This window comes from Collinsella sp. AM29-10AC (assembly GCF_003469085.1).
Classification (GTDB): domain Bacteria; phylum Actinomycetota; class Coriobacteriia; order Coriobacteriales; family Coriobacteriaceae; genus Collinsella.
In genome coordinates this window covers 1-57,671 of record NZ_QSKB01000006.1, presented here as the reverse complement: position 1 = coordinate 57,671, position 57,671 = coordinate 1, and the positions used below count along the sequence as shown (strand labels likewise).

Annotated in this window: 43 protein-coding genes (1 of these 43 running past the window's edge); 14 read left to right on the top strand and 29 right to left on the bottom strand. The window is 59.8% G+C overall.

Going from position 1 to position 57,671, the window contains the following annotated elements:
- The 3 genes from DW754_RS03170 to DW754_RS03160 form a co-directional block, all read right to left on the bottom strand.
- Positions 1–1,301 carry the 5' portion of a UbiD family decarboxylase gene (locus DW754_RS03170; RefSeq protein WP_117758449.1) on the bottom strand. It extends 187 nt beyond the left edge of the window, so 1,301 of the gene's 1,488 nt are visible here — the first part of the coding sequence; it begins with the start codon at positions 1,299–1,301; the stop codon falls past the left edge of the window.
- A gap of 142 nt (positions 1,302–1,443) precedes the next feature.
- Positions 1,444–2,901: an SLC13 family permease gene (locus tag DW754_RS03165; RefSeq protein ID WP_199411436.1), complete on the bottom strand. Its 1,458-nt coding sequence runs from the start codon at positions 2,899–2,901 to the stop codon at positions 1,444–1,446.
- 268 nt (positions 2,902–3,169) lie between these two features.
- On the bottom strand, positions 3,170–4,111 hold the full coding sequence (locus DW754_RS03160) for an isopentenyl-diphosphate delta-isomerase (RefSeq protein WP_147336369.1): 942 nt from the start codon (positions 4,109–4,111) through the stop codon (positions 3,170–3,172).
- A gap of 158 nt (positions 4,112–4,269) precedes the next feature.
- Here DW754_RS03160 and DW754_RS03155 point away from each other — a divergent pair, with 158 nt between their 5' ends.
- Complete coding sequence (locus DW754_RS03155; RefSeq protein WP_233508899.1) at positions 4,270–5,514, top strand: MFS transporter; 1,245 nt, start codon at positions 4,270–4,272, stop codon at positions 5,512–5,514.
- Positions 5,515–5,742: 228 nt separating this feature from the next.
- Here the strand turns inward: DW754_RS03155 and DW754_RS03150 are convergent, their stop codons facing one another.
- Both DW754_RS03150 and DW754_RS03145 read right to left on the bottom strand, forming a co-directional pair.
- Positions 5,743–7,305, bottom strand: a complete 1,563-nt coding sequence (locus DW754_RS03150; protein WP_117758447.1) for a PTS transporter subunit EIIC — start codon at positions 7,303–7,305, stop codon at positions 5,743–5,745.
- An 82-nt stretch (positions 7,306–7,387) separates the two neighbouring features.
- Positions 7,388–8,713 carry a 6-phospho-alpha-glucosidase gene (locus tag DW754_RS03145; RefSeq protein WP_089573127.1) on the bottom strand — a complete coding sequence of 442 codons (1,326 nt, stop codon included), beginning with the start codon at positions 8,711–8,713 and terminating at the stop codon, positions 7,388–7,390.
- Positions 8,714–9,011: 298 nt separating this feature from the next.
- Between DW754_RS03145 and DW754_RS03140 the strand changes: the two genes are divergently transcribed.
- A complete protein-coding gene (locus DW754_RS03140; protein WP_117757480.1) occupies positions 9,012–9,761 on the top strand; it encodes a MurR/RpiR family transcriptional regulator in 750 nt (249 codons plus the stop codon).
- 59 nt (positions 9,762–9,820) lie between these two features.
- Positions 9,821–10,267: a low molecular weight protein-tyrosine-phosphatase gene (locus DW754_RS03135; protein WP_117758445.1), complete on the top strand. Its 447-nt coding sequence runs from the start codon at positions 9,821–9,823 to the stop codon at positions 10,265–10,267.
- Positions 10,268–10,439: 172 nt separating this feature from the next.
- On the opposite strand, the gene DW754_RS03130 is transcribed toward DW754_RS03135, so the two are convergent.
- From DW754_RS03130 to DW754_RS03120, 3 genes are all read right to left on the bottom strand, one after another.
- Positions 10,440–11,822: an ATP-binding protein gene (locus tag DW754_RS03130; protein WP_233508900.1), complete on the bottom strand. Its 1,383-nt coding sequence runs from the start codon at positions 11,820–11,822 to the stop codon at positions 10,440–10,442.
- Between the two features lie 156 nt (positions 11,823–11,978).
- On the bottom strand, positions 11,979–12,308 hold the full coding sequence (locus tag DW754_RS03125) for a TIGR04076 family protein (RefSeq protein WP_199411435.1): 330 nt from the start codon (positions 12,306–12,308) through the stop codon (positions 11,979–11,981).
- Positions 12,301–13,125 carry a PfkB family carbohydrate kinase gene (locus DW754_RS03120; RefSeq protein WP_117758443.1) on the bottom strand — a complete coding sequence of 275 codons (825 nt, stop codon included), beginning with the start codon at positions 13,123–13,125 and terminating at the stop codon, positions 12,301–12,303. Before DW754_RS03120 ends, DW754_RS03125 begins: the two co-directional genes overlap by 8 nt.
- Before the next feature lie 560 nt (positions 13,126–13,685).
- On the opposite strand from DW754_RS03120, the gene DW754_RS03115 reads away from it, so the two are divergent.
- The 3 genes from DW754_RS03115 to DW754_RS03105 are packed head-to-tail and all read left to right on the top strand — an operon-like array spanning position 13,686 to position 17,911.
- A complete protein-coding gene (locus DW754_RS03115) occupies positions 13,686–14,192 on the top strand; it encodes a MarR family winged helix-turn-helix transcriptional regulator (protein ID WP_117655367.1) in 507 nt (168 codons plus the stop codon).
- Positions 14,185–15,999, top strand: a complete 1,815-nt coding sequence (locus DW754_RS03110; RefSeq protein ID WP_117758442.1) for an ABC transporter ATP-binding protein — start codon at positions 14,185–14,187, stop codon at positions 15,997–15,999. The genes DW754_RS03115 and DW754_RS03110 overlap by 8 nt, the downstream gene beginning before the upstream one ends.
- Positions 15,992–17,911: an ABC transporter ATP-binding protein gene (locus tag DW754_RS03105; protein ID WP_117758441.1), complete on the top strand. Its 1,920-nt coding sequence runs from the start codon at positions 15,992–15,994 to the stop codon at positions 17,909–17,911. The genes DW754_RS03110 and DW754_RS03105 overlap by 8 nt, the downstream gene beginning before the upstream one ends.
- A gap of 204 nt (positions 17,912–18,115) precedes the next feature.
- On the opposite strand, the gene DW754_RS03100 is transcribed toward DW754_RS03105, so the two are convergent.
- Complete coding sequence (locus DW754_RS03100) at positions 18,116–18,994, bottom strand: LysR family transcriptional regulator (protein ID WP_117758440.1); 879 nt, start codon at positions 18,992–18,994, stop codon at positions 18,116–18,118.
- A gap of 233 nt (positions 18,995–19,227) precedes the next feature.
- On the opposite strand from DW754_RS03100, the gene DW754_RS03095 reads away from it, so the two are divergent.
- The 4 genes from DW754_RS03095 (at position 19,228) to DW754_RS03080 (ending at position 25,108) form a co-directional block, all read left to right on the top strand.
- On the top strand, positions 19,228–20,109 hold the full coding sequence (locus tag DW754_RS03095) for an SDR family NAD(P)-dependent oxidoreductase (protein WP_118071990.1): 882 nt from the start codon (positions 19,228–19,230) through the stop codon (positions 20,107–20,109).
- A 65-nt stretch (positions 20,110–20,174) separates the two neighbouring features.
- Positions 20,175–21,431 (top strand): MFS transporter, encoded by a 1,257-nt coding sequence (locus DW754_RS03090; protein WP_117758439.1) that lies wholly within the window; start codon positions 20,175–20,177, stop codon positions 21,429–21,431.
- A 68-nt stretch (positions 21,432–21,499) separates the two neighbouring features.
- Positions 21,500–22,540: a Gfo/Idh/MocA family protein gene (locus DW754_RS03085; protein WP_117564354.1), complete on the top strand. Its 1,041-nt coding sequence runs from the start codon at positions 21,500–21,502 to the stop codon at positions 22,538–22,540.
- Positions 22,541–22,960: 420 nt separating this feature from the next.
- Positions 22,961–25,108, top strand: a complete 2,148-nt coding sequence (locus DW754_RS03080) for a Tex family protein (RefSeq protein ID WP_117758438.1) — start codon at positions 22,961–22,963, stop codon at positions 25,106–25,108.
- A 381-nt stretch (positions 25,109–25,489) separates the two neighbouring features.
- Here the strand turns inward: DW754_RS03080 and DW754_RS03075 are convergent, their stop codons facing one another.
- The 5 genes from DW754_RS03075 to DW754_RS03055 all read right to left on the bottom strand — a co-directional run bounded on the left by DW754_RS03075 (position 25,490) and on the right by DW754_RS03055 (position 29,498).
- Entirely contained in the window at positions 25,490–26,194 is a 705-nt protein-coding gene (locus tag DW754_RS03075) for a transaldolase (RefSeq protein ID WP_233508926.1), read from the bottom strand.
- A gap of 323 nt (positions 26,195–26,517) precedes the next feature.
- Positions 26,518–27,909: a PTS ascorbate transporter subunit IIC gene (locus tag DW754_RS03070; RefSeq protein WP_117758436.1), complete on the bottom strand. Its 1,392-nt coding sequence runs from the start codon at positions 27,907–27,909 to the stop codon at positions 26,518–26,520.
- A 71-nt stretch (positions 27,910–27,980) separates the two neighbouring features.
- Positions 27,981–28,256 (bottom strand): PTS sugar transporter subunit IIB, encoded by a 276-nt coding sequence (locus tag DW754_RS03065; protein WP_022094539.1) that lies wholly within the window; start codon positions 28,254–28,256, stop codon positions 27,981–27,983.
- Positions 28,257–28,331: 75 nt separating this feature from the next.
- Positions 28,332–28,778, bottom strand: a complete 447-nt coding sequence (locus tag DW754_RS03060) for a PTS sugar transporter subunit IIA (RefSeq protein WP_117564351.1) — start codon at positions 28,776–28,778, stop codon at positions 28,332–28,334.
- Positions 28,779–28,787: 9 nt separating this feature from the next.
- A complete protein-coding gene (locus DW754_RS03055; RefSeq protein WP_117564350.1) occupies positions 28,788–29,498 on the bottom strand; it encodes a transaldolase in 711 nt (236 codons plus the stop codon).
- Positions 29,499–29,846: 348 nt separating this feature from the next.
- Between DW754_RS03055 and DW754_RS03050 the strand changes: the two genes are divergently transcribed.
- Complete coding sequence (locus DW754_RS03050; protein WP_158548938.1) at positions 29,847–30,638, top strand: DeoR/GlpR family DNA-binding transcription regulator; 792 nt, start codon at positions 29,847–29,849, stop codon at positions 30,636–30,638.
- 45 nt (positions 30,639–30,683) lie between these two features.
- Here DW754_RS03050 and DW754_RS03045 read toward each other — a convergent pair whose 3' ends face one another.
- Positions 30,684–31,511 carry an HAD hydrolase family protein gene (locus DW754_RS03045; RefSeq protein WP_158561604.1) on the bottom strand — a complete coding sequence of 276 codons (828 nt, stop codon included), beginning with the start codon at positions 31,509–31,511 and terminating at the stop codon, positions 30,684–30,686.
- Positions 31,512–31,586: 75 nt separating this feature from the next.
- Here DW754_RS03045 and rlmKL point away from each other — a divergent pair, with 75 nt between their 5' ends.
- Positions 31,587–34,145 carry a bifunctional 23S rRNA (guanine(2069)-N(7))-methyltransferase RlmK/23S rRNA (guanine(2445)-N(2))-methyltransferase RlmL gene (rlmKL, locus tag DW754_RS03040; RefSeq protein ID WP_117758434.1) on the top strand — a complete coding sequence of 853 codons (2,559 nt, stop codon included), beginning with the start codon at positions 31,587–31,589 and terminating at the stop codon, positions 34,143–34,145.
- A gap of 94 nt (positions 34,146–34,239) precedes the next feature.
- On the opposite strand, the gene DW754_RS03035 is transcribed toward rlmKL, so the two are convergent.
- From DW754_RS03035 to DW754_RS03015, 5 genes are all read right to left on the bottom strand, one after another.
- The gene (locus DW754_RS03035; protein WP_195919844.1) at positions 34,240–34,953 is read right to left on the bottom strand and encodes a response regulator; all 714 of its coding nucleotides are present in this window, start codon (positions 34,951–34,953) and stop codon (positions 34,240–34,242) included.
- A 4-nt stretch (positions 34,954–34,957) separates the two neighbouring features.
- On the bottom strand, positions 34,958–36,583 hold the full coding sequence (locus DW754_RS03030; RefSeq protein ID WP_117758432.1) for an ATP-binding protein: 1,626 nt from the start codon (positions 36,581–36,583) through the stop codon (positions 34,958–34,960).
- 113 nt (positions 36,584–36,696) lie between these two features.
- Positions 36,697–36,867 (bottom strand): hypothetical protein, encoded by a 171-nt coding sequence (locus DW754_RS10930; RefSeq protein WP_158561603.1) that lies wholly within the window; start codon positions 36,865–36,867, stop codon positions 36,697–36,699.
- Positions 36,868–36,928: 61 nt separating this feature from the next.
- Positions 36,929–38,956, bottom strand: coding sequence for a KUP/HAK/KT family potassium transporter (locus tag DW754_RS03020; protein ID WP_117758430.1), 2,028 nt, complete (start codon positions 38,954–38,956; stop codon positions 36,929–36,931).
- A 158-nt stretch (positions 38,957–39,114) separates the two neighbouring features.
- Positions 39,115–39,963 (bottom strand): nitroreductase family protein, encoded by an 849-nt coding sequence (locus DW754_RS03015; protein ID WP_117758429.1) that lies wholly within the window; start codon positions 39,961–39,963, stop codon positions 39,115–39,117.
- 213 nt (positions 39,964–40,176) lie between these two features.
- Here DW754_RS03015 and DW754_RS03010 point away from each other — a divergent pair, with 213 nt between their 5' ends.
- Positions 40,177–42,477 carry an LTA synthase family protein gene (locus tag DW754_RS03010; protein WP_117758428.1) on the top strand — a complete coding sequence of 767 codons (2,301 nt, stop codon included), beginning with the start codon at positions 40,177–40,179 and terminating at the stop codon, positions 42,475–42,477.
- Between the two features lie 711 nt (positions 42,478–43,188).
- Here the strand turns inward: DW754_RS03010 and DW754_RS03005 are convergent.
- The 9 genes from DW754_RS03005 to DW754_RS02965 all read right to left on the bottom strand — a co-directional run bounded on the left by DW754_RS03005 (position 43,189) and on the right by DW754_RS02965 (position 57,239).
- Positions 43,189–43,887: a hypothetical protein gene (locus DW754_RS03005; RefSeq protein ID WP_117758427.1), complete on the bottom strand. Its 699-nt coding sequence runs from the start codon at positions 43,885–43,887 to the stop codon at positions 43,189–43,191.
- Between the two features lie 2 nt (positions 43,888–43,889).
- Positions 43,890–44,459 carry a hypothetical protein gene (locus DW754_RS03000; RefSeq protein ID WP_117758426.1) on the bottom strand — a complete coding sequence of 190 codons (570 nt, stop codon included), beginning with the start codon at positions 44,457–44,459 and terminating at the stop codon, positions 43,890–43,892.
- On the bottom strand, positions 44,452–49,929 hold the full coding sequence (locus DW754_RS02995; protein WP_117758425.1) for a hypothetical protein: 5,478 nt from the start codon (positions 49,927–49,929) through the stop codon (positions 44,452–44,454). Before DW754_RS02995 ends, DW754_RS03000 begins: the two co-directional genes overlap by 8 nt.
- Before the next feature lie 3 nt (positions 49,930–49,932).
- The gene (locus DW754_RS02990) at positions 49,933–50,580 is read right to left on the bottom strand and encodes a hypothetical protein (protein WP_117758424.1); all 648 of its coding nucleotides are present in this window, start codon (positions 50,578–50,580) and stop codon (positions 49,933–49,935) included.
- A gap of 94 nt (positions 50,581–50,674) precedes the next feature.
- A complete protein-coding gene (locus DW754_RS02985) occupies positions 50,675–51,400 on the bottom strand; it encodes a SipW-dependent-type signal peptide-containing protein (RefSeq protein ID WP_117758423.1) in 726 nt (241 codons plus the stop codon).
- 70 nt (positions 51,401–51,470) lie between these two features.
- Complete coding sequence (locus DW754_RS02980; RefSeq protein ID WP_255413518.1) at positions 51,471–51,992, bottom strand: signal peptidase I; 522 nt, start codon at positions 51,990–51,992, stop codon at positions 51,471–51,473.
- An 845-nt stretch (positions 51,993–52,837) separates the two neighbouring features.
- On the bottom strand, positions 52,838–53,389 hold the full coding sequence (gene bilS, locus DW754_RS02975) for a flavodoxin family protein BilS (RefSeq protein ID WP_117758421.1): 552 nt from the start codon (positions 53,387–53,389) through the stop codon (positions 52,838–52,840).
- 127 nt (positions 53,390–53,516) lie between these two features.
- On the bottom strand, positions 53,517–55,376 hold the full coding sequence (locus tag DW754_RS02970) for an ABC transporter ATP-binding protein (RefSeq protein WP_117758420.1): 1,860 nt from the start codon (positions 55,374–55,376) through the stop codon (positions 53,517–53,519).
- A complete protein-coding gene (locus DW754_RS02965; protein WP_117758419.1) occupies positions 55,377–57,239 on the bottom strand; it encodes an ABC transporter ATP-binding protein in 1,863 nt (620 codons plus the stop codon).
- Between the two features lie 215 nt (positions 57,240–57,454).
- On the opposite strand from DW754_RS02965, the gene DW754_RS02960 reads away from it, so the two are divergent.
- On the top strand, positions 57,455–57,643 hold the full coding sequence (locus tag DW754_RS02960) for a hypothetical protein (protein ID WP_117758418.1): 189 nt from the start codon (positions 57,455–57,457) through the stop codon (positions 57,641–57,643).
- The last annotated feature ends 28 nt before the right edge of the window (positions 57,644–57,671 follow it).

Here is a 57,671-nt window from a genome sequence, read left to right as displayed (position 1 = left end):
GGGATGGTGATGAGGTCCACGTCGGCCTGGAAGCGCGTGGTCATGGCCCACATCACGTCGCTCATGTCGAAGATGTCGACATCCTCGTCGACCAGAATCACATGCTTGAGCTCGGAGAATGCCGAGAAGGCGAGCATGGCGGCGTTGCGCTGACGACCCTCGTCATTTTTGCTCGACTTCTTGAACTGCATAATGGCAACGAACTTGCCGCCGCCGCAGGGGGCAGCGTGGACGTTGAGCAGGCGGCCCGGGATAGCGGTCTCGACCATCTTGTAGATGGAAGCCTCGGTGGGGATGCCGGCCATGGACACGTGCTCGCGCGAAGGGCCGATGCAGCTCTCCATGATGGGGTTGGTGCGTGTGGTGACGGCGGTGATCTTGATCACCGGGCAGACCTTAGCGCCACCGGTATAGCCGGGGAACTCGGGCATGGCGTAGCCGTGGCCGTTGACGTCCTCGTTGATGGTCTCGTCGTGCATGAGGTAGCCCTCGAGCACGTACTCGGCATTGGCGATGCACTTCTGCGGAACGGTGACGCAGTCGGCAAGCTCGACGGCGTGGCCGCGCAGGGCGCCGGCGATCTGCAGCTCGTTGAAGCCGAGCGGCGTGGTGGGAGCCTCGAAGCCGCAGCACATGTACACAGCGGGGTCCAGGCCGATGGAGATGGAAATGGGCATGTCCTCGCCGCGCTGGCAGTACTCGTCAAAGAAGGCGCCAAGGTGACGGCTACCCGGGGTGATCCACATGGCGAGCTTGTCCTTGTCGACGCAGGAGAAGCGGTGGATGGTCACGTCGGACTGGGAGCCGTCGGGGCTCGTGCCGTAGGCAAGGCCCATGGTGATGTAGGGGCCGCCGTCGACAGGCGTGTTGGTGGGAGCGGGGACGATCTTGCGCAGGTCAAAGCCCTCGTCGGTCGCCTTGTACACGACCTCCTGGCAGTCGACGTGCGCACCCTCGGCGATCTGCTCGGGCGCGATCAGGTTCTCGAAGCGCTTGCCGATCTCGAGGCCCAGGTGCTCCTCGTCCAAGTCGAGCAGGGCGGCAACGCGCTTGCGGCTGGCAAGCATGCCAATGCAGACCTTAGCATCGTCAAAACCCTTGACGTTGTTGAAGACCATCGCCGGACCCTCTTTGGTCGGACGCATAACGGTGCCGCCGGCGCCGACGTGGCGATAGACACCCGAGACCTCGGCGTCCGGATCGACCTGGGTGTCGGTCTCGAGCAGCTGGCCCGGCATCTCGCGCAAAAAGTCGAGTGCGGAGCGCAGATCGTGGATCTGGGAAGCATCGGTAGTGGACATGGCGTGCTCCTTTCGGGAGAGTACCCGGCGGCGGGAGTGCCGCCGGGCTGGGGAACGTAGTGGGGCCACGGCGCCCATGGATGGGGCACTCGGGCACTCGCAGTTCAAGCACTCGGCTAATTACAGCCAAGCGCTCGACCGTTTACATCAGGCCAAAGAGGTGGAACCAGGCGGCCTCGACCAGCACGACGATAAAGACGACCGCAGTGAGGGGAATGCCCATGCGCATGGCCTCTTTGGAGGTGTAGCCGCCGGCGTCCTTGCCCTCGCCGATAAGGATCGGCAGGTTATGGAACGGCAGGATGTAGTGGATGTTGATGGACGTGAAGACGATGAGTGCCACGGCGAGCGGGCTCACGCTGGAGCCAGCCGCAAAGCTGATGAACGCCGGCACGCACACGCCGAGCACGGCCATGACCGAGCCCATGAACATGTGAATGATCATGGAGAGCGCGGCGACAAGCAGGGCGAACAGGAAGATGTTCTCGGGCACGGAGCTGGGGAGCACGACATCGGCGATCCAGGCGTTCATACCGGTGGCACCGCCCACGGAACCCACGGCCATGGCGGCCGTCAGGAACATGAGGGACTTGATGTCGACGGCGTTCCAGCTGGCGGGAGTGAGGACCTCGCCGATGATGGGCATGGCGAGAGAGACGCCGATGGCCAGGGTGACCCAGCCGATGTAATCGCCCGAGACAGTGAGCCACAGCGCGATGGCGATGACAAGCCACACGATGGTGCGGATCTCCTTGACAGAGAGCTTGCCGAGCGCAGCCTGCTTGGCCACGATCTGCTCGCGATCGTAGACGAGTTCCTTGCTGGGCTTAAAGAGGAAGAGGCCCAGGAACAGGGTGCACAGCAGCGCGACCAGCATGGGCACGCTCATGTACAGGAACCAGTCGATAAACGACGGGCTCATGCCGCCGGCCTCGGCGCTGTACTGCGCAACGAGCGGGTTGAGTGTGGAGTCGCCCGTCAGGAAGAACATGGAGCCCGGAGCGGCAGCGGCAAACACGAGGAAGCCGAGCTTGCCGCGGTCGTCGTCACCGTAGCCGGCGGACTCGGCGATGACCGAGACGACGGCGAGGATGAGGAAGGCGCGGGGGAACGGATGCGGGATCAGCAGCGACAGCACAAAGGTGAGCGCGAAGATCGAGATGATGAGCGACTTGGCGTCGCGCACGAACTTGAGCATGAACGCGTAGGCGATGCGCTCGCCCAGGCCCGACTCCTTGACTGCACTGGCGATGAGGTAGGCGCCGATGACGAGCCACATGGTGGCTTTGGTCCACGAGCTAAACGTGGAGGCGACCGTCGCCGAGATGCTCGCGGCGCCCGTGTCGTCCACGCACACCTTAAACAGAACGAGCAGCGCGCAGTAGAGCAGGCCCACAAAGCCCGGCTGTGCCACGCCACATGCCCAGAACACCACCGTGGCGAGCGTCAGTGCCAGACAGGTCTGACCGCCGACCGTAAGCTCGACCGTCGAGCTCAGCTCCGCCAAAGGAAGAAACTTCACCAGCAAAAAGACAATGATACCCAGCACAAAGCCAATTTCGCGCTTGGTGATCTTAAACGCCTTCTTTTCCGCTTCCATCTCCCCACCTTTCTTGTTGGGGGCGCTCCGGATTCGCAGCCACGTTGCCACTTAAAAAGGGGCGCCCGTTATCGGACACCCCTTACGTTGCGCTGTGTTGCAGCAATACAGTCAAGCGAGATTTTTTGGATAGGTAGCGACCTTTCCTCTTGGACAGAAAACCGTCCCAACAATCGACGGTTTTCCTCGTTTTCGAGTTTTTCGCCGAATGTTGGGACGGTTTGGGGAACCAGTCGATCCCAGATGTGACAAAGGGACTGTCCCTTTGTCACATTGCGAGGGTCGTGCGGATGGATGGGGTCTCTAGAGCCTCGCGGAGCCAGGGGGCAAGGGGCTCGGGGCGACCCTGCAGGTAGCCGTCGAGCTCGGGCGGGGCCACACGACGCACCTCCGAGATTTCCTCTAGGTTGATGTGCAGCTCGCCCGGCTCAACATGGGCAAGATAGACCTCGCACCATTCGCACTCGCAGTGACCGTCGCCGTGGTCCTCGCGGTAGACGATATGTCCCAGATGCTCAAGATCGCTCAGCTCGCGCGCAACGCCGAGCTCCTCGCCCATACGACGAGCGGTGGCCGCGGCAACGTCCTCGCCCGGCAGCGGGTGGCCGGCGCAACCGTCGGCAAGTACCCCGCCCCACAGGCGCTTGAGCGGACTGCGACGACAGAGCAGCAGGTGTACATCTTCGCCCCGACCCTCAACTAGAAGCGTCAGGAAAGCCTGATGCAGGATGCCCTCCCCCGCATGCGCCTCGATGCGATCGACGGGGCCAAGCGCCTCGCCGGTCGCGGCATCGACAGCCACGACCTCGGCGCCCGCGCCGCCCTCGTCCCAGCCGGCGCGCAAGATGCGGGCTGCGGCGGCCTCGAGCGCGGCGATGAGTTCCTTGGTGGTATCGAGGACGCGCCGCAGATCGTCCGCGCTCGCGTGCTCAACATGAAAGCCCGTGCTTGCAACCACCGGCACGCCAAAACGCGTGGCCAGAGCCGCGGCGATATCGTGTGCCGGGATCTCGTCGCGATGGCACGGAACAGCCAGGATGCTCACCGTTGCCGTGCGGCCGGGCTCGGGGCGCGGAATGGCCTGCGCCGTGGCGCCCAGGTGAGCGAACTGGGGCGAGCAGGCATACACCGCCATGCCCCGCGGTGTCACCGTCAACTGGGCCTCGAGCGCAAACTTGCCCTCGCCCACTGCAACCTTTGTCGTGTGCATACCCATGGAATCTCCTGTCGCCCGCGATGTACCTGAGACCATCTTCACCTGTATTGCGACTATACAGACAAGCTCACCATGTGACAAAGGGACTGTCCCTTTGTCACATTCTGTTAGAGTTGCAGGGATTGAATCCCGCTTATTCATGCGACATTGGAGTGACAACCTTGACCGCCGCAACCACGCCTAAAAGTAAGTCAACCGCCGCCGCGCTCTCCCCCGCACGCACCAAGCTCTGCCTGGCGCTGCTCGTGCTGTTGGGATTCTCGCTCGGCTGCTCCGAGTTCGTGGTCATCGGCATCGAAAGCGACTTGGCGACGGAACTCGGCGTATCGCTTGCCACAGCGGGCCAGCTCATCAGCGTGTTTGCGCTTGTCTATGCCATCGCAACGCCGGTGCTTGCGCTCAGCACGGGACGTTTTCGCCGCTACCAGCTGCTCGTGTGCTATAGCATCGTCTTTGTGCTCGGCAACTTGGTCATGGCGTTGGCGCCCAACTTCCAGGTGCTGTTTATCTCGCGCATTGTCCTGGGCTCTGTCTCGGGTGCGCTGCTCGCCGTGGGCGTAACGTACATCCCTGAGCTTCTGTCCCCGCAGCAAACTTCGCTTGCCATCTCGGTGGTATATGGTGCGTTTTCCGTGGCGATGGTCTTTGTGACCTCGATTGGCAAGTTTGTGGCCGACACGCTCGATTGGCACGTGGCCATGTACGGCACGCTGACCTTTGCCGTTATAATCTGCGGAGCGCTCGTGGCGTTTATGCCACGAGCCGGGCAGACCGACGAACCCGCTACCTTCCGCGAGCAGGCGGGGCTTCTGCGCGAACCGAGCATCATCACCGGCATGCTCATCTTTTTGTTTGGCGTGGGCTCGGTCTACGTATTCTACGGCTACGTGACGCCTTATCTTGAGCAGGTGCTGGGCATGGGCACGGTCGAAGCCAGTACCACGCTTATGGCCTACGGCGTGTTCTGCCTGATCTCGAACATCCTGGGCGGATGGATCGACGCGCGTTTTGGCATGAAGGCGCTGCTTGTGACGTTTGTGCTGCAGGCTGTGGCGTTACTCGGGCTGTTTGCCGTGGGCGGCACCATGCCGCTCGCGCTGGTCTTTGTCTTTAGCTTGGCGTTGCTCATGTACCTGTTCTCGGTGTCGTGCATCACGCACTTTATGGACGTGGCACGCAGCCGCCATCCCAAGTCGATGGTACTCGCAAGTTCGGTTGAGCCCATGGCGTTTAACGTCGGCATCTCGTTTGGCACTGCAGTGGGCGGCGCCGTGGTAAGCAGCATTGGCATTGCGTACGTGGGCGCCGTGGGCGCCGCGTTCTCGCTTGTGGCCTGGGCGCTTACGCTGGTAACGATTAAGTTGGCTCGCTGGGAGCGCAGGCGAGCAAGGGCGTAGAGCGAGGTTCCCTCTAAAACGTCTATCGTTCCAGTCGCGACGCTTACCTGACGACAGGCTAAGCCAGCTCCTTTAGCTGTGGTTCGATCTCATGTACTTCGAATGCACGATTTTCCAGTTTTCGTGTATCCGAAGTACACGAAATGTGCGCGGGGCACCTCAAAGGCGGCGGCAGACGCATTGTCTGCCGCCGCCTTTTATACTGGATTTTATAGATACGCGAGTCGTTTACTCCATACCCAGTAGCTCGCGCATCTGAGTTGCGTAGTTAGATGCCATGTTGCCGTAGACAATCTGCACGCCGCCGTTAACATGCACGATGCCACGCGCTTCGAGCTTTTCGGTAAACTCGGCGTCATCAACTACCTTGTCACAGTCATTAAGCTGGATGCGCAGACGGGTGAAGCAGGCCTCGACAGACTTAATATTGTTATCGCCGCCCACTGCCTCAACGATGGCGGGAATGAGGTCGCTGATCACAGTCTTGGGAGCCTTTGCGGCCTCATCGTCGGACTCTTCCTCGCGGCCGGGAGTCTTAAGGTCCTTCTTAAGAATGATGAACTTGAAGACGAAGTAGTACACCACGAAGTAGATGGGGCCGAGGAACAGGATAACCTGCCAGTTGGAGCCCTTGGCTGCACCCATAATGCCGTTAAAGATCAACGACAAGAGCGGGCCGCCGAAGGACGCGGAGCCAGCCACGTTGAACTGCAGGATATAGGTCAGCGCATAGGCAAGACCAGCCATGAGAGCGTGGAACACGTAGAGGATGGGCGCAATAAACAGGAAGGAGTACTCGAGCGGCTCGGTAATGCCGGAGAGGATGCAAGGCACCACGATGGCAATCATGAGCGCTGCGGTCTTCTTCTTGTTCTTGGGAAGCGCCGTCTTGTAGAAGGCGAGTGCAGCGCCAGGCAGGCCGAACATGGCGAAGATAACCTTGCCGTTCATGACAAAACGGCTGACCTCGATGTTAAACGGCGTGCTGGGAGAGCCCAGGATCGCGTTGTAGATATTGATAGCGCCCTGAACAGTCTGGCCGTCGATGGTCTCGACGCCACCGAGCGACGTGAAGAAGAACGGCAAATAGACAAAGTGATGCAGGCCAAAAGGCAGGAGCATGCGCTCGCCGGCGCCGTAGACAAATGCACCAAAGGCACCCGTAGTCTTGATGAACTCGGACAGCGCACCGAGAGCGTTCTGAATAAACGGGAAAACAAAGGACATGACCAATGCGAGGATGCTGCATGAGAGCAGCGTCACCGCCGGGATAAAGCGCGTACCGTTGAAGATGGAGAACACGGCAGGCAGCTCAATCTTGTAGTAACGGTTATGCAACCATGCGACGATTGCGCCCACCAGAAGACCGCCGATAACGCCAGTGTCGAGCGTGGTGATGCCGAGGATCGTGCTCTGGCCCGTCGTAAGATTCGCGGGATCGATAACGCCAGTCGCCGTAAGGAACGTGCCCATCACGGAATTCATGCACATGTAGCCCAAAAAGCCACAAAGCGCCGCGGTAGCCTTCTCGGACTTGGCGAAGCCATAGGCGAGACAAATCGAGAAGATAACCGGGATGTTGTTCATAACGATGCCGGCAGCGGCCTTGAGAATCGAAAAGAAGATCGCAAAGCCCGGAGCAGCAAGCCAGGGAACAGCTGCCGTAAGGGTGGGGCTGGTAAAGGCATTGCCAAAGCCCTGAAGGATGCCGGCGATTGGCAGGATCAAGACAGGCGTCATGAGGACTTTGCCCAGACGCTGGAACTTTGCCAGCAGCTCATCTTTGTTCATGGGATACCCCTCTTAAAGAAACGGGGCGTGCAGCTCCACAGCCCACACGCCCCATAACAGTTATCAAGCGCTATGGAACTAGCTACTTAAGCTCCGGCCAGTAATCCTTATTGGCCTCGATGAGCTTGTCGAGCACTTTGCGAGCCTTCTTTGCGTCACCGACCAGACGATTAAGCGTGAGTGCCTGCAGAGCCTTCTCGTAGGAACCCTCCATCCAAGCCTCAACGGTCAGGCGCTCATAGGCGTACTGGTTCTCCATAAGGCCGCGATAGAAGGTACCGATCTTGCCAACAGCATAGGGCTGCGGGCCATTGGCGCCCACGCTTGCCGCGACCTCTACCATGGCGTCATCGGGCATGCCCTCGATAATGCCGTTGTTGGGCACGATGACAATGAAGGTCTTGTTGGTGTTGCGGTAAATGGCCGAGGTGATTTCCACGATCATATCGCCATGAGCGTCGTTCTGCACAACCGAGGAGTTCTTTGCGGTGCCGACTTTGGCAACACGCTCGCACTCGGCGAACACGCGCTTCTCACGACCGTTGATAACCTCGTCGGAGCGAGTGTAGTCGGGGTCGAGGTGAGCGACCTTGTACTCGGGATACAGATAGTACTGCAGATAAGTGTTGGGCAGATAGTCGGGGAAGTCCTCGAGCATGTCCTTGACCATGGCGTAGGTATCAAGCCAGGACTGGTCACGCTGCTCGGCATCGGCAGGAAGGAAGCCGTTCTTCTCCGTGTATTCCTTAATCTGCGGGACGAGGTCATGGCCCTCTTCATCGTAGATGTGCTTGAACCAACCGAAGTGATTGAGGCCAAAGTACACGGGCTCCGTCTTGCTCATATCGCGACCGAGCAGGCGACCGTAAGAGCGCATGAGGTTGACGGGCTGGTCGCAGATGTTGAGGACGCGATGCTCATCGGGCAGGACGCGCTCGAGACCATATGCCACAATAGCAGCCGGGTTGGTGTAGTTGATAATCCACGCCTCCGGGCTATGAGCGCGAACGTCGTTGACGATCTCAACCATGTCATGCATGGAGCGCATACCGTAAGCCATGCCGCCAGGGCCCACCGTTTCCTGGCCGATGATTCCCATATGCAGCGGAATCTTCTCGTCCTTGCTACGCATCTCGTAGCCGCCGGTACGAATCTGGCAGAGCACAAAGTCGACGTCGGTGTAAGCCTCGTCCTTATCGGTGGTGTAACCAAACTCCACACCGGGCTCCTCCTCGGCGAAGAGGATCTTGCCAAACTCGCCGATCGGACGCTGGCGCTCGGCATCGATGTCATAGAGCATCACGCGGTTCAGCGGCAGAATGTCCATGTGCTTGGTCAGGGCCTTGAGAATGCCAGGGCACCACGTAGAGCCGCCGCCAACGATCACAATATTGAGCTTATCCTTCATGTTCCGTCCCTCCAGGGTTGGCTGATCGGTGTTCTCGAAGACCTTGGGCTCCGCGGTTGTCCTCGGCTTGCTTCGTTTCGATTGATATTTTGCGATATAAGGTCATTTGAGAGTCCCCGTGTGGGCCAATGCGAAACGGGGACACATGATTTCGCTCACGACACAGATATGTGTAGGCAGACACGCGCGTTTGCCCAGTTCATGGGCAATAGGCAATCTTGACCGATTACCGATTTCTCACCTGGCTACACAAAGCGGTACCATATGTACGGCGAGATGCGAGGGGCTGAAACATCTTATGAAAGATCAAGAATCTTTTTATGATCATGTGCGAGCTGGCGAGAGCAAGCTCAACGATCTCGAAAGCGAGATCATGCGCTACATCATCGAGCTGCGTGATGATATTGACGATGTCACGCTTAAGAGCGTTGCTGAACGGTTCTTCGTCGCTCCCAATACAATCGTCAGGCTTGCCCATAAGCTTGGCTTCTCGGGGTTTACGGAGCTCAAACAATCGTATTCCGCCTCGCTCGACCGCAATCGATTCACTATCGAGGCACTTCCTCTTGATACCCAGCTCGTACAGACCAAAGATCTGCTTAACGACAGGGTCATCGATTCGGTTGTGAGTCTTATCCAGGATGCCTCGCATATCGTGTTCTTCTGCTCGGGCTTTTCGAAATACCCGTGCCTCGAGATGGCTGAAAAGCTCAAAATAATGGGCAAGAACACCGATACGCTCAGTGAACGTCATGTCATGAGGCATTACGCAGAGCTCCTCGGCAAAAACGACCTGGTCTTCAGCGTTTCCGTAAGCGGCGAGACGCAGGTGTCTATTGACGCCACATCGATAGCCAAAACGCGCGGATGCAAGGTCGTCACGCTCACCGGCTTTTCTCGAAATTCTCTCTCGAAACTAGCCGACTACCCTATCTACACCGTGCAAAAAGAAATCCGCTTGGGCAGCATGGACCTCGACAGTCGATTGATGTTCTATTACGTTTTCGAATTGATATTTGAGCGTTACTTCAAACTGGCCAAGAAATAAAACTTGGCATGCGCCCGGCTTCGACTCCTTAGCAGCCCTCTATATGAAAGGAACCGCGCATGCAACGTGTACTGTTTATCTGTTATGGAAATATCTGCCGCTCGACGATGGCTGAGTCGGTGTTTACCGAGCTGGTGCACCGCGCCGGACGCGCGGACGAGTTTGTCATCGATTCCGCCGCGACCTCGACCGAGGAGATCGGCAACCCGCCACATCACGGTACCGTTGCCAAGCTACGCGAGGTTGGGATTCCCGTCGTCGCACATCGCGCACGTCAGGTGCGGCGCGCAGAGTATGGCAACTGGGATCGCATTGTTTATATGGATGCTGAGAACGCGCGCGGTCTGCGTCGCATCTTTGGCGACGACCCCGACGGCAAGATTACGCGCTTGCTCGATTGGACCGAGCGCCCCGGCGACGTGGCCGATCCCTGGTACACCGGCAACTTCGATGCCACCTACCGCGATGTGCTCGCCGGCTGCACTGCCATGCTCGAGCAGATGTAGGTTCGCGGGCGCACGAACCTCGCGAGCCGCGTCATCGGCATACAGATCGAGCGTGGATTTTCTCCCACTTTGAGCATTCAAGTGCGCTCTAGACGGGAGAAAATCCACGCTCATTATCTCGGATAGCGGATGCGACAAAGGCACTATCCCTTTGTCGCATCGGGGACTGTCCCTAGACCGGCTTGACCTCCAGCTTTATCCCCTCGGCACAGGAGTCACCCAAAACATCCGAAAGGGCCCAGGTCGCATATAGCGGCAAATAAAGAACAGCTCCGCTGCGTTCAACGTTGCCTCTCGAGAAAACAATCCCAAGCCTTACGCCATATTCGGCCGTATCAAGCACATGACCGAGCGCGGCGTGCGCGTGGTAATAGGAACCCGATTTAACCTCGATCGGAACAGCCGTTCCATCCGGTCCGTCGACCACAAAGTCCACTTCGCCGCGCTTCTTTGTCTGATAGTAGTAAAGCTGGCGATTTTGGGCAGTCAGCTGCTGGGCCACCACGTTTTCGTAAATACCGCCCAGATTGGGTTCCTTGCTATCAAGATACGCCGCCTGGGCGACGCCAACGGGGTAGCGCGCCATCAACATGCCCGTATCCGATTGGTATAGCTTGAACTGCGATGGCCGTGCCGTCTTGAGCAGGGGCGACTTTGGCTCGGTTACGATATCCGCCTTGAGAGCAACGCCGGCATCGACAAGCCAGACAAAATCTCGCTGGTACTTGTCGTAATGCGCCTTGGGGTCAATGGAATTGAGCACGAAGCGTTTGTTTTCGCCCTCGAGCATAATAGGGAGCTGATCGTAAATGCTCTGCACCTGAAGGGCTCGCCCGCTTGCATACTTGGAGATATCCCGCCAGTACTGTTCGTTGAGCTCTGACTGTAGCTGACGAACGGAGGCAAGGTCGCCCCGCGTGTCAAGGAAACGCTGCACGACCTCTGGCATTCCACCGACAACGGTATAGGTCCTGAAGTTTGCCATCATCGCGTCGTGAATGTAATCAGGAATGGGCTTCTCGCTGATACACGCGTCGCGTATCGTTTGGCGAGCTCCCTCGCTCACCCCGATCGCCCAGCAAAACTCCTCGAAATCGAGCGGGAACATCCTAAGCTCGTGAACATATCCCACGGGATAGGACCTAACGCCCTTGAACTGGGTCCCGAGCATTGACCCCGAAAACGCCCAGCGGCACCTCCCGTCCTCAACAAGGAACTTTGCCATCGTCATGATGTCGGGGGCCTCTTGGACCTCATCGATAAACACGAGCGTTTTGCCCGGTGCTATCGGCTTTCCCGAGAGAAGCGTCACCCTGCTGATGAAATCGTCGGCATCCCGTGCCTCGAGAAGAGCATCTTTTGCCTGGCGATTTTCCATGAGGTTGAGCTCGATGTAGGTTGCATGGCTGGCTTTGCCAAATGCGCGAATCGAATAACTTTTGCCGATCTGGCGAGAACCCGTAATGAATAAGGCCTTTTGCTCGGCAGACTTCAGCCAACGCTCCAGCTCTGCCGCTATTTTCCTACGCAGCATAGGCTCTCCCCTCAGTGTCATCAAATGAAATGCAAGGTTTATATGCTTGATTATCGATGAAATGCAGAGTTTTAGAACCTAAAATCGGATGAAATGCAGAGATTTAGGATTATAGGCAAAAAAGAAGGGGCACCATCGGCGGATGCGACAAAGGGCCCGCCCCTTTGTCGCATCCGGCTATTCGTCGACGATCTCGGCAAGCCAGACGTTCAACGTGTCGACCTCGGGACAGCAGAACTTTGCCGTGCCGGGCTCGTTGCCAGGCACGGTTCCGCCATAGCGCAGGATATCGATATAGGGAAAGCCCACATGGCAGGCCATGGCGCACATCTTGCCGCGGTCTCGGTCGAAGTCAAAAACGTCGCCCGGCTTGTGGCCATGGTGGCAGCGGTACGCACCCAGCTGGTCCACGCAGCTCACGCGGATGCGCGGCCGCTTGCCGTGCGGCGCGCCGAGCGGCTTGCCCCCGCCCGCAGGCTTGGCGCCGCCCTCGCCAGCGTTACTCATGGTCAATCACATCCAGGCAGGCTTCGATGGGAAGGCCGGCCGACTTGTCCTCCTGGTCGGCATTGCGCTCGATAAGCTCAGCCACCACACGCATGGCATCGGACGTCGCGCGCTGCAGACTCCAACCTGCCATAACGCGGCCGACGAGCACCGCCGAGAACGTGTCGCCCGTGCCCGGGAAATAGACCGGAATGAGCTCAAAGGGAATCATAAAGTACTCCCCCGCTACATGGTCGTAACCGATAACCGCGTTCGTGCCATTGACCACGGCGCTCGTAATGACCACCGACTTGGCACCCAGCTCGCGCACGGCGTCCACAAGGGCGCGGCCCTCATCGGGCGTAATTTCCTCGGCAATAGGCCTATCGGCAAGCAGGCACGCCTCGGTATAGTTGGGCACCGCGTAGTCTGCGCACTCCAGAAGATGCCGCATAAGGCCAATCGTGGACTCGGGCACGCCCGCATAGAGCTTGCCGTTGTCGCCCATGATGGGGTCGACGAACACCTTGGTGCCCTTTTGCGCGCGGCGGTGGCAAAAGTCCGAGATGATGCGCGTCTCTTCCTCGGTCACGATAAAGCCGGTCGAGATGGCGTCGAACTCAAAGCCGAGCTCCTCCCAGATGGCAAGACTCTGACGCACGTACTCCGTGGTGTCGTGGATGTAGAACTTGGGGTAGTTGAGCGTGTCGGAAACGAGCGCCGTCGGCAGGTTATGGATACGGTAGCCCATGTGCGACAGCACCGGCAGCATGGCGGAAAGCGCGACCTTGCCGTAACCGCACATATCGTTAATCAGCAGCAGCTGAGTGTTCTTCATGAGGGTCTCCCTTGTTTCGGGCACAGCGCAGCAGCGCCACAGTGCGACTAAGTGTAGCGCAGGAGGCGTTGTGGGCGGAGGCGAGCGGTACGAAGGGCAAATTGTTGCGGGAAGGTTTCGGAAATGGGGGCTGTTTGCTCCATAGCGGCCTAGTTGATGCTACTCATATAGCGCCATTTCAAAACTATGCCTATTTACTACGTTTAACCGCCCGCCTCCAACCACAACGAATTTCTCTCCAACAAAACCGCAGGTAGATAGCTTGCGTTTTTTCAGAAACAGCTGTTGTGGTCAGCGATGCTGGATTCATCGTAGTAATTAGGCATAGTTTTTGGCAAGGCCGCTTCGAAAGGCATCATCGCAGCCCAAAACGATACCTTTTCCTTCGTCCCCAAGGGATCAGATTGCCGCTTAGGAGCGTTTGCAGCATCGAGCGGTTACGGCGTTTGGTAAAACGCCGTAACTTAATAAGTTTGGTACCTTGACATTTATTTCTTGCACTCCTAAATTAGTTAGGCACAAAACAATTGCACTACCTAACTAAAGAAAGGAGCGACACCATGTGCGATGACCACATCGGCCTCTGCCCCCACACGCCGGGCGGCGACCCCCATGAACCCGCAGATGCGCCCGCGGCACAGTCCCAATCAGACGCGCTCGCCAAGCACATCCTAAACGGGCTGGGCTTCTGCGGCCACTTTCTGCACTTTCACGGCGGCGGCGCCTCGGGAAAGGCCCCCATCGTCTGCTTGCTCGCCAAGCAGCCAAACGGCGAGATGTCACAGCAGGAACTAGGCCTGCACTTTGATCTTAAGCCCGGTTCGCTTTCCGAGATTCTCTCCAAGATCGAATGCGCCGGCCTTATCGAGCGCAGCCGCAATCCCAAAGACCGGCGGCAGCTCACCATTCGCCTGACCGAAGCGGGATGGGAAAAGGCCCACGTAGAGCAGGCGGCCCGCATTCGCTTTAGAGAGCAGGCCTTTAGCGCGCTCACCCACGACGAGCGCGAGGACCTCGCCGAAATGCTCGATAAAATCCGCGTAACCTGGGAGGAACTGGATGATTAAAACCCTCATGGGAAGCATCCGCGACTATATGAAAGTCACTGTTGCCACGCCGCTGCTCGTGCTTGGCGAGGTGCTCTGCGAGATGCTGATTCCATTTATCACCGCCAACCTGATCGACGCTATCAAAGACGGCGCCACCGTAGCCGAGATGCTTCCCACCGCAGGCTTTTTGGTGCTCATCGCGCTGACGTCGCTTGCTTTTGGCGCCGCGGCTGGTGTCACCTGCAGCCATGCGAGCTGCGGATTCGCCAAGAACCTGCGTCACGACCTGTTCTACAAGATCCAGACGTTCAGCTTTGCCAACATCGATGAGTTCTCGAGCTCCTCGCTCGTCACGCGCCTGACCACCGATATCAACAACGTGCAGCAGGCCTTTATGATGATCATCCGTATCGCCGTGCGCGCGCCGCTGGTCTTGATCTTCGCCTTTACCATGGCATTTATCATGGGCGGCAGCGTTGCCATGGTCTACCTGGTCATCATTCCGCTGCTGGGCTTTGGGCTGTTCTTTATCATCTTTAAGGTGCGCCCCATCTTCTCGCGCGTGTTCCACAAGTACGACGCCCTTAACGAGTCCGTCGAGGAAAACGTCACCGGCATGCGCGTGGTCAAGAGCTATGTGCGCGAAGACTTTGAGAAGGAGAAGTTCGCGACCGCCGCACGCGACGTCCAGATGGACTTCACCCGCGCCGAGAAGCTGCTCGCCTTTAACAACCCCATGATGAACATCTGCGTCAACGGCGCGTTCGTCGTCATCATCTACCTGGGCTCCAAGCTCATCATCACGAGCCAGGGCACGCTGTTCGACGTGGGCCAGCTCTCCTCGACCTTTACCTATGGTTTCCAGATTCTCATGAGCCTGATGCAGCTGTCGATGATCTTTGTCATGGTGACCATGGCCGACGAATCGGCACACCGCATTGCCGAGGTGCTGGCCGCCGAGCCCACGATCGCCGATCCCGCCGAGCCCGTGCTCGAGGTTGCCGACGGTTCCATCGACTTTGACCACGTGAGCTTTAAGTATTCCAAGCATGCGAAGCGCCAGGCGCTCGACGATATCGACCTGCACATTACGAGCGGCGAGACCATCGGCATCATCGGCGGCACTGGCTCGGCCAAGTCCACGCTCGTTAACCTCATCGCCCGCCTGTACGACACCACCGAAGGCGCTGTGCGCGTGGGCGGCGTGGACGTGCGCGACTACGACCTGGACGCGCTGCGTCACCAGGTCGCCATGGTGCTGCAGAAAAACGTGCTGTTTAGCGGCACCATCGCCGAGAACCTGCGTTGGGGCGACCCGAACGCCACCGACGAGGAAGTCCGCGAGGCAGCGCATCTGGCCTGCGCCGACGAGTTTGTCGACGGTTTCCCCAAGGGCTACGACACCTGGATCGAACAGGGCGGCTCTAATGTTTCGGGCGGTCAGAAGCAGCGCCTGTGCATTGCACGCGCCCTGTTGCGTCGCCCCAAGATCTTGATCCTGGACGACTCCACCAGCGCCGTCGACACCAAGACTGACGCCAAGATTCGCGCAGGCCTGGCAAGCTATCTGCCCAACACGACCAAGCTCATCATCGCCCAGCGCATCAGCTCCGTGCAGGACGCAGACCGCATCATTGTCATGGAGGGCGGCCGCATCGCACAGATCGGCAACCACGAAGAGCTGCTCAAGACGAGCGAGATCTACCGAGAGACCTTTACCTCGCAAAACAAGATGTCTGCCGAGGGCGAAGGGGCCGTCGAGGCCGACACCGAGGCATCCGCAACGCAAGCTCAGACCCAGGAAGGAGGCGAGGCACATGAGTAAGGCAACGACCGCCGAGCGCGCGCTCAACCGTAAGGGCGGCACCATGTCGCGCCTCATCAAGACGCTCTTTGACTTCTATCCCGTGCTTTTGCCCCTTGTCGTCGCCGGCGTGGTGCTCTGCGCCATCATCAACTCCATCGGCGCGACCTTCCTGCAGAGCGCCCTGCAGATTATTAGCGAATCGTGGCAGTCGGGCGATTGGGAAGCCGCACAGCCCAAGATTCTACAGCTCGTGACCACCCTCGCCTGCATCTACGGCGTCGGTGTCCTGTCCTCGCTCTTCTGGAACCGCGCCATGGCTATCGTCACGCAGGGCTCGCTCGAGAAGCTGCGCGAGATGATGTTCAACCGCATGCAGGACCTGCCGATCCGCTACTTCGACACGCACCAGCGCGGCGATATCATGAGCCACTACACCAACGACATCGATACGCTGCGCCAGATGATCAGTCAGTCGCTGCCCAACCTGCTCATGACGATCATCATCATCGTCACGGTGTTCTTTATCATGCTGTACTACAGCGTGTGGATGTGCCTGGTCATCATCGCCGGCGTCGCCTTTATGACCTTTATGACCAAGCTGCTCGGCTCCAATTCCGCGCGTTTCTTCATTGCGCAGCAGACCGAGCTCGGCGTGGTCGAGGGCCATATCGAGGAAGTCATGAACGGTCAGAAGGTCGTCAAGGCGTTCTGCCACGAGTCTGCCGCCGAGGCCGATTTTGACGAGCGCAACGAAAAGCTCTTCGAGGTCTCACAGAAGGCCAACATGTACGCCAACATCCTCATGCCCATCCTTATGAACCTGGGCAACTTGCTCTACGTGCTGGTGGCCCTTGCCGGCGGCATTTTCCTGGCGCTGGGCGTGCCCAACCTGAGCATCTCGGGCATGGCGCTGTCGATCGCCGTCGTGGTGCCGTTCCTCAACATGACCAAGCAGTTCTGCGGACAGATCGGCCAGATCTCGCAGCAGATCAACGCCGTGGTCATGGGCCTCGCCGGCGCCGACCGTATCTTTGAGCTCATCGACGAGAAGCCCGAAGCCGACGAAGGCTATGTGACGCTCGTCAACGCGCAGGTCAACCCCGATACCTGGCAGCTCGAGGAGGCTGACCACCACACCGGCATGTGGGCGTGGAAACATCCGCACCGCGCAACCGGCGAGATCGAGTACGTGCCGCTGCGTGGCGACCTGGTCATGGACAACGTCGACTTTGGCTACACGCCCAACCACGAAGTGCTGCACGGCGTGTCCGTGTTTGCCAAGCCGGGCCAGAAGATCGCGTTTGTCGGCGCCACCGGAGCCGGCAAGACGACCATCACCAACCTCATCAACCGCTTCTACGACATCGCCGACGGCAAGATCCGCTACGACGGCATCAACGTCAACAAGATCCGCAAGGCCGACCTGCGCCGAAGCCTGGGCGTCGTGCTGCAGGACGTGAACCTGTTCACCGGCACCGTGATGGATAACATCCGCTACGGCAACCTGGACGCCACCGACGAGGAGTGCATCGCGGCGGCCAAGCTCGCGGGCGCCGACGACTTTATCACCCGCCTACCCGACGGCTACGACACTATGCTCACCGGCAACGGCGCGCAGCTGTCGCAGGGCCAGCGCCAGCTGATTTCGATCGCACGCGCCGCCGTCGCCGATCCGCCGGCAATGATTCTGGACGAGGCCACGTCGAGCATCGATACCCGCACCGAGGCCATCGTGCAAGCCGGCATGGACAAGCTCATGGAAGGCCGCACGACGTTTGTCATCGCGCACCGCCTCTCCACCGTGCGCAACTCCGACGCAATCATCTGCCTGGACCACGGCCGCATCATCGAGCGCGGCAACCACGACGAACTGATCGCCAAGCGCGGGTATTACTACCAGCTGTACACGGGTGCATTTGAGCTCGAGTAGATAGGCTTGTTCCACGGAGGTCTCCCAGGCGGGCCGGGGTGTAACCTCCGTGCTCAAACATTCTCGCTTCGCTGCGAAACTGCGCGCGGAAGTTACACCCCGGCCCGCCTGGGAGACCTCCTGCGCGCAATCAGCCCGTCGTTTAAAACGGAATAAAGGTTAGTGAGGCCCTGGCCGTTTGGCCAGGGCCTCGTTTTGTGTGAGCTACTTGAGGAGTTGGGCAATGGCGTTGACGAATTTTTGGACTTGGAGGGTGAGCTCGAGCGGGTAATGCAAGAAGACCGGCACCTCGCGGCCGCATAGGAACGGCACGCCCACAAAGGCCGGGTGCACGCCCGACCACGCTCCGCAGGTGAGCACCGCGTCACCCTTTTCCTCCGCATCGTTGAACAGCGCAAAGTCAAAGCTGTCCACGTCGATCACGTCCACGCCGCCGTCGGCCAAAAGATCAATGCGCAGGCTGTCCATAGCGTCGTTGCCGTGACGAAGCACGCGCAAGCGCATGCCCTCCAGGTCGGCAACCGTGATGCGCGTCTTGCGCGCAAGCGGGCTCGTGCGCGGCACATCAATATAAAACGGTACGTTGACGATAAGGAGCTTTTGGCAGGCGTCGCCCCAGCGCGGGGTCGAAAAACTCGACTGCACCACATCCACCTCGCGCCCCAGGCTGCGCATAACGGATTCGCGCTCGTCATAGAGATCGCTCACCGGCACAATCTCAAAGCGCAACGACGGTTCCAATTCGTGCACGTCCGTCCACATCGACAGCGTCTGGCGCCCCGGGCACATCATCGACACGCCCAGGCGCACGGCACCGCCATCGCCCGCCGCGCGCCGGGCGCGACGCAACGCATCCTCGGACTGGCGCATGATCGAGCGCGCGTCGTCCACCAGCAGGGCGCCCGCCGGCGTCACCTTGACGCCCGAGTGCGAGCGCTCGAACAACGTGATGCCAAACTCGGCCTCGAAGCCCGAAACCTGCTTGACGAGTGCCGGCGTCGACACGCGCAGCTTTGCCGCGGCGCGCGAGAAGCTTCCCAGCTCAGCGGCGGCCGCTATGGCCTCGAGTCGTCGATCGTACACGTCAATCTCCCGTTTCCAGACGTATGGACATGCGCTGCCGAAGGGGGTCGTTTTGGCAGGTCACACACTCAATTAAGAACAAATTGCCTTGCGTGCTGTAAACCATAGGTTTACGCCATTCTAACAAATATGCAATTCACCTGCGCAAATGCAAAGCATACGATAACCAGCGAAAACCACGTGGGTCGATTAATGGGAGCGACCCACCGGGAGGCACAAGAAGGGAAGTTCCTATGAGCAACTGGCTTAAGCTCGAGGGCGATGTCTGCGCTGTGACCGGCGCACTCGGCGGCATGGGCGTCGAGATCTGCCGCGAGTTCGCCCGCAACGGCGCCAACGTCGTCCTGCTCGACCTGGACGAGGAGAAGGTCAAGGCCGCGGCCGCCGACCTCGCCGCCGAGTTTGGCATCCACGCCGAGGGCTACAAGATGAACGCCACCGACGAGGCCGAGGTTCAGGCCGCCGTCGACGCCACCATCGCCGACTTCGGCCGCGTCGACGTCCTCGTCAACACTGCCGGCATCCTGCGCTTCGCAGCCATGGAAGACCTGCCGCTGAGTGACTGGAACGAGGTCCTCAACGTCAACCTCACCGGCTACTTCATCACCTCGCAGCGCTTTGGTCGCGAGATGATCAAGGCCGGCCATGGTCGCCTGGTGCACATCTCGACCGTTGCCAGCCACTCCCCCGAGACGTTCTCGGGCGTGTACAGCTCCACCAAGGCGGGCGTCAACATGATGTCGAAGATGTTGGCTGCCGAGTGGGGTCCCTACGGCGTGCGCTCCAACTGCGTCGAGCCCTGCTTTGTTAAGACCCCCATGTCGGCGAGCTTTTGCGCCGACCCCGAGGTCGAGAAGAGCCGCAGCCGTCTCATCGCCACGCGCCGCATCGGCGAGGTCAGCGATATCGCCAACGCCGTCATGTTCCTGGCGTCCAAGCGCTCGGACTTTACCACCGGCGACGCCATCAAGGTCGACGGCGGCTTCTCCAATATGATGGGCGACCTCACCGCCAAGCCCGGCGGCCGTCGAGCCTTTGCCGACAACTACCTCAAGAACAAGGGTGTCGAGCTTTGGTCCGACGAGTCCGGCGTCGCAAAGCCCACTGACCAGTAAACCAGCCTGACAGGGAGGCCCGCGGTGATGCCCGCCCCTCCCCCGCATCGATTAGAAAGAGTCCAATGGCTTCCACCAACTCCAACAAGGGTCGCGCCGTCGTGCTTTCCGCCGCGTGCGTCACCATGTTCTTTGTCAGCTCCATCGCGCTGTATTCCGTCGTGAGCAAGAACCTGCTCGCCGTCTACCCCGAGTGGTCCAGCGCCCTTACCTGGGCTTTCCCGGTCTTTCAGACCATCATGGCCGTGACAGGCATCTTCGCCGGCCGCATCTCCGATAAGATCGGCCCCCGCAACGTCGTGATCGCCGCCGCCGTGTGCTACGGCCTGGGCTGGTTCATGTCTGGCACCGTCACCGAGCCGTGGCAGTTCTACCTGTGGTTCTCGCTCGTCGCCGCCATCGGCAACGGCCTGGGTTACAACCCGGCGCTCACCACCGGCCAAAAGTGGTTCATCGACAAGAAGGGCCTGGCCTCCGGCATCACCCTGGCCGCTTCGACCGCCGGCCCCGCCGTGCTGTCCCCGGTGCTCGCCTCGCTGCTCATCCCGAGCCTGGGCATCTTTGGCGCCCTCAAGGCACTCGGCGTCATCTTCTTTGCAATGATCGCCGCCTCCGCCCTGTTCCTGAAGGCCCCCGAGGCCGGTTGGCTGCCCGAGGGCTTCGAGGCCCCCAAGGGCGGCGCACACGCCGGCACCTTCGGCGACCTCACCCCGGGCGAGATGGTCAAAACCCCGCGCTTTTGGATCCTCATCGTCACCTTCGCCTTTGCTGCCACTGCAGGCACCCTGCTCGTGGGCAAGGTTGCCTCCATCGCCGCCGTCCAGCTCTTCGCCGACCCCACGTGCGCCGCAGCTGTCGCCCTCGGCGGTGTAGTGGTCTCCGTCAACACCTGCGCCAACCTGGTCGGTCGTCTGTCCTTTGGCCAGATCATTGACAAGCTCGGCGCCTACAAGTCGCTGCTCATCAGTCTTGTCGTCACCATCGTCGCGCTCGTCATCATGTCGATGAGCTTTACGCAGAGCATGTTCTTTGTGGCGCTCGCCCTGCTCGGCTTTAGCTTTGGCGCCCTGCTCGTCATCTACCCGCCGCTTACCGGTGGCGCCTTTGGTACCAGCAACATCGGCGTCAACTACGGCATCATGTTCCTGGGCTACGCCGCTTCTACCTGGATCAGCCAGCCCATCACTGCCGTGCTGTATCACGCTGAGGCCGGCAGCGCCGCCTACCAGCAGTCCTTCTACGGCGCCATCGTGATCGCCGCCATCGCCGTCGTGCTCACCGTCTACATGATGGTCTCCGACAGCAAGAAGAAGTCCGCCTAGTTTTACCGATGCGACAAAGGGACAGTCCCTTTGTCGCATTCCACCGCCACCAGTATTAAGGAGTCGAAATGTCTGAGCTCAACCCCGTCCGCATTGCCGTTATCGGCGCCGGTGCCATGGGCCGCAACCACATCCGCTTTGTCACCGAGGAGCCCGAGGCCGAACTCGTCGCCATCGCCGACGCCTTTGAGGGCGCCCGCGCCACGGCCGAGGCCGCCGGCGTGCCGTTTTACACCGATCCCGCCCAGATGATGGACGAGGTCAAGCCCGAGGCCGTCATCATCGCCACCCCCAACGACCTGCATCTGGGCGTTGCTCGCGAGGCCATCAAGCGCAACATCGTGCCGCTGGTCGAAAAGCCGATCTCCAATGACCTCGAGGATGCCCAGGCCTTCGCCGCCGAGGCCGAGACCGCTGGCGTGCCCGTGCTCGTGGGCCAGCACCGTCGCCACAACCCCTTCGTCAACAAGGCCAAGGAGATCATCGAGTCCGGCGAGCTGGGCAAGCTCACCGTGTCGAGCTTCCACTACATGATCTATAAGAATGACGAGTACTTCGATGTCGAGTGGCGCCGCAAGAAGGGTGCCGGCCCGATCCTGGTTAACCTGGTTCACGACGTCGACCTGCTCCGCTATCTGCTGGGCGAGCCCGTTGCCGTCCAGGGTATGCAGTCCAGCGCCGCCCGCGGTTTTGAGACCGAGGACTCCGCCGTGGTCAACGTCCGTTTTGCCGATGGCGCGCTCGCAAGCATGACCATCTCCGATGCCACCGCCAGCCCCTGGAACTGGGAGGCCACCGCTCGCGAGGACCCGCAGTACCGTCCCTTCGACGCCGACGCCTACTTTATCGGCGGAACCTTGGGCGCCCTTTCGCTGCCCCGCCTGCACCAGTTCTCCTACGACGGCGCCTCCAACTGGCACAAGCCGCTGCAGATGGAGATTCCGGCCGTGGACCCGGCGCTGCCGCACAAGATGCAGCTCAAGCACTTTGTGAAGGTCGTCCGCCGCGAGGTCGAGCCCGTCGTAACCCCCGCCGACAACGTCAAGACGCTCACGCTTCTCAACGCCATCAAGGAGGCCGCCGAGACCGGCCAGCTCGTCGAGCTGTAGCACCTTAGGACAGGCCGCGGCAGAAACCCCATGCCGGGCCCCTCGGTCCGCCACAAATAAGCCCCTCTTCTTTGCCCCGCGAGCAGCTTCCTGCCCGCGGGGCATTTTGCTACGTTGCCAATGATTTTTCTGGGACGGGGGACTTTTTGCACCTTAGCTTGATTCGTTCGCCACGAAATGTGCCTATCTACTACGTTTAACCAATCACCCTCATCCATACAGAATTTCGCGAAATAAAAACCGCAGGTAAACGGCTTGCGCATTTTCGGAAAACCGGGGGATGGTCGACCCACACGGTTCAAACGTAGTAGATAGGCCGCTTTCGTGGTTCCGCGCCAAAACAGTCTTTTTTGGGCGAAGTGGCAGGTGGTATCCTTGGTAGCTCTGTGCTGCAAACGCACCTTAAACGCAAGGAGTCCCATGGATCTTATCCCCCAGCTCGCCCGCGAGCTCAACCTTAAGGCCGCCAACGTCGAGGCGGCCGTCAAGCTCATCGACGAGGGAAACACCATTCCCTTTATCTCGCGCTACCGCAAGGAAGCCACGGGCGGCATGGACGACGTCGCCCTGCGCGCACTCGACGAGCGCCTGTCCTACCTGCGCAATCTTGAGCAGCGTAAAGAGGACGTCATCCTGCTCATCGATGCCCAGGGCAAACTCACGCCCGAACTCGAGCAACAGATTCGCGAGGCCACACAGCTCCAGCGTGTCGAGGACCTCTACAAGCCCTACCGCAAAAAGCGCATGACCCGCGCGCAGAAGGCACGCGAGGCCGGCCTGGAGCCGCTCGCCAACATGATCATCATGCAGGCCTCGGCCAAGGGCAGCGCGCTCGACGCCGCCGCGGACTACGTCAACGAGGAGGCCGGCTTCGACACGCCCGAAAAGGCGCTCGCCGGCGCCGCCGACATCGTGGCCGAGACGGTGGCCGAAGATCCCGAGAACGTCGCCGACCTGCGCGCCTTTACGCAAAACACCGCCGACATCGTCGTCGAGGCCACCGACCCCGCCGAGAAGACCCCCTACGAGCCGTACTACAGCTATGATGAGCCGCTGCGCCGTATACCCAACCACCGCGTGCTGGCTATCGACCGCGGTGAGCGCGAGGGCAAGCTCCGCGTGCGCGTGAACGTCGACGGCGCTGCCGCTACGGCACGCCTCGGCAGCCGCTGGCCCCGTCGCCAGGGCGTGTTTGCTCCCGTCTTTGACGCCGCCATCGCCGATGGCTACAAGCGCCTCATGGCCCCCTCGCTGGAGCGCGAGGCCCGCGCCAAACTCACCGTTCGTGCCCAGACCGAGGCCATCAACGTCTTTGCCAAGAATCTCGAGGGCTTGCTCTCGACGCGCCCCGTGCGCGGCGCCCGCGTGCTCGCGCTCGATCCGGGCTACCGCACCGGCTGCAAGGTCGCCGTCATGGACGAGACCGGCAAGCTACTCGACCACGGCGTGGTCTATCCCACCAAGCCGCGCCATGACGTCGCCGGCACCAAGCGCGAGCTCGCCCGCCTCGTCAAGAAGGACGGCGTCAACACCATCGTCGTCGGCAACGGCACCGCCAGCCGCGAGACCGAGGAAGTCGTCTCGGAGTTCATTGCCGAGCAGGCGCCCGGGCTGCGATACACCATCGTCAACGAAGCCGGCGCGTCGGTGTACTCCGCCTCCGAGCTCGCCAGTCAGGAATACCCCGACCTGGACGTCACCGTGCGCGGCGCCATGAGCCTGGGCCGCCGTCTGCAAGACCCGCTGGCAGAGCTCGTCAAGATTCCGCCCCAGTCCATCGGCGTTGGCCAGTACCAGCACGACCTTGACCAGGCCGAGCTTTCGCGCACCCTGGGCCACGTGGTGGAAGACGTCGTCAACCGTGTGGGCGTCGACGTCAACACCGCGAGCGCAAGCCTGCTGGGCTACGTGTCGGGCATTACGCCGAGCGTAGCCAAAAACATCGTGGCCTACCGCGAGGAAAACGGCGCCTTTACCGATCGCCGCCAGCTCAAGAAGGTCCCCAAGCTGGGCCCCAAGGCATATCTCAACGCCGCGGGCTTTTTGCGCATCAGCGGCGGCAAGAACCCGCTCGACGCGACAAGCGTCCACCCCGAGAGCTACGAGGTGGCCACGTCCGTCTTGGAACGCGCCGGCGTGGCGACCAGTGAGCTCAGCCGCGGCGGCGTGCCCGACATTGAGCACCGCCTGGGCAGCATTTCGGCACTGGCAAGCGACCTGGACTGCGGCACCCTGACGCTCATCGACATTGTCAACGAGCTCAAGAAGCCCGGTCGCGACCCGCGCGACGACGCGCCCGAGGTGGTCTTTAGCCGCTCGGCGCTTTCCATCGACGATCTGGAGCCCGGCATGGAACTCAAGGGCACGGTGCGCAACGTTGTGGATTTTGGCGCGTTCGTCGACGTGGGCGTGCACCAGGACGGCCTCGTACACATCTCCAAGCTCGCCAACCGCTTCGTCAAGCACCCGAGCGACGTGGTGCGCGTCGGTGACACGGTCAAGGTGTGGGTCGAAAAGGTCGATCGCGACCGCAAGAAGATCTCCCTCACCATGGTGCAGGGGAGGTAAACCGCCAAAGCAAGGGTACCCCCTGTAGCAGCGTGCAAAATCGCGAGTATTCTGCAATTTCCGCCGCTCCGAACGCTCCTCAGAGGCAATAAAGTCACAAACAGCCCCCGTTTTAGCGTCGTCAGAGCCAAAACGGGGGCTGTTCCGTGCTTCAACCAGCTGGTAAAAGCCTTTACCTTGCTGAATACTCTCAATTTTGCACGTCGCAGGCGGGGGTACCTTTGCCTACGGCAGGATATGGAAGCCGAGTGCTAACTTGCCGGCAAGCTCGTGTCGGCAGCCCCGGCCTTTCCTTTACCTAGCGCGACCCTCGCGAAGCGCGTGAGCGATAGGGAAAGGAAAGGCCGGGGCGAACAACCCGCGGCGCAGCCAGTGTTCGCGTTACGGCAGGATATGGAAGCCCAAAGCGGCGATATCCTTGGCAAAGCCGCGCACGGTATCGAGCGAAACCTCATACGGGTCGCGCCCGATGTTCTTGCGCTTGGCCAGGATACTGTTGGGCACCGTGATGATCTGACAACCGCATCCTTCCGCCTGGTAAATGTTGATGAGCTCGCGCGTGGATGCCCACAGGACCTCGCAGTTGGGCTTGGCGGCGGCCCTCTTGACCGACTCCGTCATAAACGGAATGGGGTCAACGCCGGTATCGGCGATACGGCCGGCAAAGAGCGAGATGATAGACGGCGTCTCGGCGTCAACGGCCTCGACCATCTCATCGACCTGCTCGGGAGTAAAGATGGTGGTAACGTTGACCTTGATGCCGTCGGCCGAAAGCTTGCGCACCAGCTCGGCGGTGGACTCGCCCTTGGTAGTCACGCACGGAATCTTGACGTAGACGTTCTCGGCCCAGGCAGCAATCTCGCGGGCCTCGACCTCCATGGTCTCGACGTCGTCGGCAAAGACCTCAAACGACACGGACACATCGATGATGTGGGCCAGGACCTCCTTGGCAAACGCGCGATAATCCGTCACGCCGCCCTTCTTCATAAGGGACGGGTTGGTCGTGAAACCCTGAACGTTGCCGCTCTCGTACATGTCGAGCATGCCCTCGAGGTTTGCACCGTCAGCGAACACCTTGATTGCCATCTGCCTGATTCCTTTCGTTAGCATACGGCCGATAAACTGCTAAACACTTTATCTACGTTTATCAAGGCGTGAACTGCGGTTTTTATCTTCTCGGCGAACGGTTTTGCAGATTTACCATTTTTATATCGACGCCCCAGCGGCAAAACGTTTTTGCCGATCATTGCGTTTGATTCCGTTCACGGAACAGAAGCAGCGCCTCGCCGGCTCATATTCACAATCGCTCCAAAGCAAAAAGCGGTGACGCCTCGATTGAGACGTCACCGCTTCCGTGTAGGAGCCGGTTATCGGAGCTCCGCCCGATTAGGGCTTAACGTATGCCTGGATTACTCTTCCTCAACGTGATTGATCACAGCACCCTTGGTGTGGATGAAGTTGGGGACGAAGGCAACGACCAGAAGGACAGCGAGAATCGCGTAGACACCGGTGGTACCGAAGGCCTCGGCAGCGCGGCCAAGCGTAATACCAATGACGGAGAAATCGAAGTCGCCGAACGTAGTGTTCTTGAAGCCAAAGACGTCAAGAACGGGCAGGAGCAGGGCCGGGGCAAAGGTGATGAGCAGGCCGTTGACGAAAGCGCCAAGAGCTGCGCCCTTGCGACCGCCGGTAGCATTGCCGTAGATACCTGCGGTAGCACCGCAGAAGAAGTGGGGAACCATGCCCGGGATGATGAAGATGCCCAGGGTAGCGCCCACGATGAACATACCGACCACGCCACCGATGAAGGAGGCAACAAAGCCGAGGATGACGGCGGTGGGAGCATAGGGGAAGAAGACGGCGCAGTCGACGGCGGGGATGGCGCCGGGGATCAGCTTGTTGGAGATGCCCTGGAAAGCCGGGACCAGGTCGGCAAGGATCATACGAACGCCGTTGTAGACGATAGTGACACCGACGGCGAAGGACAGGGCGCAGGTCAGGGCATAGACGATTACATTGTCGCCGCTAGCGATCTTGGTAACGACCGCAGGATCTGCGATGTAAGCGGCGAAAGCGGTAACCAGGTAGAAGAAGGCCATGGTAAGAGCCGTGGAGATGGTGGTGTCGCGCAGGAAGGAGAACTTCTCGGGAACCTCGATCTTCTCGGTGCTGTTCTCCTCGGCGTCCTTAGCAAAAAGCGTACCGACTGCAGCGGAGATGTAATAGGCGAGTGAACCGAAGTGGCCCATGGCGATTTCATCGCCATCGGTAACCTTCTCGGTGAAACGCTGACCAACGGCGGGAAGCATAGCGCTCACGAGGCCCAGGAACATGCCGCCCACGATGACAAGCTGGACATCCTGGAAGCCAGATGCCTGCAGAACGGCAGACAGCAGGCAAGCCATAAACATGCTGTGATGGCCCGTCAGGAAGATGTACTTAAACTTGGTAAAGCGGGCAATGATAATGTTCACGACGTAGCCGAGAATCAGGATCATCATGGTCTGAACGCCGAGGACGCTCTGAGCCATCGAAACGACGACCTCGTTGTTGGGCACGACGCCGGTGATGTGGAAACCGGTCTCGATGAAGGTACCCAGCGGAGCAAGGTTCTCCTGAACAACAGCGGCGCCGGCAGACAGCATGATGTAACCCAGAATGGGCTTCAGGGTGCCCGTCATCACCTTGTGGGCAGGACGCTTAAGCGCGACAAGGCCCACAAAGGCAAATAGACCCATAATCCACGCTGGCTTGGTCAGAATCGATTGGATAAACTCAAGTATGGGAAGGATGGCTTGCATCTGCGCTTCCTTTCTCTCTAACGTGGGCGCGTTTCCCTCTTCCACAGGGAACCGCCCTTTTTTGTGCCGCTTTAGGCGTTAGCGGCGGCCGCCTTGATTGCCTCGAGGGCGTCTTCGCGGATCTTCTTCTTGTTCACATAGCTGCGAACGATCACAACGTTGCCGTGGAGCTCGGGGGCGAGTTCTTTAACGGTGATGAACAGATCCGGATTTGCGGAAGAAGCACCGTTCAGGTCCATAGACTCAACGTCGGCCTTGATGCCCTCCTCCTCGCAAAGCTCCTCGACTTTGCCAGCGAGCATCAGGCTGGACCCGATGCCGTTTCCGCATACGGTGATGATATGCATGGCAACCTTCCTCTCCTACACGTGACGGTTTTCCGTCTATCCAAAAGCGGCGACGCATCGCCGTGCCATTAAGGCCTAAAAGAATGAACGCATGGTCTCCAAAACCTGCTCGGGCGTATCGCATGCGCTGAGCTTGGCAACGCAGTCCTCGTCCTCGAACATCTGCGAAAGCTCCGCCAAGCAGCCAAGATGAGCCTTGGGGTCGGGTGCGCAAATACCCACGAGCACGTGAACCGGATCGAAATCCTCGTGTCCAAACGCAATGGCAGGGTCAAGCGTGACGATACAGATCCCCGCTTCACTCACATTGCCATCTGCCTGAGCGTGGGGCATGGCGATGCCCTCTTCCAAGACCATATAGGGGCCGAATTTGTGAACCGATGAAATCATGGCGTCAACATAGCTCTGGTCGCATTTGCCAGCGTCTACGAGCAACTTACCGCATGCCTTGATCGCTTCCTCCCAGTCGGAGGCCTCGACGTGGCAGGCAACAAGCTCGGGCTTAAGAAGATCGGTCAGCATGCTCGTCCCCTACTCCTCAGGCAGGATATGAAAACCAAGCGCCTGAATGTCGCGGGCAAAGCCCTTGACCGTATCAAGCGAGTACTCAAGCAAATCTTTCCCGAAATTCTTGCGCTTGGCAAGAAGGGCATTGGGGACCGTAATGATCTGACAGCCAACGGACTCCGCCTGGAAGATATTGAGGACCTCGCGCGTAGACGCCCAGAGAACCTCGGCAGCAGGCTTAACGGCAGCCTTCTTTACGGACTCCGCCATGAGGGGCAGCGGATCGACGCCGGTATCGGCAATGCGACCGGCAAAGATGGACAGAATAGAGGGGGTCTCAGCAGAGACGGCATCGACAAACTCGTCGACCTGCTCGGGCGTGAAGATAGTGGTGACATTCACCTTGATGCCGTCGGCAGAAAGGCGCTTGACCAGCGCGGCAGTGGACTCACCCTTGGTGTTGAGCGCCGGGATCTTAACGTAGACGTTGTCTGCCCAGGTTGCGATCTCGCGAGCCTCGGCTTCCATGCCCGCCTCGTCGTCGGCGAATACCTCAAAAGAGACCGACACATCAGTAATGTGCTCAAGAACCGTCTTGGCAAAAGCGCGGTAGTCGGTCACGCCGCCGGCCTTCATAAGGGAAGGATTGGTCGTGAAGCCCTGAACGTTGCCATTGTCATGCATGTCAAGCATACCCTCGAGGTTAGCGCCGTCGGCAAACACCTTGATCGCCATGTTCGGTCCTTTCTCATCTAACACTATTGCTATCGAAAGCCTTCTTCTTTGTTTCAAAAGCTTTTCGGTTTTCTTTTATAAACCATTTCAAAAGCTATCGAAAGCTCAATTGTCAACTTTCCGTGAACGGTCGAATATCGGGCGTGAACGTACTTCTTTTGGGCGGCACCTTCAGAATGAGACTCTTTATAGCCCGTTTACGTGCGAACTATCTGCTACGCATGCATTTGTGACATGCCATTCCGTTCTTTTGATTCATTCGAATTTGCCTTGTTCTTTTCATATCGATACGTTATATTTCGATTACGAAAGGCGCATCTTTTACCTTTTGTTCAAAAGGAGCGGCATATGGCATCTACTTCAGACCTTTCACCGGCCGAGCGTCAGCGATTTATCATGAATTGGCTGGCCGAAAAGCCAAATATCTCGGTATCCGACATCGTTCGCCGTTTTTCGGTTTCGGAAGTCACCGCACGACACGACCTCATCTCGCTGGAATCCGAAGGCAAGCTGCGTCGCGTACGCGGCGGAGCGGTATCGCTTTCTCGCTCCAACGCAATCTCGTATCCCGAGGAGCGCATCAATGTCCAAGTCGAGGCCAAGGAAGCCATCGCCGCAACCGCAGCAACTCTTGTTGATGATGGCGATGTTCTGGTAATTGATATCGGCACCACAGGCTTTTACTTCGCTAAGGCCCTCATGGACAAGCGTGAGATCACCATTATCACCGGCGATCTTGCAATCGCGAACTACGCCAGCTTCAATCTCCCCAATGCTTCGGTAGTGCTGCTGGGCGGCTCCGTGCGCAAGGGCCACCTCTATCTCGCGGGCGCACTAACGCTCGACTGCATGAGCAAACTACATGCCGACAAGGCGTTTGTCAGTGCCGACGGATTCCACCCCGACCACGGTTTTACCGTCGAGCACGACTTCTCGGCCATGATCAAGCATATGTACCTTACCAACTCAAACCAGGGCTACATGATGGTTGACCAGGGAAAGTTCAACAAGACCAGTTTTTATCAGTCCGCGCAGATCGATGACCTCGACGGCATCATCGTTGATGGAGACGACGAGGGCATCATGACGGCGGCGATCGAGAGCAGTCGCAGTCATCCCAAGCTCTATATTGCAAAATAGCTCAAATGGCCGGGTCGCCCCCACTGCGGGCGACCCGGCCATTTATTAAATCAACCCAAAATGCTGCATCGCTGTGACGGTACCGTCGTGTGCGACATCGTTGGTCACGTAGTCGGCGACCGCCTTGACCTCGGGCATGGCATTGCCCATGGCCACAGCCGTCTCGACGGCGGCAAGCATGCCCAGGTCGTTGCCGGAATCGCCAAAGCCAAAGGTGCGCGCATTGCCAGTGCGGCCCAGATACTCCAGCGCTCGCGCCACGCCCAAGCCCTTGTCGATGCCTTTGGGGCTCAGCTCGCGATTCTGGCCACCGGTGTTGCACAGCTCAAACTCGCGATCGATAAAGCCATCGTCGTTGGCTACGCGAGCCAGGTCGCACGCGTTAATGCACACCTTGCCTACGCGCAAATGCCCATCGACGCGCATCTGGTCGGTGCCATGCACCACGCCGGCGCCTAGCAGAAATGACTGTTCGACACCAACTGGCTCAAGTGAATAGGTGGCACCGTTCGTCTCGAACAACGCCTCGCCGCCCGCCACAGTAATGCGACGCGCGAGCTCCTCAACAATGTCTTCGTCAAAGCAGTCCTCGTGTACCACGCATCCCTCGACCTCGAGTGTGGCGCCCGCCATGGCAACGATACCCGCCGGGTTCAGCGCACGCAGGCCATCGGCAACCAGCCACAAAGGGCGACCCGTGCAGATAAATGCCTGGTGGCCCGCATTGCGCAGGCGACCAAATGCATCGACAACAGCCTTCGACGGATGGACTGCATTGAAGTCCTTATCGGTCATATCATCGGGATCGAACGACGTCAGCGTGCCGTCCACGTCAAAAAAGAGCACAGCGGGTTCGGGACACGCATCAATCATATGGGTTCCTTTCGAGGATAAGGGCAAACGAAGCATCCATCATATAATGGAGCGACGCAACCAGAGAGGTCACCCATGGAATTTTACGCAAGCTGCCCCGAGGGCTTTGAGTCCGCACTCGCCGATGAGCTTAAACGCCTCGGTCTTTCGCATGTCCGCCGCTTAAAGGGCCGCGCTACATTTGAGGGCGAGCTCGAAGAAGGCTACCGCGCCTGTCTGTGGTCGCGCCTGGCCAGTCGCGTGTTTGTGGTCCTTGGGCGCTTTGAGGCGCAGGATGCCGATGAGTTGTACGACGGCGTTTACGACATCGCCTGGGAAAGCATCGTCCGCCCCGGCGCCACCATCGCCATTACCGCCCGCGGCGTGACCGAGCAGCTGCGCAACACGCGCTTCTCGGCCCTGCGCGCCAAAGACGCACTGTGCGACCGCCTGGCCGAGACCACGGGCCGTCGCGCCGATGTCGACGCCGCCGATCCCGACGTTCACCTGCTGCTTTCGCTGCGTCAGCGCCGCGCGAGCATCAGCCTGGACCTTTCGGGTGACCCGCTGTTCAAGCGCCTGCCGCCCGCAGCGACCCGCGCCGGCGAGGGCGCGCACGTGCTGCGCCCCGACTACGCCGCCCTGGTGCTGGCGCAGGTCGGCTGGACCGCGCTATGTGAGCGCGAGCTGACGGCCGACGACTACGAAAACGAAGCCCTGCCCACGCTGATCGACGCCTCATGCGCCGGCGGCGGTCTGCTGTTGGAGGCCGTGAACATTCTGACCGACCGCGCCCCGGGTACCGCACGCGAGCACTGGGGCTTTGAGGGCTGGCAGCTGCACGACGCCGCCCTGTGGAAGCAACTGCTTGCCGAGGCGCGCGAGCGCGAGACGGCAGCACGCGAGCGACAGGCGCGCATCGTGGCCGTAGACATCGACCCCGCCGCCCGCAAGACTGCCGAGCGCATGGTCAAGTGCGCCGGCTACAAGCGTTTTGTCGACTTTTGCGCTGCCAAGCCAGCCACCGTGTTGGACCATGCAGGCGCTGTCGCCGGCGCCGCCGTGGTCGCGGATACGACCGAGACGCCGCTTTCGCTCATGCACGATGCCATGACGCTCATCGGCGAGCTGCGCCGCGCGCCCGAGCTTGCCGCGGCACCGGTCGCCGCACTCACCCGCGACGGATTGCTGGCCCGCGCGCTCCACGCCGAGCCCGAGCGCTCCATCGCCGTCATGCCCAACAACGAAGAGGCGACCGTCGAAGTCTGGCCTTCTCTCGACCACGCCGCCGCGGCATTCGAAGCTGCGACCAGTGCGAATGCCGAGGAGCAGGCCGCAGCTGCCCAAGACGAAGCCGCCAATATCCCCATGCCCGAGCCTGCCGCCATGCTCGACCTGGGCGACGGCAAGCCGCTGCCCGTGCTCATCCCCGAGTCGGAGCAGTTCGCCAACCGCCTGCGCAAAAACGCCCGCCTGCGTCGCAAGTGGGCAAAGCGCGAGGGCGTGAGCTGCTACCGCGTCTACGATGCCGACCTGCCCGATTACTCCGCCGCCATCGATCTGTACGAGGGTTGTCCACAGACTCCGGGCCGCTGGCTCGTCATCGCCGAATACGCCGCGCCCAAGACCATCGACCCCGCACTGGCCCAGGCCCGTATGCTCGATATTCTGGCCATCGCGCCGCGCATCCTAGATGTCCCAGCCGAGCATGTGCACGCCAAGGCCCGCATGCGCTCGCGCGGCGGCTCGCAGTACGGCAAGCAGGGTGCCGGCAAGGGCGCATCGGGCGAGCGCGCCAATATCGCGCGCCGTCGCCTCCCGCTCATCGAAGAGGGCGGGCTCACCTTTGCCGTCAACTTTGACGACTATCTGGATGTGGGCATCTTCCTGGATCACCGCGTCACGCGCAACCTGGTGCGCGAGCACGCCAAGCATGCGCGTCGCTTCCTCAACCTGTTTGCCTACACCGGCACCGCCACCTGCTATGCGGCAGACGGCGGCGTCGAGGAGACCGTGACGGTCGACCTCTCCAACACCTATCTGGACTGGGCCGAGCGCAACATGCGCCAGAATGGCTTTGTGGGGCCGCAGCATCACTTTGTGCGCGACGACGTGCTCGCCTGGATTCGCGACCAGCGCCAGACGCGCAACCGCTGGGACCTGATCTTTGTCGACCCGCCCACGTTCTCGAACTCGTCCAAGATGGGCCGTCGCACCTGGGATGTTCAGCGCGACCATGTTGAGCTGTTGGCCGGCGTATCGCGCCTGCTCGCGCAGGGCGGCCATGCCATCTTTAGCTGCAACCTGCGTGGCTTCCGCCCCGAGACGCGCAAGCTCGCCCGCGCGGGCGTGGTGTTGGAGGACATTACGGCGCAGACCATCCCCGAGGACTTCGCACGCAACCAGAAGGTGCACCACTGCTATATCGTGCGCCGCCTGCCCATCGAGGACGCCATGGCCGAGGTCGGCTTTTGCGCCGAGGAAATTGCCGAGCGCGTCGAGGAACTGCGCAACCCCGAGGCCCGCAAGCCCCGTGTGACAGTACCCGCGCACGCGCAGGCCGGCAACGGCAAGTCCAACTTTGCCGGCAAACCCTCCCCCGCCGGCAAGCCCAAAAAGAAGAAGTTCTACGCCAGCAAGCCCAAGGGCAAATAACAAAGTTGCGGTGGAATACGGACTGTTTTGCCTGGAATTAGGCAAATTTAGACCGTATTTCACCGCAACTCATATTGGGATGGTGGTTGGCGATCTAGCCTTGGATGACTAGGCGGTAGCCAATGCCCACGTGCGTTTGGATATAGCGCGGATGCGCGGGGTCGGACTCGATCTTCTTACGCAACGTGCCCATAAAGACGCGCAGGCTCGCCAGATCGCTCTTGGTCGCCGTACCCCAAATCTCGTGCAATATAAACTGGTGCGTCAGCACCTTGTCGGCGTTGTGTGCCAGCAAGCAGAGCAACTTGTACTCGATCGGCGTCAGGTGCAGCTCCTCGCCATCCATCGTGGCGATGCCGGCGTCAAAATCGATATGCAGCTCACCGGTATCGAACGAGCCCTCGGAGGCAACACCGCCCGTTTGCGCATACGAAAGGCGCCTGAGCGTCGTGCGAATGCGCGCGAGCAGCTCTTCGACCGAAAACGGCTTGGTCAGGTAGTCGTCGGCACCGGCATCGAGTGCGCGGATCTTGTCCGCGTCTTCGCTGCGCGCCGAGACCACAATGATCGGCATGCCCGACCATGCGCGCACCGACTCCACCACCTTGACGCCATCCATATCGGGTAGGCCCAGATCGAGCAGCACAATGCTCGGTGCCTGCGACGAGGCGGCGGCGATGGCGGCGTGGGCGGTCTCCACAGCCATATGGCGCAAGCCGTGCGCCTCGAGCGCGGCGACGATAAGGTTGCGGACGGCGGGATCGTCCTCAACGACCAAGATGAGCGGTTTCACGGCAGAGTTCGGCACGGCGCTACTCCTTATCAAACGAAACATCGGCGGCGGGAAGCTCAATCGTAAAGACCGAGCCGTGCGGGTCCGCCGCGGCAACCTCTATGCTACCGCCATGCGCCAACGCAATGGAGCGGCAGAGCGAAAGACCCAGGCCCACGCTGCGATGGCTGTCGGCAAGACCGTGGTTGGCGGTGTAGAACGACTCAAAGATTCGCTCGCGGTCCTCGGGTGCGATGCCCGGCCCGTCATCGGCAACCGAGCACGCCACGCGGCCGCCGTTGACGTCAATCGAGATCACGATATGCGAGCCCTCGGGCGTATAGGTGATGGCGTTGTTCACCAGGTTTACCACCAGCTGCACCATCAGGCGCGCGTCGACGTTGACGAGCGCCGGCTCATCGCACGCCACCACCTTAAGGTCGTGCTCGCGCACGGCCGGATTTACATGGCGCAGTGCCTCCTCGACGATATCGTCCATAAGCTCGAGCGTTGTCGACAGATGCATGCCGCCGCCCTCGAGCTTGGTGATGGCAAGCAGGTTCTCGACGGTGGCGTTGAGCCACAGCGCATCCGAGCGAATGGATAGCAGCAGGCCGCGGCGCGTCTGGGCATCGAGCACCGCGGTGCCGGTCGAACCCTGATCGAGCAGCACGTCGGCATTACCCGAAATACTGGTAAGCGGCGTGCGCAGATCGTGCGAGATGGAGCGCAGCAGATTGGCGCGCAGCTGCTCATTTTTGGCAAGCACCGCCGCCTCCTCGCGGGCCTCCATGGCGCGGGCGCGATCGAGTGCCAGCTCGCCTTCGCTCACGATGGCATCGGCAAGTGTCCGCTCCTCGTGCGTCAGCACGTCGGGCTCGGCAACGATAGCCAACACGCCCACCACCGAGGCGGGATCGCCCGCGCGCACCATGGTGTCGCCCGAGCGCACGGTCAGGTAGATGCCGTAGAACGCCGAGGCGCCGTAGGTGGCATCGAGCGGCGTTCCCACATAGGCGGACGCCGAGAGCCGCGGCGGCATCTGCGGCGCCAGTTCATGCACCGGCGCGACATCGCCCACGGCCGTGTATGTCGCACGCGGCAGCAGGTCATCGCCCTCGGCGTCGGCGCTGTACCACACGACAGGACAGCCCGAAAGACGCGCCAGCTGCGTTGCCATAGCATGGACAATCTGCTGCTGACCGGCGCAGCGCTGCAGCATACGGTTGGTCTCGAGCACCATCTGCGTGCGCCGGTCGCTGGCGGCGGCCTGCGCTAAGGCACGGCGTAGGGCAAGCGAAATCGAGCTCGACACGAGCGAGACCGCAAACATGATAAAGAACATGCCGGGATAGACGCGGTCGATAAACGACAGCGAGTAGCGCGGGTCGACAAACAGGAAGTTGTAGAGCGCCACGGCGGCAGCCGAACTCAGCAAGCAATACAGGCGGCTCCAGGTAAAGAACGCGCACAGCTGCACGGCGAACACATAGACGATCATGATGCTCGGCGCGAGACCCGGATGGTCGAGCAGCGCGCCCACAATCGTCGCCGCGACCAGCAGCCCCGCCGATACGCAGGCGTCATACAGAGGGCTGCGACGCGTCAGCGTCGTGCGCCGCCACCAAAAGTTCTCGGCAATATCGCCGTCCGCATGGACGTCCATCAGCGCCCCGTCCCTCTCTCAAAAACAAAAACCACCACAAAGGGGACAGGCACCTTTGTGGTGGTTTCCCCTTGTGGTGGTTCCAAGTGTATAGCCTTTACAGCCTGCGGTCGTTAGACAAACAGCACGTGCGCGAGCAGGGCGCACACGCACACCGCTCCAAATACCAATGCCACGATCGAAATCACGCGATCGACCATGTCCATGTTGGCCCGATTCGTAAAGAACCGATCTTCGGCGGCGTCGATACCCGCCTCGAGGACGTCGAGTGTCCTTGCATCCATGTTTAACTCCCCGGCTTTAGTTTTGTCCATCGAAAACCAGCTCCATGCAACCCGTCGGCGCCTACGGACGCTCGTTGGGGGCCAGGCGCTGCATCTTGCTCACGGCCTTAAACTTGGTGAACAGCGGCACGTACTCAAAGCTCACGTTGGAGTTCTCCAGGCCGTACCAGCGCGCGGGCGTGCCGGCGGCGCGGCGGATGATGTACTTGAGCGTGATGGCCGTGCGCTCGCTCGGCTCCACATCGCTTTCGGGCGCCAGCAGCTTACGGATCATGACGAACTTGAACGTGCCGATGTTGCCCGGATCCTTATAGACCGAGTAGTCGTGCGTCTGCGACGGCAGCTCGCCGGTGGCAGCCAGGTCCTGAACAACTTGGCGCAGGTAGGCGTTGACGCGTTGGTTAATCTTGTAGCCCAGGTACAGATGCACGCGGAAAACATAGTCGGTGCCGAACGTCTCGACCGAATAGGCAAAGGTATGCGGCTCGTCCATGGTCTCGACATTCACGAACCACCAGGCGCGAGCGCGCTTGGGATGCTTGTCCAAGATCGAGTAGACGATATCACGGTCGATGTAATCGGTATGGGTGTCCTTGGTCAGGTACACGATGTTGTCGCTCAGGCGCTCGTAACGGTCGTCGTCGCGCAGGCGCTTGAGCTGCGGCAGGTAGCTGCGCAGCGGCAGCAGCGTAAACTGGCGCTGCTCGACCGCCGTGCCGTTGTACCAGCACACCATAATGCCCATGATGAGTGCAGCCATGAGGATGGTGAAATAGCCGCCGTGGAAGAACTTGGTGAGCGAGCTCACGAAGAAGAAGCCCTCGAGCAAAAGGAAGAAGGCCGCGAAGATCCACGGCGCGACCTTGAGCTTGCGCTCCTCGTGCAGGTAGAAGAAGAGCAGCAGCGTGGTGCACATCATAGTCAGCGTAATGGCAAGGCCGTAGGCGGCTTCCATATGCGCCGAGTTCTGGAACAGCAGCACCACAATGACGCAGCCGACAAGCATGACGTTGTTGACCATGGGGATGTAGAGCTGGCCCTTGGTCTCGGCAGGGTAGAAGACCTGCATGTGCGGCATGAGGTCCAGACGGCTGGCCTCGGACACCAGCGAGAATGCGCCGGTGATGAGCGCCTGCGAGGCAATGATGGCCGCGACGGTGGAAAGGCCGACGGCAAAGGGACGCAGACCCGGGGTGAGCATCTGGTAGAAGGGGTTGAGGTCGGCGATACCCATGAGCTCGGGGTTGGCAGCGTTGTTCATAAGCCAAGCGCCCTGGCCCATATAGGACAGCAGCAGGCAGCACTTAACGAACGGCCAGGTAGCGTAGATGTTGCCGCGGCCGACGTGGCCCATGTCGGAGTAGAGCGCCTCGGCACCGGTGGTGGCGAGGAAGCAGCTGCCCAGAATCATGATGCCCGCGTGGTTGTTGGGGCTCAACAAAAAGGCGATGCCGCGCACCGGGTTGAGGCACAGCAGCACGGCGGGGTGCTGTAAGACAAAGAACAGACCCGTGCCGCCCAGGAACAGGAACCACAGCGTCATGATGGGGCCAAAGGCGTGACCGATCTTGGCCGTACCGATGCGCTGCACCAAGAAGAGCACGATGATGATGGCGAGCGTAATCGCGACGACGCGACCCTGGTCATCGCCCAGCACGGCATGGACCGCCGGGATGGTGCGCAGGCCCTCGATGGCCGTGGTAACGGTAACAGCCGGCGTCAGGATGCCGTCGGCGAGCAGCGCGGCACCACCCAGCATGGCGGGGATGATAAGCCACTTACCGCAGCGCTTGACCAGGCTGTACAGGGCAAAGATGCCGCCCTCACCATGGTTATCGGCGCGCAGCGAGATGAGCACATACTTGATGGTGGTCAGCAGCGTGACCGTCCACACGACAAGGGAGAGCGCGCCGAGCACGAACTCCTCCGTGACGCTTCCGATGCCGCCGTTGCCGGCAACGAGCGCCTTGGTTACATACATGGGGCTGGTGCCGATATCGCCGTACACCACGCCCAGCGTGACGAGCATCGCCGAGATGCTCACAGGAATCGCAGCGTGCGAGGCTGCCTCCTTGGCCTTTTGTTCCATAAGCCGGTTTCCTCCCAACTTTAATGTTCGAAGGGATTATAGGTAATCGGCCCATGTTTTAATGCACTGTTTTCCCAGCTAGATAAAGATTTATACAGTCTTTAGGCCACCGCGGCGATATGGAATGTGACAAAGGGACGCCCCCTTTGTCGCATTCGTCATTTTCCGAGCCAGTTTTTGAACCACCACTCCATGGAGCGGCTCATCTCGGCCATAAAGGGGCTCGTGTGCTTGCGGGTGTAGATATCCACGACGCGCTCCCCCACCTCGCGGGCGTGCAGGCGAAACATCGCATCCATCTCGGCCACCTGCGCGTCCATGGTCGCGGTATCGGCGCGGCGATAGCGCTCCTCGTGCACCAGGTTCACCACGGGATGCGCGATCGCCGGGCGTTCCTTGCGGGGCGTGCCGATGATGAGCATCGATAGCGGCATGGTATAGGGCGGCAGATCGAGCAGCTCGGCAACTTCCTCGGCGTTCTCCACGATGTCGCCAATGTAGCAGCTCCCCAGGCCCAGGGCCTCGGCGGCAACCACGGCATTTTGCGCGGCGATCACGGCGTCCTGCGCCGCGATGGCAAAGTCGCCTAGACCCGGTGCACGACGGGGCGCCTTGCCCGTGCGCTCGACAAACTCGGGCTCAAAGCAGCCCACGTGCTCAAACAGATCAATCCACTTGGCATAGTCGACCACAAATATAAGTGCCCAGGGCGCCTTGGCGATCATGGGCTGGTGGTCGCACAGGTCAGCCAGACGGTCCAGCGTAGCCTGCTCGCGAATGCTCACGATGGAATACATCATCATGGCGCCCGCCGACGGCGCGCGACTCGCCGCATGCAAAATCGCCGCACGCTGCTCGTCGGTCACCGCCACGGGACGGTCGTCGTCATCACGCGCGAAGGCGCGCGTGGAGGAACGGTGCTCCAACGTGTCCAGCACCGCGTTGCCCGTCGTCTCGACCGGATAGCCACACGTATCCACAGCCTTGGTGCAAACCTGCTCGTCCATCGCCTCATCCTCGCTAATTCTTTAAGAAGCCTTTACGTTTCCGTGTAATTCCCGTCCATTATCGCGCAGGTCGCCACTACATTGCGTCACACCGCCACACGCGCGCGTTAATATGGCTGGTTGTTGTGCGCGGCCACCAATCGCTGCGCATATCTTGGTAACAATCGGGTAAATCCCCGCTTTCGTAGGTTTTAGTTTGTGAGGAGTCTCAGCATGTTCGCTGCCGCCATCTCGCTCGTCGGTCTTGCGGCGACCGTCTACCTTGTCTTGCGCGAGGCCAAGGCCATTTGCGCAAAGTCGGGCACCGTTGCCAAAAGCGCTCTTGGGTGGAGCGTCGCCTTCGGCCTGTTCCAGCTCTTTTTGACCATTTGGGGCGCCATTGGCCTCGTCGCTCAAAACGAGCCGCTCGCCTTTGTGATGCTCATCCTGACCAACGCCATTCTCACCGGATGCGCTTGGGCCAGCATCGCCCGCGACCGCATCGCACCGCGCGTCTTTGCGTTCGCCTCGGCCGACGCTCCCGCCCCCACTGGCAAGCTCGCCCGCCTGCGCGGCGCCTTTGTGGGCAAACCGCTCGTCGCCGCCGTCCTGTGCCTGCTGCTCGCCGGCGTCTTTGCGCTGCTGGGCATGGAGGTCTCGTCCAACCACGACTTTACCTGGGTCTACCCCCTGTGCATCCTGCTCGAGTGGGCCATCATCACCGTGCTCATGGTCGGCCTGTTCTTCCTGTTCCAGCGCCACGGCGCAGCACCGGCCGTCCTAGCCTTTGCCCTCTTTGTCCTGGGCATTGCCGAGTTCTTCGTCATCACGTTTAAATCCATGCCGATCCAGCCGGGCGACCTTTCGGCCATCTCCACCGCCGCCGCGGTCGCCGGCAACGGCTACACCTTCTCGATCTCGCTGTTCTGCGTGCTGTCCATGAGCTTTACCGCCATCGCCATGCTGCTGTGCGAGTACGCCGGCCTGGTCGCGCCGCATCGCCAGAAGGGTGCCGCCAACGCCAAGCGCATGCTGCTCACCAACCTGCTCGTGGCGGTGCTGTGCCTGGGCGGCGTGACCGCGCACGTCACCCTCATCGACTACTACAATACCCTCGGCATCACCGTCTACACCTGGCGCCCGCTCGAGAGCTACTGGCGCGAGGGCTATCTGCCTGCCTTTATTAGTGCAGCGCAGTCCATCAAGCCGCCCAAACCCGCCGACTACTCCGTCGACGATGCCAAGGCCACGCTCAAAAAGTACGCCAAGGCCTACGACAAGTCCGACGCGGCCAAGAGCGACGAGCGCGCCGCCGCAAAGGAGCAATTCGACAGCGAGAAGCCCACGGTCATCGCCATCATGAACGAGACCTTCTCGGACCTGTCCATCTACCAGAACATGCGCGCCGGCTACGAGGGCCCGCAGTACTTTAAGAACCTGTCCAACTGCCTCAGCCGCGGCAAGCTCTACGTGAGTGCCTACGGCGGCGGCACCGCCAATACCGAGTTTGAGTTTATGACCGGCAACTCCATGGCCAACCTGGGTTCGGGCGTGTACCCCTACACCATCTACAACATGGAGACGACCGGGAACCTGGCAGAGCAGTTCAAATCGCTCGGCTATTCCACCACGGCCATGCACCCCAACCACGCCACCAACTGGAACCGCGAGAACGTCTATAAGGATTTTGGCTTTGACCAGTTCCTGTCCATCAACGATTTCCAGGGCGCCGATACCCTGCGCGGCATGGTGACCGACCAGGCTACCTACGACAAGATTCTGGAGCTGCTCGACCAGAACGCCGACCCGCAGTTCATCTTCGATGTGACCATGCAGAACCACTCGGGCTACGACACGGGCCTGCTGCCGGTCGACAAGCAGATGCACCTGAACATCGACACGACCGACCTGGATGCCAAGACCGTCGAGGACGGCACGCTGTCCGATGTCGACGAGTACGTCTCGTGCATCGAGCAGTCCGACCAGGCGCTGCGCTACTTCCTCAACGCCCTGAGCAAGCTCGACCGCAAGGTGGTCGTGGTGTTCTGGGGCGACCATCAGCCGTTCTTCCCGTCCAAGTTCAACGATAAGTGGTTTACCGACGAGGACGACGCCACGCATCAGGAGCGCTTGTGGCAGACTGACTACATCATCTGGGCCAACTACGACGTTGCCGGTTGCGACCAGACGAGTGAGGTCGACGACCTGTCCACCAACTACCTGTCCACCCAGCTGATGCAGCTGATCGGCGCCCCGCTTTCCGACTATCAGAAGGCGCATATGACACTGCGCGAGTCGCTGCCCGCCATCAACTCCGTCGGCTACGAGGACGCCAGCCTGCGTTGGGCGCTTTCCTCCAACGTCACCGGTGACGACGCCGCTGCCGCAGCCGCCACCAAGGCGCGCGAGGATTACGCCAAGATGCAGTATTACGAGATGTTCCGCGACGGCAAGAACGTGTACACCGAGCACTTCCAGACCGAGGCCAACGAGACCGACCCCAACCTGGCACCGGGCACGACCAAGATCAAGTAGCGACTAGCTGCGAGTTCATAACTGAAACGTCTGTCCGGGCGGAGGCATATAAGGTTCCCTGCTCGGACAGTCCTGCGCAAGACGGAGGCCACATTAAGTGGCCTCCTTTGCGTGCGGAACTCGCGATGAACCTTACATTCCGCGTCGCCGGGCAGACGCCTCGGTGTTGAAGCGCGGCTTGTCATGAAAGCATCCGCAACATATATAAGTTGAAGGCCACATTAAGTGGCCTTCTTTATATTCGGAAAGTGTGTCCCGGAATCTGCCTTCGGAATGGGACGCAGTTTCCGCTTGAGGGCCTGTTGGGAAAGCGCATCCCACTTCAAGAGTAAATTCCGGGTCGCACTTTCCGCTAAGGCTCTCAAGCGGAAAGTGCATCCCATTCCAAGCCTTAATTCCGGGACGTAGTTTCCGGACAAGACATCAACCGGAAAGTGGGGACCACTCTGAGCGCCGATTCTGGGACACACTTTTCGAAACCCCGCCCATCCGGAAAGCCCGTCCCACTCCGTATACATCCAGGCATGAAATCATCAGCTTATTAGGCCTTCTATCAATAAAGAGACACCCTCCCGGGCGGCGGGCACGAAGTTCATCGCGAGTTCCGCACGCAAAGAAGGCCACTTAATGTGGCCTTCGTCTTGCGCAGGACTGTAGAGCAGGGAACTTCGTGCCCGCCGCCCAGGAGGGCGTTGCGTTTAGAAGATGGACCTAGCGCTTGTTCCTCCGGGACAAAAGAAGCGCGGCTATAAAAGCGATGATGGCAAGCGCCAGCAACACCAAAAGCAAAGCGAGCGCGTTGTCCCCCGTTGCCGCCAGACCAAGCAAGCCGGGCTTCTTGCTGCCAGCAGGTTGTACGGGGATCTTCTCGCCATCGTCTTCGGCGGTGATTTCCCAGCGAATTGCCTTGTTTGCGTCGGCAAGCTCGTTGCCCACCGACGTCGGGACACTTAGTTGCAAATTGAGTACCGTGCTGCCATCGCTCGTAAACGTTGCGACCTGCGTGGGATAGGCAAACACGCTGCCCGGCGTTCCCGTCTGGAGCCAACCGGCAGACGCATCGGCCGCCGACGCCGTTAGGGTAATGGGCGACAGCAGATGTGCCGTCTCGTGATCGACAACAGCCCGCACAAACACACGTACCTGGGACTTTACACCCGTGGCACGAACCCCAATCTGTTGCTCGCGTACATCGCCGGGCATTAGATCTTTAAAGGCTGGAAACAGATCGGGCTCCCCCGAGGAGTCCGTCGCTCCCGATACCGTTAGCTGGCGTGCATTTCCGTCATAGGCAATCGTGGGAATGTCAGCAAACGCACGTGCAGGAACGGCGAGCGCGATAAGGCAGACGATTGCCGCCATCACGCAATGCAAGAAACACGCAACGTCTTTACGAATCGGAGAGGCCATACTTACGCACCTCCATGCGGCGGCACCAGCACGCCATCCTTGACCGTACAGCCCCATGCCTCTGTAACTGCGTCATCGGGCGTGGACTGAATTGCCTGGGTCGAAATGTCGACGACCAGGTTCTTGCCATCCGCCTTCCTCTCAGTCACGCTCTTGATGAGCACGCCGGTTTTGTCCATCGGCGCAACGGAAGATGTCCAATAGTAGAATCCGTCGGACGCGGCAACCCAAGACGAGGCGCTGTTGGAAGCAGACGCATCGGACACGTTGCCCCACTCAATAACGTAGTCCGTTCCCGCAACCGGCTCATCCCACAGGCGCGCGCCATCCTGGTCCTGCCAGTAGATATCCACCGCAGCACGCAGGTATGCCGGAGCCGAGCCCTTGTTTGTAATCGTGACGTCACTCTTCACGTTGCCATTGAGCTTCTCGTCTACCGAGGGCGCCACCGAACCAAAGCCAAACTCGTTGACCAGCACGCCCGTAACCGAAAGCCAGGCAAAGGTGCCGGCAGCGCCAGCCAAAAGAAGAACGCCGACAAGGAGGGCGACGATTTGCTTGCGCTTAGTCATCCTGGTCCTCCTTCTTCAGCGTGCCGTTTTCCCAAACATTCTTGGCACGCGAGCCACCATCGACCCATTTGTCCTTCGCGCGCGTGTTAACGCACGTCACCACCGCATCGCCCGCGCTCGAGGCAGACGAAATCGTCAGCTCGGCAGATTTGCCGGGCGCCTTACCAGGCGTGCTCAGCTCACCCTGGTAGCGCCATGCCCAAGCCGTGTCTTCCTCGACGGTATAGGTGCCCGCCGGAGCGGCGAACTGCACGCTGCCGACATACCAGGTCTCACCGTTTTCCGGCTGTTGCTTATCGACCTTCACCTCGACCACGCGCGTCTCGGGAGAGGCTCCCTCCGCCGTCTTCGTCACCTTAAAGCGGAACGTCTGTCCCATAGCGCTGGCATCGGTCGTCTTTTTAACGATCGTCAGCGCATGAGTCTGGGCAAAGTTGAACACGGCTTTGCCGGGGCCCTGATCGCCCTCGCCCGTCTTCTTGGACTCCAGACGGTTGGCCAGGTCGAACGAGCCGTCACCCGAACCAAGGCTGTAGAGCGAGACAAACTTGCCGTTCACAGGCTTTTCCGCCGCAGAAACGCCCTCTGCACCAGGGCCGTAGCTTGCCTGCGTTACCGTAACAGTCAGTTGCGTCCCCATAAACGGCTTGGCAAAGCAGACCTTAAACGGCGCATTGTCGGCACTGTCACCGACGGTGTTGGCCGCGGCGGGATCGAGCAGCCACTTAAGCTGCGCGGTCATAGTTACGGGGCTCGCGGGATCAGACGTATCGTTGGCAACCACGCGATACGTCACAGGATACAGGTCCATGTCACCCTTGACTGGCTCGCCCTTGAACTCATCCCAAGACTTTGCAGTGCCATCGGCACCCACATATCGCCACTCCAAGAAGAGCTCGCGCTTATCGCCATTGGCAGCAGCCTGTTCATCGAGCAGCGCGACGATCTTGGAGTGGGCGTCCGGGTCGTACGCCACGGATTTTTGCTCCATCACAGGATTGCCGTTGTCGTCATAGACCGGGTTGCCGCTCTCATTCACCTTGGGAACATCGACGTTATGGACAAAGCCAGCGCCCGTCGCGCGCTCGTCGCTCGAGTCGACCGTCGCCGTAAAGATGACCGACCCGTCGACACCGTGATAGCGCACCTTATACGGCGCGGTCTTGTACACCGCGGTGTAGGCCACGCTCTCAAAGGGCTCGCTGCCCTCGAGGGGATACTTCTCGCCATCGGTCAACAGGGTGTATTTGCCATCGGGTTCGTAGTCGCGCGACCAGCCAACAAAGTCGTACTTGGTGCCGTCTATGCCGACAACCTCGGTTGCGGCTTTTACCTCCAGCGAAATTTGATCACCAGAGTCGGTGCGCGAAAGATAACGCACGGAACCGCGGTTATCCAGATTGTCATCGATATTCGATTGGACACGTACCGCGCTGGCACGGTAGACCGGATACAGCTCCATGGGTGCCTTGACCACGGTGTTTTTATTCACCATGGAAACGCCGTCCGACCAAACGACATAACCGCTGCCAGCTACCGGCTTAGTTTCCGTCCAGCCCACGAAGGCATTGTATGCGTTCGTTGCAGCATCGATATCGCCGACGTTATACGTTGGCAGCGGGATGCCGTCCTTAAGGCTGCCGAGAGAATCGCCCTGCTGGGCTACCTTACCGTCCACATCCCTGGCATTGAGATGGTACACAACCGCCAACGGCGAATAGTACGCCACAAATGTATAGGTCCCGCCGGGCTCCACCTGATAGGAATATGAGTTACCGTCGGCAGAATCGAGCTCCTTGACCTCACCATTCGGAAGTTCGACCTCGACCTTATTTAGCTTATATAACTCGCCGCCGGACTTGTATACCGTCGTTTCGATATCAGGGGTCACCGTTGCCGTGGCAGGATCGGTGTCCACATTGAGATTAGGGGTGATGTCATACCTAGGAACATTCACCTCGGAAGTACCCTTAAAACCGGCGCGATACAGGTTGGTGGTGTACCTAACATCGTACTTCGCGTACACCGGATAGGCATCCTGCCACTGGGTGACCTTAAAATCTGGTTTCACCAGATACGGTTCGGCCTTATCCGGGTCAGAAGTGGTGAAGGAATCGCCCTCGACATCGTAGATATACTTCCAGACGTCAGAATCCCTCTGGACCTCGGCGGTCGAAATCCAGCCCAGGAACTTATAGCCCGGCACGGCCATGTCGGCATCGGTCGGGGAAGCTTCGAGGGTCAGGGGGCTCTCATACGATCCCTTCTCACCATCTTCTGGCTTTTCGGCCACTTTAACCGACTTATTAACATGCGGGTAGTAATACGTGAACGTCGGATCCGCCCCGTTCACCTTGGTCTGCAGCAAGTTACTCTCATAGCGCCGCGTGGCAGTCCTCACGACATTATCGCCCTTGTTGTAGAAATTAACGTCCGTGGTAATCATCGCGCGAACGTAGTACTTCTTATCTGTACGCACCATGCTCTCGATGGGATTTTTCACATATGTCCAATATTCACCATCGCGCTCAAGCGTCCAAAAATTCAGGCGATAGCGATCATTCACCGGTTTGACCGTTACGTTCAGCGAAGCCGGAGTCCAAGTATCGCTTAGCGTTGCAGCGCCTGGAAAATCGGTATCGGCATAGAGGTTTTTTAGAGTATCGGCTCCCGTATCGTTTTTAACGTTGTGCGAGTACGCGTTAAGGGGACTCACGACAAGGGTTTCCTTCGTGAAGCGCGTGCCACACGTTTCATAACTATCCTTTATACCGTGGTCAACATGCTCCGGGCCCCAGTGGACGACGTTTTCACGCACGAAGGTACTACCGACGTTTTCCTCAAAGGGCGTTTGATAGCGATTCCAAACGGAACAAAGTAGCTTGCTGTCCGTAAACTCATGGTTGGTATAAGCCCGAACGTAATAATCCACTCGGCACTCAAAGCGGGCGATGTAGGTATGTGGCACAGTTAGATCGACATCGGCAGGGAGTGTGTAGCTGGGGTCACGGCTTACGCGCACCTCGACCTGGGACCCATCGGCGGCCTGCTTGTTTTCATACCAACCCAGGAAGCGGTAGCCGTCGGGCAGCGCACCGTCCTCAGATAAAGGTTTGTTGTCCACGTCGCACACCTGCACCGTGTACACACCGGTGCCATCCTCGGCAGTCTCAACCTTAACGACAGTTTTGCCCACGCCCGCGCGCTGGGTCTTATCGTCAAGCTCATCCCGCTCATTGCCCTCAAACACCGTCATGATGTTCGACACATAGTCGGTGTACACCGGATAAAAATCGGTAGGGCCAAGCACAGTGATCTCAGCGCCGGCAGGATAGAACGCACCGGCGTTTTTTAGCTCGGCAAGCTCAGGCGAGGTAATGGCCGCATAGCCGCCATGCATCTCGGCCTCACCGCTCGGCTGCGTCGTCCAACCAATAAAGGTGGCGCTGGCAGATAGAGCGCCGCGGTCCGCAGGGGCAACCGGCGTTAAACCGACACCATAGCGGTACCAATCCGTCGACTTGTCGTGCGCCTCGCCGCTCTGCCACGAGAGCATCTCACCCTTGACGTTATAGAACAGCACCTGCGCCTCGTACGAAGCGATAAACAGGTCATTGCCCTTAAAACCGTCGACCCCCTTGGCATTATCGGCGGTATAGGTCGACGTATGCTCGTGTGCCTCGCTCTTCTGGACCTGCTTGCCAGCAGCCACAGCATCGGCATCGGTCTTGCCGTCAAACCAGCTGTTGTCTTGTCCAATTCGATTCACACGCACATCGGACTCGCGGAACCAGCCCATGAAGCGATAACCGCCGTTGGCATCGGTCAAGCCCTTGGGCTTTGCGGAGGTATCCTGCCCAAACGTCACCGATGTATCGCCCTGGGCCAAGCCCTGAGCCGTTCCCGCCAGCACGGCGCTCACGGCAAAGGCGTACGGATCCGAGGTCTTCTGTTCAATACCAAGTTTGGTTGCCTCGATGGTCGCGGTACCCGCACCGGGAAAATCGATCGTCGCCTTAACGCTCTGGCCATGCACAGGAATATTCAGCTTGTAATCCATCGCCCACTCATTGAAGTGCGAGCCACCCAAGGCCCCGTTGTTAGCAGTCGAGCGCTTGGTGCCGGCACAAAAGTCGTAGTCGTGCTCTTCCCACAGCTCGCGCGTGGTGTAGCGCTCGTCATCCCATGGACCATAGCCATCACCCTTGGTGGTGCCATCGCCGCCAAACGAGGGGATTTTCTTTTTGGCAGGGTTGCCCTGGCTGTTGCCAGAAAGGCTCACGCTCGGCTTAAAGTAGCACTCGGTGACCGTGGCATCATCCTTGTTGGCACGCGCGGCAATGCCGCCCAGGTTCACATCGTTTTGAATGATGGGGATCACGGCGATGGGATTGTACTGACGCGAGCTCAAGTCACCCGCAAAATGGCTTCGAACGAGCTCGTTGCCCTTTTCGGTTAGAATACGACCCGCCAAGCCACCCGTCCACGCGCGCGTCACGGCGACGACGCCCACGTACGACGCGGCATAGCTGTAGCACTGCGCCGTCGAGAAGCAGTCGATAATCTTGGCCTCGCCCGCCATGCAGCCCACAAAACCCGAGGCGTACACGTTGTTGCCGCCCAGGGCGCCAATGGCCACGTCGTACTTATTGGTGACGTCGGTCATGCCCTTCTCGGCAATCGAGCCGTCGTCCTTACGCGTCGGCGTCACGCGACAGTACTCGATAGTCGAGTTCTTAACGTAGCCGGCAAACGCCGCCATATACAGACCCTCACCGCCGAGCGCCTGCACGCCCGAGGTCGCATTGTTGACGGCACGGCCGCCACGGACCTCGCAGTTGTAGAGGGTGCAGCCGTCGAGCTCGCCGGCGATGAGACCGCCCTCAAAGCCTGCGTTGGTAATGAGGTTGAGAGCATTGTTGGCGCAGGTCACGTGCAGCGTGCTCTCCATGACCATAACGTTTTCGAAGCGCGTTTTGACGGCCTTGCCCACGATAATGCCACCGCGGAAGTCCGCCCACACGTTGGCGTCCTTGACCAGGAAGTTTTTGATGGTGGCACCGTTGGTCTCGGCAAAAAATCCCGTATCGCGCTCGGGGTCAAAAGCGTCTTTATCGTAGCTCAGGCCCTCAACGGTGTGGTTTTGACCATCGAACACGCCCTTAAACGGATGCTCCTTGTTGCCAAACGACAGATGCTTAACGGTGTGCGAGACAATGGTCTTCATGTCGTCATCATTAAGCACGATATCGTTATCGAGATAAACGCGCCAGCCGGACGTATCGCGCTCACGCGAAAGCGCCACGTACACCAAAAAGTCGTTCGCGTTTTTGATGTGGTATTCGTTTGTGTTCTCGGGCACGTCCTCGGCATGCACCACCGTTGGCAGCGCCATAACGCAGCAAAGGGCAATCGCCGCGACGGCAACTAGCCTGCTAAGCACGCCCCGGTTCATGTTCTTGATCTTCATAGGCTAGTTCGCCTCCGGCCAGCCCGCGACGTCAAGCACGTCGAGGACGGTATCGCTTGCCTGCTGGTTTTTGGCCTGCACGGCCTGAACATCGATATCGAGCCTGAATGAGCCGCCGCGCGCGGCATCGTGGTAGTCGCCCACAAAGCGCAGCGAGTCCATGAGGCTTTCCGTCATGGCGCCGGGGTCGAGCGTGCCGCCACGCCCGGCCAATCCGCGGTAGTAGTACCACCCATCGCCGCCATCGATCCACGGGGACCCCTCGCCTGCGTTCACATGAAACGCAACGCTGCCCGAAGCATCCGCGCTCGAACCGTCGGGCGCCACCGACGTCATGCGCAGACGCGCGCGAACGTACTCAGGCTGCGTTCCAGCGTTCTCCACGCGCACAATGCGGCTGATATCAGAGCCACTGGCCTTGGTGTCGGGATAGTCCCCGTGCTCGTTGGGCTCAAACGGAATCTCCTCGCCCTGTTCGTTGAGGGTGTATTCGCAGACTCGTACCTTCACGCTGCCAAACGATAGAACGTTGTTCACCGGAACCATATCAACGGTAAAAGCCAGCGTGCCGCACAGGCACGCCAGGGCCAACAGCGCCATCGCGGCAAGCGCCAAGGTGCGTTTCTGATTGTCGGAAAGATTGTTGAGCATTACGTTCGCCAATCGTCGATCAAAGGGGGACCGAGATCCCGGCCCGAAAATGGGGATGGGGAGCGGGCCGGGATCTCGGTGGGGGGGGGTGGGGTTACTGCTTGGTCTGAGCCCAGGCCTTGGCCTGAGCAACGGCGTTGTCCGCTGCGTTGGTGGCGCCATCAGCCTGATCAGCACCGAAAATAAAGGCGGAGACAGTAATCTCAGGCTTAACGCCATCACCCGAGACAACGTCATCGCTCTTCATTGCACCGGGGATCATCACCTGGCTAAAGAGCTCGCCAGTGTAGACATCCTTAGCTGCTTCCTTGGCACCCAAGGCGACGGGACCGTTCTCGGCACCCTTGGCGTACATGAACAGACCGCTTACGTACTGTCCCTCGGTGCCGTTCGTCGTCACCTGTTCAGCAGAAACCGGCTTCCAGTTCGCGTTGAGCGTAAAGTAAGGAGTGCTCGCAAGACCTGCACTATTCTTGACCACGGCGTTCTTTACATAGATGAACACAAAAGCGTCATCGGAACCGTTTTTAATACCAACGTTCGGGTTCTTGCCCATCGGAGAGCCCGGAATCATCTTGTGCTCCGCGCTGGGGTCCCACTTGGTCTCGAACAGATAGGCACCGCCACCAGCCTCCGTGCCAGGCTGCTCGGGGTTTTCCGGATCAGGCTTCTTATCGGGAGCCTCGATTTTTCCAATCGTAAACACGTTGTGCAGGTCGGCAGTAGCCGTCAGCCATGCATAGGTACCCACGCCGGCGGCCAGCACCAACAGCAACAGGGCGGCAATGATGCCGTAGCGCTTTTTCTTCTTGTTTTCCATCGTTCTCTTCCTTTCGAGAATCGTTTTCCCCGGCAACGGCCCCTACCGCCGCCGACGCTTTTCCCTGCCGCTATGAACGCCGCTCCCTCGCATGCACGCGGGTATGCTTGCCCGCAGGCTCGTCTGGAACCATCCGATCGAGCACTATCGACGCCGCGATCAGCAGCGCCAGAACGGCCACCACAACAAGCAAACCGGGCATCGTCGTGCAATATGCGTTGACGAAGCCCAGGTAAGGGACACAAAAAGAAACAGTGCCGATAACACTCGAAAAAGGCGTCTGCTCGGCATCGTGCATGATGCTTCCGTCTGCATTTTTGTTCGCAATTCCCTGCGTGCCGATCATCTGCGCCACAGGGTCGATCTCGTACACCTGGTGCGTCACCACGGCACCGTCCGATCGGTAAAAGGTTGCATTGTCACCCACGGCAATATCCGTTGGATCAACTTGGTGAACAAACACCATGGAGCCAACGGGTAGCTCGGGCTCCATAGAACCCGAAAGCACTGCATAGGGCGTGTATCCAAATGCACGAGGGACAAAAGAAACAACGGCAAGAGCCATGACGAGCGCAATCGCCAAGCTACTCAAAAGTGCAATAAATCGTTTGAGTCTACGCGCCGTCAAAGTGATAATTCACACCCCTTGAGGACCTATTCGACCCATCCAAAGGTCAGCAAGTTTCAACAGGAACCGCAAGGCGCTTGAAAAGTGAGTCCGAAATAAGCCAATTTGGAATCTTTTCGTAATAAAAACATAGCGATGTGCTACACATTTTTCAATGTTTTATCGCTAAATGCTACTTATTTTGGCGTAAGTGGTCATTTATCCCCAAATTAATCTGTTTTATCCAATATCTGTGACTAACCCCCTACGCAACTTCCCCATAGAGGAATCGATTTTTTGCGAAACTAAAATAATGGTACCCCCCCCCACATTAAAAATAATTGCTGGAAGTGCCATTTATTTCCGACCCCTTTTACTGGAGTTTTATGACAGCCCCATGTAGCTCGCAGCCCATAACCCTCTGAAAACCGTGTCCCAGAATTCGCTTGCGAAATGGGATGCGGTTTCCGCTTGTGGCCCCGTTGGGAAACCACATCCCACTCCGACTACAAATTCCGGGTCGCACTTTCCGCCAATGCCCTCAACCGGAAACGGCATCCCATTTCTCGACCGAATACTGGGATGTAGTTTCCACAGAGCTCTTCAACGGGAAACCGCATCCCATTCCAAAGGCAAATTCCGGGACGCATTTTCCGAAACCCCACCCATCCGGAAATCCCATCCCACTCCGCACACATCCGGGCATAGAGCAATCAGCTTATTAGGCCTTCCATCAATAAAGGGGCGCCCTCGTGTCATGAAAAAAGCCCCGAGAATTTCGAGGCTTTCACATTTGTATTGTTTTGCACGAAGGACCACGAACGGCGAAGCTACTCTCCCAGCACGGCCTTCTTGGCGGCTGCAGCCATGTTGTCCAGGTCTTCCTTGGTGGGATGGTCCTTCGCGGCAACCCAGTTGTCGAGCAGCATCTTAAATCGGGCGTTTTCGGGATCTTGCTCGAGCATGGCCTCATAGCGCTGCTTAACCGCGGGACCCATCTTGCCCTGGCACATCGCCCAGCCCGCAAGCTCGGCATCCTCGGCCAGATTGGAAGTTACGCGGTCGACAATCTGCTGGTAATAGCTCTGGTCGGCCCCAAAGCCGCAGGTGCCAAACAGGAACACGCGCTTGCCGTGCAAGGCAGAGAGCAACGCCGCGACCGAAGGCGTGCACGCGCCCTTGTCGCACCAAAAACCGACGAGCACCGTGTCGGCCGCGCAGGCGCCCTGCGCCTCGAGCGCAACCTGATCTGCATCCGCATCGTCGCTCAACGCCGCGGCATGGACAAACTCAACGCCCGCAGCCTGCAGAGCGCGCTTGATCGCGCCCGAAACCATCCTGGTATTACCGCTCTTGCTGTTAACCACCAAAGAGCACGTCATAGTCACGTTGCCTCGTTTCCCCCAAAACTAAAGCCACTAATGCAATTTATTAGATGAATATCTTAGTACTAACGTGACAGATGTAAACCACCGTCTGTCGATTGATTAATTTGCCCCACGGGCTTCCTCACTGGGCGAATTGGCTGCGGTAGAGCTCGGCGTAGAAGCCGCCTGCCGCGAGCAGTTCATCGTGCGTGCCGCGCTCGATAATCTCGCCATCGCGCATTACCAGGATGCAATCGGCGTTGCGAATCGTCGACAGGCGGTGTGCCACGACAAAGCTCGTGCGGCCGGCCATGAGCTCGTCGAATGCCGCCTGCACCTGCAGCTCGGTACGCGTATCGATGCTCGACGTTGCCTCGTCCAGCAGCAGAATCGCCGGATCGGTGAGCATGACGCGCGCGATGCACAGCAACTGTTTTTGACCCTGGCTAAACGTGCCGCCGTCCTCGCCGATCACCGTATCGTAGCCGCCTGGCAGCTGCACGATAAACTTGTGCGCATGAGCGCGCTTGGCGGCCTCGACAATCTGCTCGCGCGTGGCATCGGGGCAACCGTAGGCAATGTTTTCGGCCACCGTGCCCTCGAACAGCCAGGTGTCCTGCAGCACCATGCCAAAGGCGCGGCGCAGGCTCGCACGCGTGTAGTCACGCGAGGAGCGACCATCGACCGCGATGCGCCCAGCATCGATATCGTAAAAGCGCAGCAGCAGATTGATGAGCGTCGTCTTGCCACAGCCCGTGGGACCGACGAGGGCAAAGCGCGTACCGGGTTTGGCCTCGATGCAGATATCCTGCAGCAGCTTGCGGTCGGGCGCATAGCTAAAGTCCACGTGTTCAAAGGTCACCTCGCCCTGCGGGGCGACAAGCTCCACGGCATCCGCCGCGTCGGGCTCCTGCTCGCGCGCATCAAGCAACGCAAACATGCGGCGCGCCGAGGCGTACGCGGTCTGGATCTGCGTGATGACGTTCGTGACCTCGTTGAACGGCTTAGTGTACTGGTTGGCGTAGGACAGGAAGATCTGCACGCCGCCCACCGTGAGCGCCGCCGGCACGCCCGTGATCACGCCCACGCAGCCGATCACGGCGACCACAGCGTAGATGATGTTGTTGATAAAGCGCGTACCGGGGTTGGAAAGCGAACCCATAAACTGCGCGCGCTCACCTGCCGTATACAGCTCGGCGTTGAGGGCATCGAAGCGCTGCTGAGCGCTCGGGCCGTAGGCAAACGCGTCCACGAGCTTTTGCTCGCCCACATACTCCTCGATATGGCCGCCGAGCCGGCCTTGAATGCGTTGCTGGGCTGCAAAGCTCTTGTTGGAGAGCCTTGCGATGGCGCCGGCCGCAAAGATGGAAAGCGGCGTGACGAGCACCACCACGAGCGTCATGGCCAGGTTAATGGAAAGCATAAACGCGAGCGTACCGACGATGGTGATGACGCCGGTAAAGAGCTGAGTAAAGCCCTGCAGCAGACCGTCGCCCACCTGATCGACGTCGTTGACCACGCGGCTCATGAGGTCGCCGTGGGCATGGCTGTCGATAAAGCTGAGCGGCATGCGGCTGAGCTTGTCGCTCGCCTCCACGCGCATGTCGCGCACCGTCTCGTAGGACAAGCGGTTAACGCAATAGCCCTGCAGCCACTGGAAAACCGCAGCACCTACGACGACAATCGCGAGCTTGGTGACAAGCGGCAGCAGCGCATCGAAGTCCACCTGGCCCGTCGCGACGATGAGGTCGATGCCCTCGCCGATGAGAATAGGTGTGTAGAGCTGCAAGATCACCGAGATGGCAGCGCTCACAAACGACGCCGTAAACGAAATGCGATGCGGACGGACGTAGCCCAGCAGGCGGCGGGTCACCGCGCCCACGGGATAGCGCTCGGGGTCGCCGGGCTGGCGCGGACCGTCTCCCAGGTCGTTGAGGTTATCATTACCGGACACGTTGGCCGTCATCGTGGCGACCGACCCGGAAGAAGTGTACGGATTCATTTAGCAGCCCTCCTTTGCGCAGGCGGATGCAGAGGCGATTGGGGCGGGCGTGGCACTTGGGGCGGACGCGGACGCGGCACTCCCCTGCTGGCCCTCGAGCTCCTCGCGGCGAAGCTGCGACTGGCAGATCTCGCGGTAAAGCTGACAAGTCGCATACAGCTCGTCGTGCGTACCCAAGCCCGCGACCGAACCGTGGTCAAGCACGCAGATCATGTCGGCATCGCGCACGGTCGAGACGCGCTGGCTTACGATGACGGTCGTCAGCGGCAGCCCACCCTCGGCGGCACCGTGCACGTTACGCTCGCGGATGGCATGGCGAAGCGCCGCATCGGTCTTAAAATCGAGCGCCGAGGCGGAGTCGTCCATGATCAGAATCTGCGGCGAGCCCACCAGGGCACGCGCGATAGTCAGGCGCTGGCGCTGGCCACCGCTAAAGTTTTTGCCGCCTGCCTCGACCGGAGCATCCAGGCCCTGGGGCTTGTTGCGCACGAACTCGCTGGCCTGCGCCATATCGAGCGCCGCCCAGAGCTCCTCGTCGGTCGCCGACTCGTCACGCCAGGTCAGGTTGCCGCGGATCGTGCCGCTCACCAGCGACGCGCGTTGCGGGACGGTTGCGACCACATGGCGCAGCTGATCGAGCGGCCAGGCACGCACGTCGGAGCCCATCACGCTCACGCTGCCGGTGCTCGCATCGTACAGGCGCGAGATAAGCGAGGCGAGTGTGGACTTGCCGCTGCCCGTGCCGCCGATAATGCCGAGCGTCTTGCCCAGTGGGAGTTCCAGGGTCACATCGTTGACGGCATTTGCCGCGCCCGCGCCAAAGGAGAAGCTCGCATGGTCAAAGCTCAGCGCGGGAACTGGGGCGGCATTGCCCGGCTTGGGCAGCGCGACCGGCTCGTTGCCCTCGTCGGTGATGCTCGGCACGCAATTGAGCACCTCGTTGATACGCGACGCGCTGGCGCTCGCCTTGGTAAAGACCACGACCAGGTTGGCGACATACACGATGGAGGTCAGGGTCTGCGTCATGTAGTTGACGAACGCCATGACCTGGCCCTGTGTGAGCTCGCCCACGTTGACCTGGACGCCGCCCACCCACAGGATGGCGCACACGCCCAGGTTCATCACCAAAAACGTGACGGGATTAAGAATCGACGAGAGCTTGCCCACCGCGATGGCGGTATGCGCCTGGTCATCGGCTGCCTGGGCAAAACGCTCACGCTCGTGATCCTCGCGCACAAAGGCTCGGACCACGCGGGCGCCCGAAAGCCCCTCGCGACAGATGAGTGCGATGCGATCGAGCTTTGCCTGCAGCTGCTTGTAGTACGGGATGCAGCGCGCCATGACAAACCAAAACACCAGGCCGATGGCGGGCGTGCAAATCAAAAAGATGATGCCGAGCTTAAGGTCGATGGCAAGGGCCGCGACCATGGAACCCACCGCCAGGAAAGGCCAGCGGATGAGCATACGCACGCCCAGCGCCACGGCGAGCTGTACCTGGTTGACGTCGTTGGTAATGCGCGTGATGAGCGACGGCGTGCCGAAGCGGTCGAGTTCGGCATAGCTCAGCTTATTAATGTGCTTGTAGAGTGCGCCGCGAATGTCAGTACCCATGCCCTGCGAGGTGAGCGCCGCCATCTTTTGGCAGACGAGCGTAAACGAGATGCCGATCACAGCCATGGCGGCGAGCACCATGCCGTAGTGGACGACGGCACTCACGTCGTGCGCACCGATACCTTTATCGATCATCTGGGCAATCACCGGCGGCGTAAGCAAGTCAAAGATCACTTCGATCAACTTGCACGCAGGGCCAATCACCATATATCGGCGAAACTTGCCACCAAAACGCCTGAGCAGCTCAATCATAGAAGGCGCTCCCTATCATCATTCACACTCAATTCGAATCATGATAGTACGGTGAGCCCAAAAGAAGCGTAAACAACTCGTCATTTCTAATGGGGTTCGGTTTCCAAAGAAGCGGAGGGGCACGTGCACACCCAGCCAGTGTCGGGTCGACTAACTTGGTATACTTACCTTAGTGCTACCAAGTTAGTCGCCGACCCTTGAAATGAGGTGCCGAGATGAACGACATTCTCGCAAGAAGAGCAAGACGAGCAACTGTGGGCATCGCCCTTTCCGCGGCACTTGTCGCGGGAATCGCCCCCGCAACGGCAATCGCGGCAGAAACCAGTTCCCCCACCGGTGCAGTTGCCTTGCAGACGAAAGATGCGACCGCCGCAAAAGAAAAGGCTCTGTTAGACCAGAATTGACATTTAGCACTTTTTCGAGCCGGGACGA

What these genes read in the sequence shown, in the direction of transcription:
- DW754_RS03165 (WP_199411436.1), bottom strand. Translation starts at nt 2,901, where the DNA reads ATGGAAGCGGAAAAGAAGGCGTTTAAGATCACCAAGCGCGAAATTGGC.
- DW754_RS03160 (WP_147336369.1), bottom strand. Translation starts at nt 4,111, where the DNA reads ATGCACACGACAAAGGTTGCAGTGGGCGAGGGCAAGTTTGCGCTCGAG.
- DW754_RS03150 (WP_117758447.1), bottom strand. Translation starts at nt 7,305, where the DNA reads ATGAACAAAGATGAGCTGCTGGCAAAGTTCCAGCGTCTGGGCAAAGTC.
- DW754_RS03145 (WP_089573127.1), bottom strand. Translation starts at nt 8,713, where the DNA reads ATGAAGGATAAGCTCAATATTGTGATCGTTGGCGGCGGCTCTACGTGG.
- DW754_RS03140 (WP_117757480.1), top strand. Translation starts at nt 9,012, where the DNA reads ATGAAAGATCAAGAATCTTTTTATGATCATGTGCGAGCTGGCGAGAGC.
- DW754_RS03135 (WP_117758445.1), top strand. Translation starts at nt 9,821, where the DNA reads ATGCAACGTGTACTGTTTATCTGTTATGGAAATATCTGCCGCTCGACG.
- DW754_RS03130 (WP_233508900.1), bottom strand. Translation starts at nt 11,822, where the DNA reads ATGACACTGAGGGGAGAGCCTATGCTGCGTAGGAAAATAGCGGCAGAG.
- DW754_RS03125 (WP_199411435.1), bottom strand. Translation starts at nt 12,308, where the DNA reads ATGAGTAACGCTGGCGAGGGCGGCGCCAAGCCTGCGGGCGGGGGCAAG.
- DW754_RS03120 (WP_117758443.1), bottom strand. Translation starts at nt 13,125, where the DNA reads ATGAAGAACACTCAGCTGCTGCTGATTAACGATATGTGCGGTTACGGC.
- DW754_RS03115 (WP_117655367.1), top strand. Translation starts at nt 13,686, where the DNA reads ATGTGCGATGACCACATCGGCCTCTGCCCCCACACGCCGGGCGGCGAC.
- DW754_RS03110 (WP_117758442.1), top strand. Translation starts at nt 14,185, where the DNA reads ATGATTAAAACCCTCATGGGAAGCATCCGCGACTATATGAAAGTCACT.
- DW754_RS03105 (WP_117758441.1), top strand. Translation starts at nt 15,992, where the DNA reads ATGAGTAAGGCAACGACCGCCGAGCGCGCGCTCAACCGTAAGGGCGGC.
- DW754_RS03095 (WP_118071990.1), top strand. Translation starts at nt 19,228, where the DNA reads ATGAGCAACTGGCTTAAGCTCGAGGGCGATGTCTGCGCTGTGACCGGC.
- DW754_RS03090 (WP_117758439.1), top strand. Translation starts at nt 20,175, where the DNA reads ATGGCTTCCACCAACTCCAACAAGGGTCGCGCCGTCGTGCTTTCCGCC.
- DW754_RS03085 (WP_117564354.1), top strand. Translation starts at nt 21,500, where the DNA reads ATGTCTGAGCTCAACCCCGTCCGCATTGCCGTTATCGGCGCCGGTGCC.
- DW754_RS03080 (WP_117758438.1), top strand. Translation starts at nt 22,961, where the DNA reads ATGGATCTTATCCCCCAGCTCGCCCGCGAGCTCAACCTTAAGGCCGCC.
- DW754_RS03075 (WP_233508926.1), bottom strand. Translation starts at nt 26,194, where the DNA reads ATGGCAATCAAGGTGTTCGCTGACGGTGCAAACCTCGAGGGCATGCTC.
- DW754_RS03070 (WP_117758436.1), bottom strand. Translation starts at nt 27,909, where the DNA reads ATGCAAGCCATCCTTCCCATACTTGAGTTTATCCAATCGATTCTGACC.
- DW754_RS03065 (WP_022094539.1), bottom strand. Translation starts at nt 28,256, where the DNA reads ATGCATATCATCACCGTATGCGGAAACGGCATCGGGTCCAGCCTGATG.
- DW754_RS03060 (WP_117564351.1), bottom strand. Translation starts at nt 28,778, where the DNA reads ATGCTGACCGATCTTCTTAAGCCCGAGCTTGTTGCCTGCCACGTCGAG.
- DW754_RS03055 (WP_117564350.1), bottom strand. Translation starts at nt 29,498, where the DNA reads ATGGCGATCAAGGTGTTTGCCGACGGCGCTAACCTCGAGGGTATGCTT.
- DW754_RS03050 (WP_158548938.1), top strand. Translation starts at nt 29,847, where the DNA reads ATGGCATCTACTTCAGACCTTTCACCGGCCGAGCGTCAGCGATTTATC.
- DW754_RS03045 (WP_158561604.1), bottom strand. Translation starts at nt 31,511, where the DNA reads ATGATTGATGCGTGTCCCGAACCCGCTGTGCTCTTTTTTGACGTGGAC.
- rlmKL (WP_117758434.1), top strand. Translation starts at nt 31,587, where the DNA reads ATGGAATTTTACGCAAGCTGCCCCGAGGGCTTTGAGTCCGCACTCGCC.
- DW754_RS03030 (WP_117758432.1), bottom strand. Translation starts at nt 36,583, where the DNA reads ATGGACGTCCATGCGGACGGCGATATTGCCGAGAACTTTTGGTGGCGG.
- DW754_RS10930 (WP_158561603.1), bottom strand. Translation starts at nt 36,867, where the DNA reads ATGGATGCAAGGACACTCGACGTCCTCGAGGCGGGTATCGACGCCGCC.
- DW754_RS03020 (WP_117758430.1), bottom strand. Translation starts at nt 38,956, where the DNA reads ATGGAACAAAAGGCCAAGGAGGCAGCCTCGCACGCTGCGATTCCTGTG.
- DW754_RS03015 (WP_117758429.1), bottom strand. Translation starts at nt 39,963, where the DNA reads ATGGACGAGCAGGTTTGCACCAAGGCTGTGGATACGTGTGGCTATCCG.
- DW754_RS03010 (WP_117758428.1), top strand. Translation starts at nt 40,177, where the DNA reads ATGTTCGCTGCCGCCATCTCGCTCGTCGGTCTTGCGGCGACCGTCTAC.
- DW754_RS03005 (WP_117758427.1), bottom strand. Translation starts at nt 43,887, where the DNA reads ATGGCCTCTCCGATTCGTAAAGACGTTGCGTGTTTCTTGCATTGCGTG.
- DW754_RS03000 (WP_117758426.1), bottom strand. Translation starts at nt 44,459, where the DNA reads ATGACTAAGCGCAAGCAAATCGTCGCCCTCCTTGTCGGCGTTCTTCTT.
- DW754_RS02995 (WP_117758425.1), bottom strand. Translation starts at nt 49,929, where the DNA reads ATGAAGATCAAGAACATGAACCGGGGCGTGCTTAGCAGGCTAGTTGCC.
- DW754_RS02990 (WP_117758424.1), bottom strand. Translation starts at nt 50,580, where the DNA reads ATGCTCAACAATCTTTCCGACAATCAGAAACGCACCTTGGCGCTTGCC.
- DW754_RS02985 (WP_117758423.1), bottom strand. Translation starts at nt 51,400, where the DNA reads ATGGAAAACAAGAAGAAAAAGCGCTACGGCATCATTGCCGCCCTGTTG.
- bilS (WP_117758421.1), bottom strand. Translation starts at nt 53,389, where the DNA reads ATGACGTGCTCTTTGGTGGTTAACAGCAAGAGCGGTAATACCAGGATG.
- DW754_RS02970 (WP_117758420.1), bottom strand. Translation starts at nt 55,376, where the DNA reads ATGAATCCGTACACTTCTTCCGGGTCGGTCGCCACGATGACGGCCAAC.
- DW754_RS02965 (WP_117758419.1), bottom strand. Translation starts at nt 57,239, where the DNA reads ATGATTGAGCTGCTCAGGCGTTTTGGTGGCAAGTTTCGCCGATATATG.
- DW754_RS02960 (WP_117758418.1), top strand. Translation starts at nt 57,455, where the DNA reads ATGAACGACATTCTCGCAAGAAGAGCAAGACGAGCAACTGTGGGCATC.